Here is a 57671-nt window from a genome sequence, read left to right on the forward strand (position 1 = left end):
TCCATCACATCATAATTTTGACCACCTTCTCTTAAAAATATTTCTGCTTGATAAAAATCATCGGTTTCTTGATGTTCTTCATTCATCATAAAGCTTGGCGCAACCATTTTGCGTGCAATGACTTTATAGATAAAATTGAACTCATCATGATGATCCACACTCAGTTGAACACCGTCTTCAGTTTCTTTAATCACCACATTTAAATCACGGCGTTTAAACTCAAAACGAATACTTTCAAAAGCCTTAATCACATCAACCTGAATATAATGTTGTACTTCGGCCAACGTATGCGGATAGTGCATGATTAAGCCTAAACGTTGCTGCCAACTACGTGGATTTTGCACAGCTCTCGGCGTGATTCTTGCCACTTGTAAAGCCTGCATTTTGGTAACATCTAAGCGCAATGCTTTGACTAAGCCCCAACACAACAGCAGCATAATAAAGGTGAATGGTAGTGCACTCATCATGGTGGCCGATTGTAGTGCGCCTAGCCCACCAACCATTAAAAGAATGATCGACAAGACCGCCATTAAAACAGTCCAGAACAAGCGTTGCCATATCGGCGAATTTTCTGTTTTCGCAGTGAGATAATCGGTCACCAATGCACCAGAATCCGCGGAGGTAACAAAGAACAACACCACCAGCAGTGTCGCAATAAGACTAAACACACCTGAAAAAGGCAGATGGGTTAAAAATTCAAACAATGCAACTGATGAATCTTTTTGTACCGCAGAAATTAGCCCAACCTGCCCTTGTTCCATGATACTGAACAAGGCAGCATTGCCAATAAAACCCATCCAGATCAAGGTAAAGCCTGTCGGAATAAGCAGTACCCCAACAATAAACTCTCGAATGGTTCGACCTTTTGAAACACGCGCAATAAACATACCAACAAATGGTGACCAAGAAATCCACCATGCCCAATACATGATGGTCCAACCACCAATCCAGCCATTTGATTGATAAGCATATAAATTAAAGGTCATGCTAAACAAATTCGAAATATATTGTCCAGCGTTTTGAATGGTTGCTTGTAGGATATAAATACTGGAACTGGCGAGGAATACAAAGCCTAGCAATACCAAAGCTAAAATCAGATTCAGTTCAGAGAGTCGTTTAATTCCTTTGTCTAATCCGAGGAAAACCGACAATGAAGCCAGCGTACTCACCACAATAATCAAAAAGATTTGGGTGCTAATATTACTTTCCCAGCCAAATAAATAATTTAAGCCAGAATTAATTTGCGTTACCCCAAATCCTAACGTGGTAGCCACACCAAATACTGTACCAATGGTGGCAAAAGTATCGACCGCATCTCCGATTGGACCATGAATTCGTTGACCAATAATCGGAAATAAACCCGAACGAACTTTGAGTGGCAAGTTATAGCGAAAAGCAAAATAAGCCAGCGTTAAGCCAACAACTGCATAGATAGCCCAAGCATGTAAGCCCCAATGGAAAAAGGTAATTCTCATTGCTTCTTGGGCAGATTCAATAGTTTGTGGATCACCAGCAGGTGGATTGACATAATGCATGACAGGTTCTGCAACACTGAAGAACATTAACCCGATGCCCATACCCGCAGTAAATAGCATGGCAAACCATGACCCATTACTATACTCAGGCTGGCTATGATCAGGTCCAAGCTTGATTTTACCCATGTCAGAAAAGGCAATAAAAATCAGCACAATTAAAAATATTGCGACAGATAAAACATAGAACCAACTAAATGAATCGGTGATCCAGCGGTTCATCCTTTGAGTAATCAGTTCAAAGGCATTTGGTGCAAAGACAACAACGGCTAAAAAAAGTGCAATAATTCCAACAGTGCTCAAGAAAACATTTGGATTGACATTGTCAAACCAAGTGATTTTTTTGGAAGGCATATTTCCCCCAGGTTTTTATACTCAATGGACAGACTTTTTAAAGTCAAAAAAAGGCATTCACAGGTGTGAAAAAAGACGAATCCTGTAGAACAGCGATTGGATTCAGGCCACATTATAATTTAAATTAACATTTTCAACAATTTACTAAATGTAACAAGATCATTAGCTCATGATTTTGGTTTATTTTCAATATATTGCAGGGCAATCATCCGTGAGACGATCAGGGCAAAATACATCACACCACAGAACATTTGCAACATTGAAATCACCCGCGCAGCAGGTGCAACAGGAATCAAATCGGACAATCCCGTTGCCGATTGCAAACTAAAACTAATGAACAATAAATCCAGCCAAGATTGGTAGTCCGCAACATGATTTGGGTTTTGAAAACTCTGCGGAACCAGCAATTGACAAATACTGTATAAGAAGGCAAATCCCCATGCGATCAGGGTAAATACTGCACCTGCAGCAAACAGCTCATCTTTGGTTAAATAACGATCTGCAAACATATAACGGATTAAACCATATGCTGCACAAAAATAAGCGGCTGCTTCAAATGAATGTGCAAAGATTTGCAAAGTAACAGAATGAAAACCGATCAACATTAGAAAGGACAGTACAAATGCCCCTGTGACAAAGGTTAAGCCCAACAGTGTAAATGTCGGTGTTTGTCGAATCACTTTGGCAATAATCAGTAACGCGGATACACCGAGTAACCAAGTTAAAATTTGATAACTTCTGCTGGCATTGGTATAGACAGATAAAACTAAAATAAGCAGTTGGACCAACAATAACCATGCTGATGGTAATTGTTTAAAACCTTTCCAAAATTCGATCATTGAACGCATATTTTCTGATTCTGATTGTTCTTTTAAACATTCAAATTAACATATTCATTGGGTTTCTTAAATCCTTTCAATTTTTCGTGATCATTCAACTGATCAATCTGTATAAAATAAGCTTTATATCGCTCAAACACTCAAGCTGAGATGATTGAGTTTTGGCTTTGCATAAGCCATAAAAAAACACCTTCGAAAAGGTGTTTTTTAGGCTGATCTCAAATCACTTAGTGATCTGAAGCACCAGAGATACCAATACCTGTTTGTGAACGTACAAACTGTGCATCAAATGCTTTGCGCTCTGCTTCTGCACGTGCAGATTTATCTGTCACAGAGAATAACCAACAGCAGATGAATGCTAATGGCATTGCAAAGATTGCAGGACCATTGAATGAGTTGATTGGAGTATCAGAGATTTTTAATGTGTCTACCCAAACTGCTTTAGACAAGATAATTAAAGTCACTGCTGTCACTAGACCGACAACACCACCTACAACAGCACCACGTGTAGTTAAGCCTTTCCAGAACATTGAAAGAACCAATACTGGGAAGTTTGCACACGCCGCGACAGAGAATGCTAAACCAACCATGAAGGCAACGTTTTGTTTCTCGAACAAAATACCTAAGATCATCGCAAAGATCGCAAGACCAAGTGTTGCAATCTTCGACATACGTAATTCAGATTCAGGGGTTGTTTGACCTTTTTTCAATACGTTTGCGTACAAGTCATGTGAAATTGCTGAAGCACCTGACAGTGTCAAACCCGCAACTACCGCAAGAATCGTTGCGAATGCAACTGCTGAAATAAAGCCCATGAACAGATCGCCACCCACTGCATCTGCAAGGTGTACCGCTGCCATGTTATTACCGCCAACTAATTCTAGTTTGCCAGTCACAGCCATTTTTGCAACATCAATAAATTGTGGGTTGTTTGATACGAAAAGGATCGCACCGAAACCAATAATGAAGGTTAATAAATAGAAGTAACCAATGAAACCTGTTGCAACAACCACAGATTTACGTGCTTCTTTAGCATCTTTAACTGTAAAGAAACGCATAAGAATATGTGGTAAACCTGCTGTACCAAACATGAGTGCTAAACCAAGTGACAAAGCATCGAGTGGGTTTTTCGCCAAACTGCCTGGTCCCATAATTTTGGTTGCATCATCAAGACTAACGTCATGTACTTTTGCAAATACATCAATAGATTGCTTGAACATTTCAGAGAAGCTATAACCGACAGAATGCATCACCATGAACGCCATGAATGTTGCACCTGAAAGTAACATCACTGCTTTAATGATCTGTACCCAAGTTGTCGCCAACATCCCACCAAAGATCACGTAAGCCATCATCAGAAGGCCAACAATCACAACTGCGATGTTATAGTTCAAACCAAATAACAGTTTGATCAACTGACCTGCACCCACCATTTGAGCAATCAAATAGAAAGCCACAACAACAAGTGAACTGATTGCTGCAAGTGTACGTACTGGTTTTTCTTCTAAACGGAAAGAAACTACGTCAGACAGGTTATATTTACCTAAGTTACGTAAACGCTCAGCAACCAAGAACAATACGATTGGCCAGCCAACCATGAAACCCAGTGAATAAAGCAAGCCATCAAAGCCTGAGCTAAACACCAATGCAGAAATACCCAAGAACGATGCAGCAGACATATAGTCACCTGCAATCGCTAAACCATTTTGGAAACCAGAGATACCACCACCAGCGGTGTAGAAATCCGCGGTATTGGTGGTTTGTTTTGCAGCCCATTTGGTAATAAATAAGGTTAAACCAACAAAAATTGCAAACATAATGATTGCATGCCAGTTAGTCGCTTGCTGCTGAGCTTCACCTAAATCTGGGCCTGCTTGTGCAACAGTAGAAAGCAGTGCAGTAGATGCAAGAGCTGCTTTAGTCTTTAAAGAGTTCCATTTCATCTTAGTGCAGTCCTTTTTCGTGGGCGATTGCTTCGACTTCTTTCATTGCATCTGCATTCAATTGATCCAATTTATTGTTGGCAATATATGAGTACACACCACACAATACGAAAGATAAAACAATAATTCCTAAACCTAAAGGAATCCCCCAAGTGGTGATGCCACCACTAAATGAACTCATTAAAAATTCTTTGTTATAGCCAACTAAAAGCATAAATCCAACATAAACGAACAACATAATTGCAGTTAATGTCCAGCTTAATTTACTTTTTTTAGCAACCATTTCCTTGAATTTTGGATTTTGTAGAATCGCCTCTACCTGTCTCTCATCCATAACCATGCTCCTTGATAAGCGACCAGAACGCTGGTTGCTTTTTTTAATATTTTTTTACATGGTCAAAATTAACAATATTGTGGGGTTCTCGTAACTTAGACTTTGGTCGTTAAATTTTGAGCAAAATAAACGAGACAGTTCATGTATGCGTTATTATAGGCGCAGCTTTTTATACTGTAGTCCTTATGAACAGTTGGTTAATTATAGGGGTTCTGGCCCTTTACATCCTCATTCTATTCGTTTGTGCTTTCTTTGGTGAGAAGCATGCGAGTCGATTAAGTACGCGCGGCAGGATGCTTCTCTTTAGTCTAACATTGGGGGTATATTGCTCATCTTGGACATTTTATGGAGCAACAGGTGCTGCAGTACGTGAGGGAATTATTTTCCTTCCGATTTATTTAGGACCTTTATTATTTGTCTGGTTGGGTTATGACATTTGGCGTCGTTTAGGTCGCGTTCGACAACATCATGCGATTTCTTCAATTGCCGACTTTGTGGCAGCACGTTATGGTAAAAGTGGAACATTAGCGTCCTTAGTGACCATCTTGGCTGTTATCGCCATCATTCCTTACTTAGCACTACAATTACGCGCCATTGCGCTTAGCGCTTCCGTCATGCTCGATCACAATACCCAAGTGGTCTCCACCACCACCAATGGTGTGCTTGGTCTTACCGCTGTATTGGCGATCTTGGCCATGATGTTTGGAACAAGACAAATTGCCAATACCGAACAACATGGCGGTTTAATGCTTGCCGTTGCTTTTGAATCATTTGTAAAACTATTTGCCCTGCTCTGCGTGGCATTTTTCTTTATTTTTGATCATCCACAAAATATTGTACAAATCTCACAGGATGTGCAAAAAACTTTTCATGAAGTACAACTGTTTGGTGTGCCAGATACCTTCTGGGTTCAAACATTACTCGCTTCATTGGCGATTATCTGTTTACCGCGTCAGTTCCATGTGGCCGTGGTTGAATTACGCGATGAAAAACATATTCGTGGCGCAAGACGGTGGTTTGCGGCATATTTGATTCTGACCATTATTGCCATTATTCCAATCGCCAGTTGGGCTCTTCATGCAGCACCTAAATATCTGACCATTCCTGATGTTGCAGTACTCTCATTACCGATTAGTTATAACCAAGACTGGTTATCTTTACTGGCATTTTTAGGCGGTTTTTCAGCATCAACAGGGATGCTACTAGTCTCTTCTGTGGCACTGTCCATTATGCTGAGTAATGACTTGATTATGCCTTCTCTATGGAAGTTTGGCATTCTTTCTCGTCATGACAAACGCTTACCACAGGTACTTAAATTTACCCGTCGTGTGTGTATTTTAGCGGTAATGTTACTCGGATTTTTATTCTTCCACTTCTTTAATGATATTGACCAATTATCTACCTTTGGGTTATTGGCTTTTAGTGCGGTTGCACAATTTTCGCCGGCTTTAATTGGTGGTTTATACTGGCGTGGCGGAAGTCGCCAAGGGGTTTATGCAGGCTTGGTTGTAGGCTTTATCCTTTGGTCATATACCTTATTATTGCCAACGATTTTACGTAGCTTACCTGTTGAATATAGCCAGTTTGCACATCAATTTTTGATGTTTGGACCTTTGAATATTGAATGGTTAAGACCAGAAGCCTTATTTGGTTTTGAATCTTTTGCCCCGCTTACTCATGGTGTAATCTGGGCACTTGGTTTAAATATTACCTTATATATTTGGGTCTCTCGTATTTATCGTCCTAGTATTGCTGAACAAATACAGGCAGAAAGCTTTTTCTATTATGAAACCAAGCCCTTACCTGCACAAAATACCTCTACCGATATTAATTATTTACACCATGATGTCGCTAAACTTAAAGTTGGTGATCTGATTGCACTAGCCAAACGGATTACTGGTGAAGGGCCAGCAACCCATGCCTTTCAGCAATTTTGTACCATGAACAATGTGGTGCTCAATGAAAATAGCAGTGCCAATGGGATGTGGTGGCGGTTCACTGAACAATACCTCGCAGGCACAATCGGGGCAGCCTCTGCACGGACATTACTCACCACGGCTATGGTCAATAATGGCTTGGCATTGGGCCAAGTGGCAAACATTCTCGACCAAGCGTCACAATGGCAACGCTTTAACCAAAATCTTATCATGACCATGATTGACCACATGACCCAAGGCGTGAGTGTGGTTGATGAAAACATGTGTTTGGTCGCGTGGAACAATCAATATTTAAAGCTGTTTGATTATCCAAAAGATTTAGTCTATGTCGGCTGCCCAATTGCCGATTTGATTCGTTATAACGCAGAGCGTGGCGAATGTGGTCCAGGCTCGGTAGAAGAACATGTACGTAAGCGAATTCATTGGATGAAAGTCGGTAGCGCACATGAGTTTGAACGGATTCGTAAAGATGGCCGTGTGATTCAAATGCGTGGTAATCCCATTGAAGGTGGTGGTTTTGTTACAACCTTTGCGGATATTACTGCATTCCGTGAAAATGAAGCGGTACTTGAAGCACGTGTGTCGGACCGTACTCAACAGCTTGCAAATGCCTTATCTGAACAACAACTGGCACGTGAGCAAGCCGACAAAGCCAATATGTCAAAAAGCCGCTTTATTGCAGCAGCCAGTCACGATTTGCTTCAACCGATGCACGCAGCACGCTTATTCAGTACTGCTTTAGAACAAAGCGTACAATCGGATGAAGATCGTAAAACCTTACAACAGCTTGATCGTGCCTTACATGGTGCTGAGAGTATGTTGTCTGCCCTTTTGGATATTGCACGACTGGAAGGTGGTTCAATCCAACCGAAACGCCAAGCTTATCCGCTGCATGATTTATTGAGTGATTTAGAACTGCAATTTAAATCAATCGCTGCACAACGCAATATCCAATTGCATGTCCATGATGCCCAATTCTGGATTGATACCGACCCACAATGGATTCGCCGTATCATCCAAAACTTTGTTAGTAATGCCTTACGTTATACTGCTCGTGGACGTGTGATTGTTGGTGTGTTACGCGCGTCCAATCGCCCAAATCATATCCGTATCGGTGTCTGGGATACCGGTCCGGGGATTGCAGAAGAACAACGCATTAAGCTGTTTCAAGAGTTTGAGCGTTGTGGACATACCTCGCCATGGGGTGAGCAAGGCCTAGGGCTTGGTCTAGCAATCGTACAACGTATGACCAGTTTGCTTGATTATCCTGTGCATGTTTACTCTGAATTGGGTAAAGGTTCATGCTTTATGATTGATGTGCCAATGGTAGCAGCACCTAAAGTGGTTTCATCACCTGTACAAGCGGTACCATTAAAAGCCAAAGCTTATAAAATCTTATGTTTGGACAATGATGATACGATTTTAGAGGGTATGGCAACGCTACTGACCAAATGGGGTTATCAAGTCTTTAAAGCCACTGAACCTGAACAAGCTTTGGAAATTATTCAAAAAGAAAATATTCAAGTCTGGCTGGTTGATCAGCATTTAAATCACGGCAAAATTGGCTTAGATTTTATTGTCGAAAACCGTCAGGAAAATGTTCCTTCAGCACTGATTACTGCAGATTCTGATCCTGAATTACCAGAACGTGTTAAAGACCTCAACGTGGTGTTGTTGAAGAAACCATTGAAACCTGCTTCTCTTCGAGCATGGTTATCTGGCTTGAAGATTTCTAAATAATCTTCCACTACGTTCAACCCTTTTCAGTTTATTGATCACGTTCTTCTTTAATGTTTTGAAACATTTACAACCTCTAGATCGTTGCATTCTAGAGGTTTTGTAACGCAATTTTTTAAGTGGAATAGCAATTTTTTTTAAGCTTTGTGCAAAAGCATTCAAAAAATAGCAAAACTTGAACCCATTTATTGACTAAAAACTTCAAAGCCCTCTTTTCTATGGCAAATAACATCAAAATAGTAAATATACACTTGTATAGTTAGTTACAATTTTCTATTTATATGATTTTAAAAAATAAAAAAACACTTTTTACCCTATCTACAACTTTAGTCTTATTCCTATTGCATCTCAGATAAATCAAAAATTACTTCAAGACAAAATCACGCTCATGTTTAGGAAAACAAAAACAGCGCTTGAATTCAATTTTAAATAGGATTTTTAACCATGAATATTTCAGAAACTGTTCCACATGGGCTACACCAAGCTCAACAATTTCATCGTCAATATGGTGCAAATGCAATCTTGCCTGAAATTGATTGGCAAGATCTTTTTAAACACAGCAAACTCCACGACACACAAATCCAAGCACTCAACACGATTTATCAAGCAGCTGTGCCTTTAGCACTTCAAGTGTTTGAGGAATTAAAATTTGATGTATTTACCCCTGTTGCTTACCATCCTCAAGGCTTAGGTCTGTTTGATAAATTAGCGCAACAAGAAGAAAAACTGGTTCAACGTCTCGAAGATGAATGCGAATGCTTAAATGATGAAGTTCGCCATCAAGTGTGGAGCATGTTACTACGTGGCGGTGCGGTACTGGTCTTTAAAGCATGGTTAGGTAAAGTAAAAACCGGCGAAAATATCTTAGATATGACCCAATTTGATGAATTATCAGATTTGCTTTTTATCAAAACCTCACCGACAACATTGGCAGCTCGTTTAAAAATCGATGCACATGCAGATTACGACCATGTTTTCCTGATGTATGGCAATGATGTGTTTCTAGACCGTTTTAATAGCTTAGAAGCGGCTGCTTTATTTGTAGATTTAGGTGTTTATGATGCAGCATTCTTAAGTCTACGTGATGACCGAGTTGCAGATTACCTAAAATCTAAAGGCTATGTCACCCATGAACAAATTGAAGATCTAAAATGTGCTTTAAATCCATTGGGCTGCCCTGATCAAGTTTCGAAACAAGACTGTTTAGCTTAATCCTCATGCTTGAATGATGTATAAAGAAAGCCAGTCAATTGACTGGCTTTCTGCGATTTAGCTTAAAGATTACTTCGCACTTTAAAATAATAATATCTGCTCAGCTAGTTTCAAGCATGTACTGATGCTTTACCCTCAATAAAAGCTAGGCATTTCACTTAATATTGATCAGTTTAAGTTTTAATCCTCCCCAGCCCTTCTTTTCAAAGGAGGGAGTTTTCCATTGCTAAGATTAATCTAGTTCCAGGTCATGGGGACTAAGCATTTTATCGTTTATTAATACAATGCTTTAGGCAATTTAATCTGAATAATTTCATTATCATCCGCACGCTTTGCATTTCGTCCTGATGAACCTGGAAAGTTATTGTCATTTAAAACAGTTAAAGTATTTTTATTTTCAATAATCACATCTTCAATGGTTTCAAATGGAAAAGCAAAAGTTGTTGCTGTACCAATATCTCCATCACGCGCTGTACCATAGAGATTATTCGGGTTGGCGATATTCATAAGATCAACTAAGTCAGAACGTTTTACCGCTTTCCCAGAATCCCCTAATTCAATTTGAATCAGCTTCTTATAACCATCTAACTTGTTTTGACTCGCATCACGCTCAATGATAATGCCAGACTTATCATCAAACATTTGGAAGTCACCAATATTGGTCGCCTTGGTATTCAAGGTAAAATAATAATATCGGCCAGTATACGCTTTCTTCTTCACATCAAATTGTGAGATAAGTAACTGTTGTGTGGTCTCGCCTTTTAACGGTTTTTCTAACAAAGGATATAAATATTGACCATCCTTAGACAATGCCATTCCTTCAAAGCCACCGCTTTGCTGAACCAAAGGCTCTACATAATTTATGTTGGCTTTATTGAATTGATTTTGCGGAGAACGCAATTCCACACCAGCTTTCAATGGATGAGGTAATGCAATCGGCGCATCAAGCAGTATTCCATCTCTATCAAAATGCAGTAAATATGGTCCAAATTCATCACCAATCCAATAGGTACCATCCGCAGTACGTTGTATCGATTCAGGATCAAAATCCGCCCCAGTGAGTAAACGATCAGTGCTGTTTTGATTGATGATTGAAAATGGTATTAATTTATTGGGATCACGAAGCTGAATAAAGCTCATCACTTGAACTTTTGCAGATCCTGCTGATTTCGTCCGAAAAACAGGTTTTACTTGATAAACACGGAGTAAAAAGTCAGATGAATTGTCTTGTGTACCAAAGCCATTGTCTGCCATGACCATATAAGTGCCATCACCGTTCTTTACAGCACCCGAAAAGCCTTGAACTGGCTGACCTTTAAAAGGTGGAAATATGCCATTGGCGCCCTTTACAAAGGCACCTGAGTTTGGACCAGTTGCATAAGTTTCGACATCAAGTTTGGCAAATGAAACCAAGGTCGGTACGGTGACAGATGGTTCAAATGAGAAATCCTTGTCATCATCATTGCATGCGGTTAAAGCCAATACGCCTAACGCTAAAACAGAATAAGCAATTTTTTTCATAAAGGTCTTTTTATTGATTTAAATGAGCTTTATTAGAAACCAATAGCATGACATTTTGAGGTCATTTCAATGACAATACTGCGTCAGTTTGATGATATACGTAGATATGCTTCACTCAGCATATACTCCACCGTATAAGCGCGCGTCAGCTGAATTAACATATTGAATTTAAATAATATTAACAACGGAGTAATCTATTCCATCTACTTTGATTCATATTAGGTTGAGCTAGACTTGAATATCGAAACCCAAATCCACATCACAGGCAGCTTGACCACCACGGATTCCCCAATTTTCAGCGGGAATTTCTCTTAATAAAATTTTGATATGATCTTTGGGAATCCCTAATACAGATAGATTCTCTACAATACTGCGATACAAATTTCGCTTGGTATCCAGTGTACGCCCAGCAAAACAATCAATACGAATCAGGGTAAATTTTTCAGGATAAAGCTTATTCGGTGGACATTGAAAGCGATGTGGTTCATGTACCAATAAACGAATATCACGATCATATTCAGGAATTTTAAAAGTGCTCACCAATGCATGATGAACAGCATCGATTAAGCCCACTTCTTGTGCTACAGAATATTGATAACGAACTTCAATTGTAGTTGCTGGCATTATTGTTCTCGATTTATATTATTTTAAATCGAAAGAATAGCATAATTTATAGACAACCCTAACAATTCAACTGATATCAATTCAGCTGCTTCCACATCTTTTCAATAATATAATAATCCATTGAATTAAATTAATTTTTTACTTAGGTAACAATCTTAATAGCCCCGCATTTTTCCCATCTTCCAAAACCCAAATCGAACCATTATGGGCGGGATGGATATCTCGAATGCGTTGCTGCATGTTTAAACGCTGTACCTCACGGACAGGCTTCGATTCAGTATCAACCACAATAATCGCTTCTGAAGATAACCCACCAATCAAGGCTTTATGATTCCATTTCGGGAATAATTCATCTTGATAAAAGACCAAACTGGAGGGTGATATTACTGGTGTCCAACTGATTTCTGGCGCCTTAAATTCAGGACGCGTCGCATGATCGGGAATGGGTTTTCCTGAATAATGATCACCATTGGAAACAATCGGATAACCATAATTTTCGCCCTTCTTAATCAGATTTAACTCATCTCCTCCTTTAGGCCCCATTTCAACCACCCACAATTGATCCTTCGTATCAAAAGCCATACCTAATGGGTTACGATGACCCAACGACCATACTTGTTTTGCAATCTCACCTTGTTGAGTAAATGGATTATCTGCAACAACAGTACCATCATCATTCAGTCTTAAAACTTTTCCTAAGTTTGAATTCATATCTTGAGCAGGATCAAATTTCTGGCGTTCACCAGAACTAATCCAGAGCTTACCATCCTTTGCAAAAATCATTCGATGTGCATAATGCCCTTGTCCTGAAACCTTAGGAACTTGCTCCCAGATTCTTTTAATATTGATTATTCGAGGATTTTTCTCTTGTAGATTTAATTCACCACGAATCACAACCGCACCATATCCCCCTTTTCCTGTTTCGGCATAACTTAAATAAATTTGATGATTGTTTGCAAAATCAGGATGTAAAACAATATCACCTAAGCCACCTTGTCCACCATAAGCCACTTGGGGAACCTCTAAAATTTCTATACTTTTCAATGTGGAAGGATCAAACAGTTTTAGCTTTCCTCTCCTTTCGGTAATCAGTAAACGACCATCAGCCAACTCAGCCATTGCCCAAGGTTCATCAAATGTCGCTACTTTTTGGATCTGATAGGTCTGGTTGATCAGCGAATTTGCTGTAGTGGTTTGATTATTTTGAGCATTACATGCACTCAACAAGCTACTGCTGAGCAATAGAGGTAAATAGATTAAGCACTGTCGAAAAGCCTTCATTTTAGATTCCCTCAATATTGTTATGACTTATCGATTTATTTTAAACAAAAGTATCCATCTCACCATTTCATATTGGTAACTGAGCGAATTGGGCCTTAATTTTTAATTGGATCATCTTGTAAGCTTTAACCTACAACAATCGCAGTGATTAGCGAATATACGGACCTAGACATTGCACTTATCATAGCAAACATAAAGAGACAGGAAGTCTCATTGAGAATAAGAAAACACACAGGACGTGAGATTCGACAGGAGTCAAATCTAACACACCAATACGAAGAAAACCCCATCAGGATGATGGGGTTTTCTTTTTGCATCTACAAAAATATATTTATTTTCAGTTGCTTATGCACTTCAATTCTTCTACAGGTTTCTTTTCATTTCGCTAATAAACACCGCGCATAAAAAAACACCCCAATCTCGTTAAAGATCGGGGTGTTTTAGATTTAAAAGCTGGCGATGACTTACTCTCACATGGGTAACCCCACACTACCATCAGCGCTAAGAGGTTTCACTTCTGAGTTCGGGAAGGGATCAGGTGGTTCACTCTTGCTATTGTCGCCAGCAAACTGTTATGGACTTGTTCGGGTCTTATTTAAATGCCTTACTTCGTACCAAATGAGTTTAACAGAACATTTGAGTTGGGTATTGTAACTAGCTTTACAACTAAATCAAGTATGTTTGATCTTTTATGAATCAAATGATGCTTCGTATACAACTGCTTGGGTGTTGTATAGTCAAGCCTCACGAGCAATTAGTATTGGTCAGCTTCATGCGTCACCGCACTTCCACATCCAACCTATCAACGTCGTAGTCTTCAACGGCTCTTTAGAGGACATAAAGTCCTAGGGAAATCTTATCTTGAGGTAGGCTTCCCGCTTAGATGCTTTCAGCGGTTATCCCTTCCGAACATAGCTACCCGGCGATGCGACTGGCGTCACAACCGGTACACCAGAGGTTCGTCCACTCTGGTCCTCTCGTACTAGGAGCAGATCCTCTCAAATTTCCAACGCCCACGGTAGATAGGGACCGAACTGTCTCACGACGTTCTAAACCCAGCTCGCGTACCTCTTTAAATGGCGAACAGCCATACCCTTGGGACCTGCTTCAGCCCCAGGATGAGATGAGCCGACATCGAGGTGCCAAACACCGCCGTCGATATGAACTCTTGGGCGGTATCAGCCTGTTATCCCCAGAGTACCTTTTATCCGTTGAGCGATGGCCCTTCCATACAGAACCACCGGATCACTAAGACCTACTTTCGTACCTGCTCGACTTGTGGGTCTCGCAGTTAAGCGCGCTTTTGCCTTTATACTCTACGCGTGATTTCCGACCACGCTGAGCGCACCTTCGTACTCCTCCGTTACTCTTTAGGAGGAGACCGCCCCAGTCAAACTACCCACCAGACATGGTCCTCGTCCCGGATAACGGGACAGAGTTAGAACCTCAATATTACCAGGGTGGTATTTCAAGGATGGCTCCATAGCAACTGGCGTCACTACTTCAAAGCCTCCCACCTATCCTACACAAGTAAGATCAAAGTTCAATGTCAAGCTGCAGTAAAGGTTCACGGGGTCTTTCCGTCTAGCCGCGGGTACACCGCATCTTCACGGCGATTTCGATTTCACTGAGCCTCTGCTGGAGACAGCGCCCCCATCATTATGCCATTCGTGCAGGTCGGAACTTACCCGACAAGGAATTTCGCTACCTTAGGACCGTTATAGTTACGGCCGCCGTTTACTGGGGCTTCGATCAAGAGCTTCGCTTACGCTAACCCCATCAATTAACCTTCCAGCACCGGGCAGGCATCACACCCTATACGTCCACTTTCGTGTTTGCAGAGTGCTATGTTTTTAATAAACAGTTGCAGGGGCCTGGTTTCTGTGGCTGCCAATAGCTCAAGGAGCAAGTCCTATCACCGTCAGCAGCGTACCTTCTCCCGAAGTTACGGTACCATTTTGCCTAGTTCCTTCAGCAGAGTTCTCTCAAGCGCTTTGGTCTACTCGACCTGACCACCTGTGTCGGTTTAGGGTACGATTCCTGTGTAACTGAAGCTTAGAGACTTTTCCTGGAAGCATAGTATCAGCCACTTCGCTAGTAAACTAGCTTGCTATCAGCTCTCAGCATAGAGCACCCCGGATTTGCCTAAGATGCATGCCTACTGCCTTTCACCTGGACAACCAACGCCAGGCTGACTTAACTTTCTCCGTCCTCTCATCGCATTACACAGAAGTATTGGAATATTAACCAATTTCCCATCGACTACGCCTCTCGGCCTCGCCTTAGGGGTCGACTCACCCAGCCCCGATTAACGTTGGACTGGAACCCTTGGTCTTTCAGCGAACGGGTTTTTCACCCGTTTTGTCGTTACTCACGTCAGCATTCGCACTTCTGATACCTCCAGCATACTTCTCAATACACCTTCATCGGCTTACAGAACGCTCCCCTACCACGTATACATAGTATACATCCGCAGCTTCGGCATATAGTTTTAGCCCCGTTACATCTTCCGCGCAGGCCGACTCGACTAGTGAGCTATTACGCTTTCTTTAAAGGGTGGCTGCTTCTAAGCCAACCTCCTAGCTGTCTATGCCTTCCCACATCGTTTCCCACTTAACTATAATTTGGGGGCCTTAGCTGGCGGTCTGGATTGTTTTCCTCTTGACTACGGACGTTAGCACCCGCAGTCTGTCTCCCGGATAGTACTCATAGGTATTCGGAGTTTGCATCGGTTTGGTAAGTCGGGATGACCCCCTAGCCGAAACAGTGCTCTACCCCCTATGGTATTCGTCCGAGGCGCTACCTAAATAGCTTTCGGGGAGAACCAGCTATCACCGAGTTTGATTAGCCTTTCACCCCTATCCACAAGTCATCCCCTGGCTTTTCAACGACAGTGGGTTCGGTCCTCCAGTTAGTGTTACCCAACCTTCAACCTGCTCATGGATAGATCACCCGGTTTCGGGTCTATACCCAGCAACTAAACGCCCTATTAAGACTCGATTTCTCTACGGCTCCCCTATACGGTTAACCTTGCTACTGAATATAAGTCGCTGACCCATTATACAAAAGGTACGCAGTCACCAAACAAGTTGGCTCCCACTGCTTGTATGCATGCGGTTTCAGGATCTATTTCACTCCCCTCACAGGGGTTCTTTTCGCCTTTCCCTCACGGTACTGGTTCACTATCGGTCAGTCAGGAGTATTTAGCCTTGGAGGATGGTCCCCCCATATTCAGACAAGGTTTCACGTGCCTCGCCCTACTCGTCATCATTATATGTGCCCTTTCGTGTACGGGACTATCACCCTCTACGGTAGCACTTCCCAGAGCTTTCCGCTAAAACACATATAACTTAATGGGCTGATCCCCGTTCGCTCGCCGCTACTGAGGGAATCTCAATTGATTTCTTTTCCTAAGGGTACTGAGATGTTTCACTTCCCCTCGTTCGCCTCGCATGACTATGTATTCATCATGCGATACCTACCTTATGGTAAGTGGGTTTCCCCATTCAGAAATCTCCGGATCACAGGATATTTGCCGCCTCCCCGAAGCTTATCGCAGGCTATTACGTCTTTCATCGCCTCTGACTGCCAAGGCATCCACCACATGCACTTAATTACTTGACTATACAACCCCAAACAGTCGTTAATCCCTACAAGGAGGATCAACAATGTGAACTTAATCACTTCTATTTGTTGCCTGTGAATTTAATCACTATACAGCTTCAATTTAATTCATATACCAAAACGCTTGATTCAGTTTTATCGCTAGTGCTCATTTCATTCAACATTAACAATTGCTTGCTAACATCAACTAAAACGAGTTTAAACAATTATTTCAACTCAAATATATTCTGTTAATGATTCACTACCGCCTCGTCAGCGAGTAGTTAACTGTGATAAATCACAGAACTTAATAAGCTATCTGCTTACTAAGTTCTGTAATCACTTAGTCTTTAATTAGTGGTGGAGACTAACGGAGTCGAACCGTTGACCTCCTGCGTGCAAAGCAGGCGCTCTACCAACTAAGCTAAGTCCCCAGCTTAAGATCTTAATATATCTGCTCTTCTGTGTTCAGTAGACTTGGTGGGTCTGACAAGACTTGAACTTGTGACCCCACGCTTATCAAGCGTGTGCTCTAACCAACTGAGCTACAGACCCTCAGATACATCAATGAAGAACAACTTGTTGTGGATTCTTACCAATCGTCAATCTTTCGTTAAGGAGGTGATCCAGCCGCAGGTTCCCCTACGGCTACCTTGTTACGACTTCACCCCAGTCATCGGCCACACCGTGGTAAGCGTCCTCCTTACGGTTAGACTACCTACTTCTGGTGCAACAAACTCCCATGGTGTGACGGGCGGTGTGTACAAGGCCCGGGAACGTATTCACCGCGGCATTCTGATCCGCGATTACTAGCGATTCCGACTTCATGGAGTCGAGTTGCAGACTCCAATCCGGACTACGATCGGCTTTTTGAGATTAGCATCCTATCGCTAGGTAGCAACCCTTTGTACCGACCATTGTAGCACGTGTGTAGCCCTGGTCGTAAGGGCCATGATGACTTGACGTCGTCCCCGCCTTCCTCCAGTTTGTCACTGGCAGTATCCTTAAAGTTCCCACCCGAAGTGCTGGCAAATAAGGAAAAGGGTTGCGCTCGTTGCGGGACTTAACCCAACATCTCACGACACGAGCTGACGACAGCCATGCAGCACCTGTATGTAAGTTCCCGAAGGCACCAATCCATCTCTGGAAAGTTCTTACTATGTCAAGACCAGGTAAGGTTCTTCGCGTTGCATCGAATTAAACCACATGCTCCACCGCTTGTGCGGGCCCCCGTCAATTCATTTGAGTTTTAGTCTTGCGACCGTACTCCCCAGGCGGTCTACTTATCGCGTTAGCTGCGCCACTAAAGCCTCAAAGGCCCCAACGGCTAGTAGACATCGTTTACGGCATGGACTACCAGGGTATCTAATCCTGTTTGCTCCCCATGCTTTCGTACCTCAGCGTCAGTATTAGGCCAGATGGCTGCCTTCGCCATCGGTATTCCTCCAGATCTCTACGCATTTCACCGCTACACCTGGAATTCTACCATCCTCTCCCATACTCTAGCTTCCCAGTATCGAATGCAATTCCCAAGTTAAGCTCGGGGATTTCACATCCGACTTAAAAAGCCGCCTACGCACGCTTTACGCCCAGTAAATCCGATTAACGCTCGCACCCTCTGTATTACCGCGGCTGCTGGCACAGAGTTAGCCGGTGCTTATTCTGCGAGTAACGTCCACTCATCTTGGGTATTAACCAAGAGAGCCTCCTCCTCGCTTAAAGTGCTTTACAACCATAAGGCCTTCTTCACACACGCGGCATGGCTGGATCAGGGTTCCCCCCATTGTCCAATATTCCCCACTGCTGCCTCCCGTAGGAGTCTGGGCCGTGTCTCAGTCCCAGTGTGGCGGATCATCCTCTCAGACCCGCTACAGATCGTCGCCTTGGTAGGCCTTTACCCCACCAACTAGCTAATCCGACTTAGGCTCATCTATTAACGCAAGGTCACAAGTGATCCCCTGCTTTCCCCCGTAGGGCGTATGCGGTATTAGCATCCCTTTCGAGATGTTGTCCCCCATTAATAGGCAGATTCCTAAGTATTACTCACCCGTCCGCCGCTAGGTCAGTTACCGAAGCAACCTCCCCCGCTCGACTTGCATGTGTTAAGCCTGCCGCCAGCGTTCAATCTGAGCCATGATCAAACTCTTCAGTTAAAAATCATTAGTGACTTAAGGTCACAATTCTGGCTCATCAATGTACTGACAAATTCTCTCAAATAAACTTCGAGTAATTTAAACCAATCAATCAATGATAATATTTCGATCAATCAATCAGTAAAAATCCACACAAGTTGTTCTTCATATTCTCTTAATGATCTTCTCAATGCTTCGTCAGCATCAAGCTAGGTCGGCTATACTACTCTCTATCTCTAAAAAGTCAATCAATAATGTTAATTATTTTTTCTAACAAACCCAACTCCAATCTCATCTTAAAATCTCAATTCGAAATCTTAACAACTTAATCAAGTGCCTGATTTATCAGAAGTTTTATTTAACATCACCGCCGATGGATGTGCATTCTACAGCATTCCCAATCCAACACAACCCCTTTTTTTAATTATTTTTCATTTTATCTATCACTTGTTTATTTATTCTTCTAAAACAGCACTTTTTCTTTAAAAATCTGCTTTTTTGCATAAAAACACAGCAATAAAAAACCAATACCCCATCATATATTCACTAAAACAACTAAAACGGCCTCTTGTATACCCTTAGCATTGTTATAAATGCAATTTAATAGAGATACGGCTATTAAAATCTATATAAGGAGATAGATCACTTTTATCATTGAATAGAAGCATCAAACTATTCCTGAGAAAGAGATCAATATCTTGTCCCAACTCAAACAATACTTACACCCGCTAAAACCAACGCTATAAAACTCACTCTATAAAACCAACTCTATAAAATCGGGTTCTATAAAACCAAGCCTTAGTTATATTTGGATGTATGTCTATATAAGTCGAGTACAATCTATGAATCCCCCTCTCCCCATTAAATAATTTTCCTAAAGTGAATTAGGGTTGGCACCTTGCTCTAGATAAGCCAAAATCATCAAAGTTAATTCTTTTTTTAGCTGCTGTTCTGAAATTAGAAAATTATTATGACTGACATAACGCATCATAGTAAAAAGCGTACTATTGATAATCACAAAGGATTTATTTTTAAGTACTTCAAAACTCCAATGATTAAAAAAACGGCTAAATACATACAATCCCACTTCATAGAAATGCTTTTCTAACACTTTTGCTGCTTCTGAATTGTTATAGCCATGCCAATGTTTAAGCACTTCAATAAAAAAGCCACCATCGGCTTTCATCATGTCAAAACCGAATTGAAGACTAAGTGGAATGATTTCTTCTAAGCTCAATTCTTCTTGGCTAATCGCAATCTGTTTCAACGCAAGCCCCAGCTGCTCACTTTTACGACTTAAAAGCTCCTGAATAATTTCTTCTTTATTTCCAAAATACTGATAGATAGAACCAACACTGACACCTGATTTTTCTGAAATTTTGGGTGTGGTGACGTTGATTAAGCCATATTCAGCAACACATAATTGAGTTGCTTCCAAGATACTATCTACGACATTCCGAGCACGTTGTTGTTGTGGTTGTTTTCTCATCTTGCGGTTCACTCCAAAATGCGAATTGAATGCGAATAATTATTCATATTAGAGTTTGACTAAACAATAATCAGGTCGCGCTCAAAATGCAAACATTAATTAAGCCAAAACGCCTTGCCTCATTTGAGACCATGGCACGAACAAATATGAAGTCTAAGCTTTTTTATTATTTTACAGACCAGCAGTTACAACCGAGTTATGACGAATATCTTTCACTCAATCGAGCCTTACAGACTGGTGATATCGCGATGGATAAAGTTATGGATTGGGTGATGACCAATCCTAGACAAAATAGAAAGCTTTTTGAAACAGCCTTGTATCAAGGTTTGGATAAACTTCCCAATGAAATCCCTGAATTAACTGATTTTTTTAAAATGGTTGAACAAGCGCCTACTTGGCTTGATCCAGCTAAAATTGAAACTGCGATCAAATTTACCCATCGTTTAGGGACAAATGGTACTTTTATTTTACGCGATGTGGCTTTAATGACGGGTTATCAATACCCTGGTTTTAATCAACCGTTAATTATGACAGGTGCTTTACATAAATACGCTGGAAAACGCTTAGCTGAAACCCACAAATGGTGGCTTGATGTCAATCAACAAGATAGTTTCTCTCGTTTTAACAATGGTTTTACTTCAACCATTTATGTGCGTTTTATTCATTCGTTGGTACGACATCAACTCAATAAATCCAAAGACTGGGATAACGATATCTGGGGAGCGCCGATCAATCAATATGATCAAGCCATGACCAATATCGCATTTAGTGCGGTGTTACTTCTCGGTGTCAGAGCCATTGGTATTTTTCCAAGCAAAACCGAATCAGAAGCCATCATGCATTTTTGGAAATATACGGGCTGGTTAATGGGAGTAGATGAAAAATGGCTAGTCAATAAAGAGTCTGACGCATGGAAACTACTGCAATGGATGAATTATGCCCACCCCAAGGCCGATGAAAGTAGCAAAGCTTTAGCCATCAGCTTATCCAAAGAGCCTTTTGAACGACACTACAAACACTTCAATTCCTTTTTGCAAAAAAAGGCCTATCAAAATCATTTGGATATTACTCAGTTTTTTATTGGGCAACGTAAAATGAAAAACCTAGGACTCAAACCACGTACTTTGGCTTGGTATCCGCTTTATTTAATTGCAAAAAATACCCTGCTCTACCGTAGTGCTAAGCATATCGACAAATTGGATCAATATTTACAACAGAATGGTCGTGCAGAACAAGAATATGCACTCGAACTTTATCAAAATGCCGGGAAACAATTAGCGAGTATGCATCAGTAAGATCTACTCTCCATACGCACCTCATCGTTAAATAAAAACACTCGAAAAGACAAGGGGAAGCCAATTGCCCTCCCCTTGTTTCACATTACATGACTTCACGTCACATTACTCATTGATCAATGAGAATGCGTTGCCTCAGAAGCTGGCTGATCCATGTTTGGCATACTTTCATGACTCATCTTAGACATATCATGTTGCTGAGCTGCATTCTGTTTTTGGCTTGGCATATAGTCAGGCTCGTTGGTAATCGCCAAATAGAAGATTCCCATAAAAATACAGCTTAAAATAATTGCGATAATCAGCAACTTCCATCCCCAAAACGATTTTTCAGGTGACAACTTATTACTGTCATTACTCATAGAACATCCTCATATTTCTGTAAAAAATCAGTTTTAAATCAATTAAAATTTCATGCTAATACGAGCCCAATAATTACGCCCTGTATTATTAAATTGTTGAGTACCGACTTGACCATCCGCACCTACACCCAATTTGTTTAAATGCTCGGTATAGGTTTTATCTAAGACATTGTCGACACCAACAGCAAGATTTAGATCTTTTTGAATGTTATATGACGCATTCAATGCCAAGGTGGTAAAGCTTTTACTTTCACCAGTGTCATAACCGACAATATTACCTTGATTTAAGCTAATACGATCTTGTTTCGCCACAGCACGCCATAATAAACCTAAAGAATATTTATCTTGAACATAACGTAAATTCAAACGACCTTCTAAAGGTGCAATTTGCGGTAATGGTTTATGCGTATCAGTATTTTCGCCCCATGCATACATTGCACTTAAATCCGCTTGGATCGCATCAGTAAATTGATAACCAATCCCTGCTTCAGCACCCGCGATAGTTGCATCGACATTTTTTGCACCCGCACTAAATGAAGAACCGTGATCATGCCCACCCATTCCAGCTTTTGGATGATTATGATAACTCAATAAAATAAAGTCATTAATCAACCCTGCATATGCTGATGTCCATACACTCAATGCATCATGTTGGTATTGATAACCGAGATCCAACTGTAAAGTTTTTTCAGTGTTTAGATCATTAAACGTCGGTTTAGACATACCAGTATTACCATGTGCAGTACTGAATAGCTCCCAATAATCTGGAACACGTTCCACATAACCTAAACCAATATAAGATTTGGCATTATGTTCAGGAGATTGATTTTCTAAACGAATAAATGCACTTGGCAAAGTTTCTTTACGTTGATCATTCAGTTTTAAGGCATCAATTTTAACTTGATCAATTCGTGCACCTGTCACCAATTTATAAGCATCACTGAATTGATAGGTCATTTCTCCGAAAGCACCATAAGATTGGAAGCGCATATCCTCTCTAAATGCAACATTCATGGATGGCATGGTAGGTGATGACATACTGCCGCCATGTTTGTTCAGCTGAGAATCCACCCCAGTAATTAAACTCAACTTATCCCATTCACTGGTCATGGCTAAACGACTATTTAAAGTACGGCGTGTCACCTGCATTGCCATTGGGTTTGGCATCAACATCTTCATGCTACCATGTGTCATTTCTGCCAATGGTGGAGTACGTAAACTATAATTATCCATAATATGGTCGTTATAACTATAGTTCACTTGCCCTTCGAGCTTTTTAATCACAGGGCTTAAATTCTTCTTTTCAACACGTAAGCCTAGGCTTTCACGTGCAAATTGAGAACCATCCATGGTTCGGCCTGCGTATTCAGCCTCACCATCGGCTTTACCACCCGTCAGTTCAACCCATGTATCTTCATCGGGTGTCCAGCCTAAGGCTAAATCGGTATTCCAGCGCTCCCAAGAAGAAGGCACTTTATTACCATCACCATCCTCATAGCTATTTGACTCAGAACGATTGGCATTGATACGCATATATTTTTTACTGTCACCTACAGCAGCTTCAATGTTGTGATCCAAACGTCCAAAAGAACCGACTAAAACACTGGCTTGACCTTGATAATTTTTATCATCTGTTAAGGTTGGTTTTTGACGTTCAAAAATCACCGTGGCTGCTGAACCTGTATTGGCATATTGAACCGTCTGAGGTCCTTTCACCACGGAAATACGGTCAAAACTTTCAGGTTGAATATATGACGTAGGTGCATCCATGCGTGCAGGGCATGCACCTAAATTTTCCGTACCATCTGTTAAAATTTTAATCCGTGAACCAAACATGCCGCGGAATGTGACATCTCCATTGGTTCCACCGCTTTTAATCGAATTAAAGCCTGCAATACTTTGCAAATAATCAGCACCATCTGTGGCAGGTACAGGTTGAATCGGCTGTTTTGGATCAGCATGAATAATCAAACCATTGGCATCATTATTTAACTGTGCTGTAACCACGATTGGAGCAAGTTGAGATGCATGTTCCTGATCGTGTGCAAATGCCGCTGTAGAATAACAAGCAACACAAACCGCAGCCGCTAAAGGCTGTAAAAAGAATTGAGGTTGAGCCATTTTCTTTCTCTTAAATCATAAATTAAACAAGGCTGGAGTCAATGAAGACCCTAAAAATTAAGTTTTTGATTTATGCGAAAAGTGGCGGGGCTCGCCCTTGGGGAAGTAGAAACAAACGTTGCAATACAAAATAGACATGTCGAAATGCTTTTTGAAATGCAACCAGTCGCACTTGGATACGATCTAATATTTCTTTGATTTCAAGTTCAGGAGGTAAAACCAAATTGCCATAGACTGTACAGTATTGGCACTGGTGACCCGCATCATGGTGATGTGAACTTGGTTGCTCTGGCGCTGCATGTTCAGCATGGGCCAATAGATGGTCATGACTGGCAGCTTCATGTGCAGAAGATGCAGATTGATGTTGATGATGGGTGCTATGCTGATGCTTTTCGTAGAAATGACTTTGTACTAAAGCTTGAGTAATAGTTTCACAGACCGGCGCAATTTGATATTGCTTCGGTAGCAAAGGCTGTAAAAATACAGCAATCTGTAAAAAAACTGCGGTAAAACCGAGCAGTAAACCTATTCTCAACAAAACGTTCGTCTCAACATTTTTCGAGCCAGAGTATAACAAAGCCCAAACAAAATTGGGCTTTGTATTACAGGAAAATTTTAAAAGTTTTTAAAATTCAACTGACTCAGATCAACGTTTTGCTGGAACTTTTTGCTTTTCACGCTGACGAACCACTTTTTCCACTTTTTCACGCGCGCGTTGACGCTTTAAAGGGGATAAGTAATCCACAAATAATTTACCGTTTAAGTGATCCATTTCATGTTGAATACATACCGCCAATAGATCATCCGCTTCGACTTCAAAAGCTTGACCTTCAAGGTTAATTGCTTCAATTTTAACTCGTGACGGACGCTCAACTTTATCGTATATTTGAGGAACAGAAAGACAGCCTTCCTCATAAGATAAGGTTTCTTCTGTAAGCGGTGTTATTTTGGGGTTAATGAACACCATAGGTTGGTCTTTGTCTTCAGACAGATCCATTACGATAAGCTGAATATGCTGATCGACCTGTGTAGCAGCCAGACCAATACCTGGCGCTTCATACATGGTTTCAAACATGTCTGCTGCTAACTGGCGAATTTCATCAGTTACCACATCGACAGGTTTTGCAATGGTGCGTAAACGGGGATCAGGAAAACTTAAAATAGGTAATAAGGCCATACTGTACCCTCTGTTGCTATGCCATTGATCTTAAAACTAAATGAAGAATATGCTTCATTAAAAAAATGTGTGTAATATGCGTATTATAACGCATATAGAGACATAATTTTAGGAATTATGATAATGAAAAAGGTTTTAACTGGCATAACGAACTTTCATGCCAAGGGGTTCAAGAAACAATTACTTGCTGTGACACTATGTTTAAGTGCAGGATTCACTTACATGGAAATCACACACGCAAGTCCAAATACCAATCCACCTGCACTTAAATCCAGTGCACCCAATGTCTATGTGGTGAAACGTGGTGATACTTTATGGGATATTGCGGGGAAATTTTTAAGCAAGCCTTGGCGCTGGCCTGAAATCTGGGCAAGCAATAAGCATGTTAAAAATCCACATTGGATTTATCCAGGCGATAAATTATTGTTGTGTACTTTAGATGGTCGCCCATTGATTGGTGTAGATGAAGGTGATGGTTGTGATGGAATTATCCGTCGTCATCAAGGTGGAACATCTTTACGCCCTCAAATACGCGTTGAATCCTTAAATAATGCGATTTCAGTAATTCCATTATCAGATATTCAACCATGGTTAGAACACAGTATTGTGGTCAATCCTGAATCTTTACAGAACATCCCTTATACCATCGGCGCTGCTGATAATCGTGTGATTACGGGTGCAGGACAAACCGTTTATGCGCGTGGAAATGGCTTAGTCGTGGGTCAACGTTATGGGATCTACCGTGAAGGCAAACCCTATACATTCCTCAATGCTGAAGGCAAAAAGTTTAATGCGGGCATGGAGTTAACTGAGGTTGCTTCTGCAACAGCGGCGGCTGGTGAAAATGATGTCACCACTCTAGAGCTAACCAAAAGTTATAATGCTGAAGTGCGTAAGGGCGACTATGTCCTGCCAAGCTATGATGCCGAATTGCCAAGTTTGTTCTATCCAACCACCACCAATGAAGTCAGCAATGGCGGTAAAGTGGTTCGTGTACAAGGTTCAATTGGTACAGCAGCGCAATATAGTGTAGTCACCATTGACCGTGGGAGCTTACAAGGTGCTAAACCTGGACAGGTCTTTAGTATTTACCAACAAGGTGAAAAAGTCCGTGACCCAAAAACCAAAGAGTCTGTGAAATTACCAAGTCAAAAAATTGGTACGCTGATGATCTTTAAGAGTTTTGATCACCTCAGCTATGCCTATATTTTGGAAAGTAATTTACCAATTAAAATGGGTGCTGAAATTAAACCGCCTGCAATTGCAGATAACTAAGTTTTTCATGATGTGATTTAAATATGTTGAAGCAAATATCCAATGACCAATATGATGCCATCAGACTTTGGTATTTGGTTCAACATTCGCTCAGCGCTTTTCGTAAATTAGAAACACATTTTGGTTCTATCGCAAAAGCGCTGCAAGCTGAAAATTTAAACCGCTGGTCTGAAGCCAAAATTCATAAAAACCATCTTGAAAGAGCCAGTGAATTTTTCACTGCGCTTGGGCAATCCAAATTTCAAGTTTGCTTCGATAAAATTCAACAACATACAGATTTTATTCTTTTAGATACCGACCCTCATTATCCTCAACAACTGCTACCTTATCCTGATCATCCACCAATTCTATTTGGTAAAGGTGCATTTCAGAATCTAAGTCAACCGCAAATCGCCATCGTGGGTAGCCGAAAGCCAAGTCCGCATGGCAAACAAGTGGCTTATGATTTTGCTTACTATTTGAGTGAAAAGGGCTTCTTTATTACCAGTGGCCTAGCACTGGGAATTGATGCCGCTGCACATATGGGTGGACTAAAACACCATCGAACCATTGCGGTGATCGGTACAGGCTTAGATCTGGTTTATCCTAGTCAAAATAGACAGTTACAAGAACAAATTTTGCAGCATTCAGGAACGATTTTGACTGAATACCTGCCAGAAACTCAGCCTATTCAGCGCAATTTTCCCTATCGAAATCGGATCGTGAGTGGTTTGAGCTTAGGTGTTGTTGTCGCAGAAGCACAACTGGGTAGTGGTTCACTGATTACGGCGCAAGCTGCCGCAGAACAAGGTAAAGTGATTTTTGCAATTCCAGGACATATTTATGGAGAGCATCATCAAGGATGTCATCAGCTCATTCGTGAAGGGGCCATTCTGGTTGATCATCCAGAACAGATTGTTGAAGATTTAGCACTTCCCACCCAATGGCATTGTGCACAACAGTCTGAATCACTCTCCCCAATGCCAGAAATTCCCGAGCATTTATTTAAGCTGTATCAATTGCTGGATTGGATTGGGCAAGACTTAGATACGCTTGCTCAAAACGCAAATTTAGACATTGCACAACTCACAAGCGATCTTATGGAATTAGAACTTTTGGGTCACTGTATTCAACAATCTGGGCTGTACTTACGTTGCCGAGTCAGTTATTAAGGTTCACAATAGTGGCTTATTCCACGAAATGGCAAGGTAAACATAGATGATTACAACCTCAGTTGCTGAAGCTGCACAAATTCTTCAACAAGGTAAAGTCTTGGCTTATCCAACAGAGGCAGTATGGGGTTTAGGCTGTGATCCGTTCAATGAACAGGCTTTTTTAGAAATTTTAAGGCTTAAACAACGCCCTATAGAGAAAGGCGTAATTTTATTGGCAGGACAGCTCTCACAAGTTGAGCATCTATTAACAGAAATTGACCCTATTATTCGTGAACAAATCATTCAATCATGGACGCAACGCTCTAGAACAGAACGTGCAACAACTTGGCTACTTCCAGCTGATGATAAAATTCCACAATGGATTAAAGGCCAGCATGCTCAGGTTGCGGTTCGTGTAACCAATCACCCTTTGTGCATTGCCTTATGTAATGCCTTTAATGGCTTTATTGTGTCGACCAGTGCAAATTCGGCAGGTTTAGAACCAGCAAGATCTTTACAACAAGCCAGTCAATATTTTGGTTCGGAATTGGATTATTTAAACGGCGATCTTGGTTTAAGTCGCGAACCAAGCAAAATCATTGACGCATCTACAGCACAAGTGATTCGCGCTTAAACACGTTAAAATATTCATTCAAACATGGGTTCAGGGCCTGTTGGAATTTCATAAATGGCTTGCGTTGTAGGTTAAAATTGATCAGGCAAGGCATGAAATGAAGAGAATAGCGAGACTATTTTCGAGTTTCATAACGTAGGCTGAGATAATTTTAGCCACAACCCCGAGCAAGAACAAAGCACTGCTTTGTTTGCAGCGCAAGGCGTAGGCGAATTGTCAACAGACCCTCATATTACCAATAAAAAGGCAAAAAAAAACTCAGCCACATATAGGGTTGGCTGAGTATAAAAAAGGATGCGTTAAACACATCCAGAGGGTATGAAAAATTCAGTGTAGAAAAATTTAATTAAGAAATTCTTAATTCGCTACGATGAAAATATTATCCTATAAATTTTTTTTGAATACAAATATATTCTTCTGAGCAATATCTGTTCATTTGAGTGAATTGCAAATAACTTGGATTTCAATAATAAAACTAAGTGTTTAAATTTGTTTTACTATTTGAATTTTCAACAGTTAAATCACTAATTAAAAAACAAATTTTGCTCAGATTTAACACTTAAAAAGCGTTAAAAATAAAGATTTAAATGAACAATTTTCACTCAAAACACTTTAAATTTTAACTCAATAATGTACTTTTTTTGACACTAAGTGACTTTTTTTGTGCCAATGCAATTCCTACTAAAATGACAATACCACCAATTGTATGCGACATCGTCCAAGCCTCATGCAACCAGAAGTAGGCAATGATTGCAGTAAATACTGGCATTAAATTCATAAAAATGCTGGTTCGATTTGGACCTAGATATTGCACAGCCATCATCCACAATAAAGGTGCAACAAGAGAAGGTAATATACCCGCATATAAAACGCTAGCGACATTACCTTGGTTAATCGCATCAATGCCATAATAAAGCACAAAGGGTAAATGGTAGACCAAGGTCAACGCAATTTGCACATAGAGACTCAACAGTAATGGAACTTTCAATTGCCATTTTTTCAGAAAAACCCCATAAAAAGCATAAAAGAACACAGCCAAGACCATGATCAAATCACCAGAGTGCCCTGCCAATTGAGTCAAGTTGCTAAAATCCCCTCGGCCAATCACATACAGTAAACCAAGAAAAGACAAGATACTGCCGACAACAGCGAAGCGATTGGGAATTTCACGTAAAATAAGAATCGAAACAAAAATGGTAAATACTGGAATAAAGGCGTTGATAATGCCCATATTGGTTGCTGTGGTGTAATGCGCTGCGCTATATGCCAAGCCTTGATACAAGAACATACCAAAAGCACTCAGCACCACAAATTGCATAAAATGTTGTTTAACCAAATGACGTTGCTTCCACACTTGGGGCAACATAAATGGGGTCAAAATAATAAATGCCACTAACCAGCGATAAAAGCTAATACTGACAGGTGAAATATAATCCGAAACATAACGTGTAACTGCAATATTCATTGACCAAATCAATACTGCAATGATCGGTAAACTGATTGCCCACCACATGGGTTTTGAATTGCTATACATAATTTTGACTGTCGAATAGGATCTGGAAATGATTATCGATGAAGTCGGAATAAATTTAAATATGGCATTTCAGACATCTATAGGGCTTTTCAGACAAATGCTATTTTATGCGTTTTTAAACCTAGAATAATTCCCAAGTTTTAATTGCCAAAGTCACCACACTTTGTAATTGTTCAGCACTAACCCCATCACGGGCTTGCATGGTTAAACCTTGAATCACCGTTGAATAATAATCTGTCATCGCTTGAATATTGGCGTGTGGGTTTAAGTCACCTTCTTTGACACCCTGTTGCAAACGTTGGTAGATATTTTCTTTGACTTGTTGTCTTTTCAACAAGAGATCATGCTGAATCGGTGCATGTTCTTGTGAACAATTCATGGTTGCGGTAACCAACATACAGCCCGTCGGTTTATTCTGTTGAACCAGTTTTTTAAGGTTTTCATACAAATAAATTTCAATAGCGATTTTTGCTGTTTTGGCTTGTTGAAAAATAACTTCCAAAGGACATGCCTCATGCTTTAAGTAGTACTCCAAACAGGCATGAAACAGCTGTGATTTGTCCCCAAAACTACTATATATACTGGGTGCAGTAAGATTTAAGGCTTTGGTTAAATCGCTCATCGATGTGGATTCATAGCCATATTCCCAGAACAACAACATGGCTTTTTGTAGCGCTTGTTGTTCATCAAAACATTTAGGACGACCACGCCCACGCTTAGGTGCTTGTTTTTCAGCGACTAAAGCATGTTTTTCAGAATCAGCCATAACTTTCACATATATTTTTATAACGAACATTATTAAATTAATTGACAACACAAAATTAATCAAATATTTTATTTTTATAACGATCGTTAATGAATTAAAAAATACCTCCATATGCTTTCGCTTTACAGCAGGAATATATCTTCATGAATATGATGCAATCAGAAGTTTCAGAACCACAGTCCTCTGAGATTCCCCCCAGTAGCCAAGGGAGCTGGTTGGCGCTATTAACCGTTGCAATTACTGCTTTTGCTTTGGTCACCAGTGAGTTTCTCCCAATTGGTGTCCTCAACGACATTTCCAGTGATTTGCATATATCTGTTGGTACAGCGGGTTTGATGATCACTCTCCCAGGGATCATGGCCGCCATAGCAGCACCACTCCTTCCCGTTCTAGTCAAAAATTTAGATCGACGTTACTTACTCCTAGCCCTGTCTGCAACGATGGTGTTTGCCAATGCCATCACTGCAATTGCATCAACTTTTGAAATTTTATTGCTGAGCCGTTTCATTCTTGGATTTGCGATTGGTGGATTCTGGGCAACTGCAATTGCCTTAAGTGGTCGTTTAGCACCAAGCCATTTACCTATTGCGAAAGCAACAGCAACTGTCATGGCTGGTGTGACTTTAGCCACTGTTCTTGGTGTACCGATTGGGACATGGTTAAGTGATGCATACGGCTGGCGAACCTCATTTGGAATTACCTCCGCCATCGGCTTCGTTGTTTTACTGTTGGGAATTAAATTTATCCCGAGCTTAAAACCTGAATCCGCCATTCATTTTAAAGACTTACCTGCATTGCTAAGAATCAGTAAAGCCAGACAAGGTTTGATTATTATTTTGTTGATTGGTTTAGCTCATTTTTCATCATATAGCTATCTGACCCCGTTCTTTAAAAATTCAGCAGGCTTTGACAGTGCTACCATCAGTTCGCTACTGCTACTATTTGGTATCGCCGGTATCTTTGGTAATGCTTTTGCTGGTTATAGCGGTAATTTGAATGTGCGTTATACCTTTGCATTCGTTGCCATCTGTTTTGCGGTTGTATTCTTTGGCTTTCCTCTATTTGCCATTCATCCATCAGGCGCCTTTATTCTTACAGCGCTTTGGGGCTTTGCATTTGGTGCATTTCCAACCACTGCCAATATTTGGATGTTTTTACATGCCCCTCAAGCTGTAGAAAAAGGCATGCCGTTATTTGTTGGTTTCTTCCAAGTCATGATTGCAACAGGTGCATTAATCGGTGGCTATGTTGTTGACCATTTTAATGCCAACATTTTATTGTATAGTGTACTGAGTTTTATTCTTTTGGCCTTTATTTCAATCTTCACGCTGAGTCGTGGATTAAATAACCCCAAAGCTGAAAACACTGCCATTCAATGTGAGAGTTAAGTCTTTTCAACTATGTATTCAGCGCTGATTTCTGTAGAAGAATTTTTCTACCAAAAGCATGATGTAGTGACACCCCATTCAAATTTATGGGGTGATTTTAATTTGAGTTTAAATGGGACTTTAGAACTCAATGTCGCAGAACAAACCTATCTGTCTCCACCAAGTTATGGTTTGTGGATTCCACCGCAAACCGAACATTGTTGTACAGCTGTGGATGATCAACTGACGCATTACATCTGTATCCGTATTCATCCTCAGCTTTGTCAAAGCTTATCCCAAAGCATAAAGACTTTAAGTATTCGCCCCTTTTTACGTCATACCATTGAAGAAGTTTTAGAGCAGCAGAAACAAGGGATTCCATCATCTCCCTATTATCAACACTTATTAGAACTGTTGGTCGATCAAATCCAAAATAGTGTGTGTTATGAGCATTATTTACCGCAAACCAACCATCCCACACTCAAGCCTATTCTTGAGCATTTGTCGGATACAACACGCTTCCCCCAAAGCCTTCAAGAAATTCTCGATACTTTTCAGATTACTGAACGGCATGCACTTAGACTTAGCCAAGAGCACCTTAAACTTTCGCTGTCTGAATGGCGTAATCGCGCCAAGATTATTTATGCAATCTCATTGATCCAACAAGGCGTCTCAATTAAAAAAATTAGCTTAGACCTCGGCTATCAACACACATCCAGCTTCATTGAGTTTTTTAAGCGTTACACTCATCAAACCCCAGCACAAATGCGAAATCTTTAAGATTGGGGTATTTTTCAAGCAGCCTAATTCCGCTTTATTGATAAGTTTATATACAAAAATACTATAGAAAATTGCCTTAAAATTGTGCATTTTGCATCTTATGCTCTAGATTAAGCATATAACTTTTTGAATTTGTATATATTACCGTCAAATTCATAAGAATTTTAAATAATGAAGGGTTCGAATAAATGAAAAAATTACTACTAGCTACACTATGTGCTTCAGCGTTTGCTTTAACTGCATGTGATAAAAAACCAGCTGATTCAGCTTCAGGAACTGAGAACAAACCTGCTGCAGCTGCGGTTTCTTTAAGTACCAACAATACTGCTGATATCAAAAGCGATTTAACTGCACTTCAAACAATGTCTACAGCGAAAGCTAAAGAAGCATTGAACTTCCAAACAGAAGTGATGCAAGCTGCACAAAAGGGTGATAAAGATGCACTGAAAGGTGTTGTCGATAAAATGAAAACTTATGTGGATGGTTTCAACAAAGATCTTGATGGTTTAGCACTTAAAAGTACTGAAGTTGCGTCTGTACGTGACAAAATGAAAGAGTCAAATAACCTAGGCGTTGAAATGTCTGAAGCTGGTTTAGCGACTTCACCAGATCCACAAAAAATCATGGAACTACAAAAGAAAGGTACTGAGTTACAACAAAGCCTGTTAACTGAAATGCAAGCACTTCAAGCCAAAGCAAACGCTGCACCATAATCGATTAAATTTGATGCAGTTTTTAAAAGCAGATCCTATGATCTGCTTTTTTTATTACACTTATATACAAATGTAACTTGCTGAAATCTTGGAATATCGCTAAAACATTAGACATATTTCTAATCACTGTCTTTTGATTTTTAAGGATACCCCTATGAGCAATTCCGTTTATGACATCCCAGTCAATACCATCAAAGGTGAAGCGACGACCTTGAATCAATATCAAGGTAAAGTTCTTTTAATCGTTAACGTTGCATCTAAATGTGGCCTTACTCCACAATATGAAGGTTTAGAAAAACTATATACTGAAAAGAAAGATCAAGGTTTAGAAATCCTCGGCTTTCCTGCAAATAACTTTCTTGCGCAAGAGCCTGGAACAAATGATGAAATCGAGCAATTTTGCTCTTTAACTTACAATGTCGACTTCCCGCTTTTTGCTAAAATTTCAGTTGCTGGTGATGATAAACATCCACTTTATGACAGCTTAATTCATGCAATCCCTGAACGTATTGGTGAAGGTCCTTGGTGGAAAGACTTAGTCGATTATGGCCTAACACCAAACCCAAAACCTGAAGTCCTTTGGAACTTTGAAAAATTCTTAATCGGTAAAAATGGCGAAATCGTGGCACGTTTTGCACCAGATATCACTGCTGATGATCCACGAATTACATCTGCGATTGAAGCTGAATTAGCAAAATAAATCGAGCATTAAAAGCTCTATGCTTTAAATAAATTTTTATATTTTGCAGTTTTGATCGAAAATTTTATATTTTCGATCAAAACTCCCTCTAGCTTTATTCACAATTTAAAATTTCAACCCCCTTCAATAGCGTGCTAAAAATGCATTCTTTTTTGCTTTTGTTTGAGTAGAAATGAATCTCTAAAGTTACAGACTGTATGCCCTTTGCAACAATCCTCAATCTCTACACTTTTGCAAATTATAGTGAATTCATAACCGATTAAATTACTTTTGGACAACGATGAAAAAGCTTTTACAAGGTGCGGTTTTGCCTTTTGTTATTTTTATTTCTGGCATGTTACTACTAGGCTGTAATCAAGCAGCTGAACAATCACGTCAACAAGATGACGCTCAAGCGATTGAAACTGCGCAAATGAGTGAGAATACATCCGACTCAAATAATAATAATCAATCAACAGCAAAAAGTACTGAAGATTTAAAACAAGGCAATATGTTTTATATCGCACGTGATGTTGCCAACGTACAGCTGAAAACTGGTGACTATGTTGAAAAATTACAACAAAGCCAATCTAATTTACAACAAGCGATACAATCACAAAATCAAGCTGAGCTGCAACAATCTGTCAAAACATTGACTCGTGAACTACAAGGCTTTAATACAGCATTGATTTCATTAGATTTAAAAAGCCAAGAGATTGATGGTATCCGCCAACAAGTGCTACAAGCCAATAAGCAAGTGCTTAACTCAGCACTGTTAAACGGTGATTTAGACATTTCAAAAGTTGATTTTAAGAAAATCGAACAACAAATGAATACCATCCAACTAGATATGCTTAAACTGGCAGGCATGATGATTCCTGGATCAAATACAGAGCAAGCCACTGAACAGAGTTAATTAGATTTGAACAGATCAGCCTTGGCTTGGCTTTGCGACATTACATGATCGATCTTGTCCTAGCGCGCGTTTAGCATCTAACTTAAAACGAGCTTGAGCAGACTTATAACTTGCGGGTAAAAATAGCGTTAAACGGGTTTTATTCTTTCCAATGGATTCCACCAAGGTTTTTGATAAATACGCCCCACCCTCTGTACGGGTAAACAAGGTTCCCATTTCTAAATCTCGTTCTAGTCGATTGTCGGTAAAGACAAAATCTTTTTCGCCAGTAAACGCAACACATTGCCCATAGGCCATTTTCAAATTTTTAAATGCGACAACATAATCGATATCTAACTCTGTTTCTAAACCATTTCCCACTGAATTTGCCACCAAACTTGCTTCAGTGGGTGAATTGGGTGTAGTGACAAATTGACTTTGACATGCTGAAACAGCACTCAGTAGAAGTATTGAAAATAAATACCGACATTGAACTAATTTTTTCATTTTAAGTTTATTGGTTTTCTACAACAATGAATGGATTGTAGCAAAGTTCATGAACATGATTTAATAGCAGATTAACTGTATTTTTGTAGTGTTTCATGCAACTGATTTTATTCACAGGCGTACAAGCTTCGGGTAAATCTACTTTTTATCAACAGTATTTTTACCATACACATCTACGTATCAATCTCGATATGCTAAAAACACGCCATCGTGAAAAGATACTGTTTGAAGCAGCTATAGCCTCTAAAACCAAAATCGTGATAGATAACACCAACATGAGCAAAGCCGATCGAGCCCGTTATATTCAACTTGCCAAAACTGCTGGCTTCGAGGTCATTTCATATTATTTTGAAACGGATCTAGACAGCACTTTACAGCGTAATGCACAACGTGAGGGTAAAGCCAATATTGCTGAAAAAGGCGTTAAAGCCACCTTTTATAAATTAGAAGTCCCGAATCGTTCAGAAGGTTTTGATGCGCTGTTTAAAGTAAACATGATAGAAAATAATGGCTTTTCAATTACTCATAACTGAATAAAAATTTAATGTTGGGCCAACCGCCATGTTTTAAATGCGGTTTGCATCTGTTGTTGTATTTCTCTAGGTACTTTCCGAGCTGCTAAATTGGAAAAATCTCCACGATAGGTTTCAGCCACAATTAAATTGGTGAGTTCCTCAATCGCAATTCGCCCTTTGTTGTGATACGCCTGAATTTCTACTCCGGTTAAATAAATATCCCAACATGAAACAACAGAACTCATATCTACGGCAATGCTGAGATAGTAGTCATCTTGCGTTTGATAAAGTTCCCAAAAGTGCGCTTGCTGTTCGATGAGGTGCATTGTCTTATATATCTCCTTTTTTATTGTTTAGATTATGCTAAAACTAGTCAGTGATGAAATATAACTTTAGCATGAGAATAACGAAGAAGTTTAACCATGAGATTTGATGATCTAGATACACGATTACGTGTTTATGAAACAGCTTATGATTTCTGTGTACCACCAGAACAATATATCGTTGTACGTTTGGATGGACGTGGCTTTACCAAACTCACCAAAGATATTTGGAAATTTGAAGCGCCCTTTGATCTTCGTTTTAGGGACTTGATGGTCGAAACAACAGCTCACTTAATGCAATGTGGCTTTAATATTATTTATGGCTATACACAAAGCGATGAAATCTCCTTACTGTTTCATTTAAAAGATGACAGCTTTAATCGTAAAACACGAAAAATTATTTCTATTTTAGCCGCAGAAGCCAGTGCAAAATTCAGTGTGTTACATGGTGAGATGGCAACTTTTGATGCTCGAATTTGTATACTGCCCAATGCAAAAACTGTTGAAGATTATTTTCGTTGGCGTCATGAAGATGCTCATCGCAACGCACTCAATGCACATTGCTATTGGATGTTGCGCAAGGAAGGAGAAAATGTAAAAAATGCAACCGACCAAGTAAAAGGATTATCTCGCCAAGAGAAGCATGATTTACTCTTTAGCCGTGACATTAACTTTAATGAATTACCTGCATGGCAGAAGCGTGGTACAGGTTTATATTGGAAAGATATTGAAAAAATTGGTTTTAATCCAAAAACTAAACAGTCGACAGTATCAACTCGTCGACACATTTTTAAAGACTATGAATTACCTTTGGGGGATGATTATAGTCATTTTATACAAACACAATTTTTATTGGACACTCCTCAAGGATAAGTTTGTAGCATGATGAGTTGTTATAAATTTGAACCATCTATAAATTAATCGCATAAAAAAACCACCCTCGCGGGTGGTTTTTCAATCTCAAACTGCGTGTTATAGCGCGCGGTTTTTGATTTTGCGGATGGTTTCCAACTGAGCAGCAGTTTCTGCAAGAGCAGCCAAAGCAGCAGCAGAGTCCAAATCGCTTTTTTGATTTGCAAGCAATTGTTCAGCATTTTTACGTGCTTCAAGAATTGCAGCTTCATCTAAGTTGTCAGCACGAACTGCAGTATCTGCAAGCACAGTAACAACATGCGGTTGAACTTCTAGAACACCACCAGATACATAGATTAACTCTTCTGTACCGTTTTCAAGCAGAACGCGAATTGCGCCCGGCTTGAGTAAGGTGACTAACGGAGCGTGACCAGGCATGATACCCAATTCACCGCCAGCACCTTTTGCGATAAGCATTGTCACAGTGCCTGAGTACAAAGACTCATTAACACTTACAACATCACATTGCATAGTCGACATGTGAATCTCCTAAATTAGAGTTGCTAATTAAAGCTTCTCGGCTTTAGCGATCACTTCGTCAATACCACCAACCATATAGAACGCTTGTTCTGGGATGTGATCGTATTCACCAGCTAGAAGACCTTTAAAGCCACGAATTGTTTCTTTAAGTGGTACAAGTTTACCAGGAGCACCAGTAAACACTTCAGCTACGTGGAACGGTTGAGAGAAGAAACGTTGGATTTTACGCGCACGGTAAACAATCAACTTATCTTCTTCTGCTAACTCGTCCATACCCAAGATTGCGATGATGTCTTTAAGCTCTTTATAACGTTGCAATACGTTCTGTACAGAACGTGCAATTTCATAATGCTCAGCACCAACTACAAGTGGATCTAACTGACGTGAAGTAGAGTCAAGTGGATCGATCGCTGGGTAAATACCAGAAGATGCGATGTCACGGCTCAATACTACAGTTGCATCTAAGTGAGCAAATGTAGTTGCAGGCGATGGATCTGTTAAGTCATCGGCAGGTACATATACCGCTTGGATAGATGTAATCGAACCAGACTTAGTCGATGTAATACGTTCTTGAAGAACACCCATCTCTTCTGCAAGCGTCGGTTGGTAACCTACTGCAGATGGCATACGACCTAAAAGAGCAGATACTTCAGTACCAGCCAATGTGTAACGGTAAATGTTGTCAACGAACAACAATACGTCACGGCCTTTACCGTTTTCATCTTTCTCATCACGGAAGTATTCAGCCATGGTCAAACCAGTTAACGCTACGCGTAAACGGTTACCCGGTGGCTCATTCATCTGACCGTAGACCATTGCTACTTTGTCAAGAACGTTAGAATCTTTCATCTCGTGGTAGAAGTCATTACCTTCACGAGTACGCTCACCAACACCAGCAAACACAGATAAACCTGAGTGAGCTTTCGCGATGTTGTTGATCAATTCCATCATGTTTACAGTTTTACCAACACCGGCACCACCGAATAAACCAACTTTACCACCTTTAGCAAACGGGCAAAGTAAGTCAATGACTTTAATACCAGTTTCTAAAAGGTCAGTAGAAGCAGCTTGTTCAGCATAAGAAGGTGCTTGACGGTGAATCGGCAAACGCGCTTCAGTCGCAACTGGACCAGCTTCGTCGATTGGGCGACCAAGAACGTCCATGATACGACCTAAACATGCAGTACCTACAGGTACAGAAATAGGTGCACCAGTATTAGATACGTTTAGACCACGTTTAAGACCTTCTGTAGATCCCATTGCGATGGTACGAACTACACCATCACCAAGTTGTTGCTGAACTTCTAAAGTAGTTTCAGTACCGTCAACTTGGAGAGCGTCATAGATCTTAGGAACGCTATTGCGTTCAAACTCGACGTCGATAACCGCGCCGATGATCTGAATGATACGACCGCTACTCATTGCTGTCTCCTCAATTCAAAATAATGTTAAACGGCAGCGGCACCACCAACGATCTCAGAAATTTCCTGAGTAATCGCGGCTTGACGCAGCTTGTTATAAATGAGTTGTAGGCTCTTGATAAGATCACCTGCGTTGTCAGTTGCAGCTTTCATTGCAACCATACGAGCAGACTGCTCACATGCGATGTTTTCAATCACACCTTGATAAACCATAGACTCAATGTAACGAACCAATAAACCATTTAAAAGCTCTTCAGCTTCTGGTTCATATAGATAATCCCAACCATATTGGCGGTTAAGATCCTCGTCCGTATCAGCCGCAGCTAATGGAACAAGTTGTTCGATTTTTTGGTTTTGAGTCATGGCATTGACAAAGCCGTTTGACACAAGATAAATACGATCTAACTCGCCTTTATCAAATGCATCTAACATCACCTGTACAGAACCAGTTAACTGTTCAAGACTTGGAGCATCACCTACTTGCGTAGTTGCGCCAAGTACTTTACCGCCGTAGTTTTTAAAAAACGAAACCGCTTTTTGACCAATTAAAGCAAATTGAACTTCAATTGACTGCTCTTGTTGCTGTTGTACGTGTTTTACCACTTTTTTGAACAAGTTAATGTTCAAACCACCAGCAAGACCACGATCTGAAGAAACAATGATATAGCCAACGCGTTTTACAGGGCGTTCAACCATATAGCGATGTTTGTATTCAGGATTCGCTTGGACCAAATGAGCAATTACACGGTGCATATTTTCGGCATACGGACGGCCCTGAGCCATGCGCTCTTGCGCACGACGCATCTTAGAAGCTGCTACCATTTGCATCGCGCGAGTAATCTTTTGCGTGCTCTTGATACTAGCTACTTTGGCGCGAATTTCTTTTAAATTTGCCATACGCTTAACCTAGTATTCGAAAGCCCTTTCGAGCTTCCGAAGGTTGATCCGTGAACCAAACCATAACTAACAACAACATACATTGAAATTAGTAAGTTTGAGTCGCTTTAAAGCTTTCAATACCTGCTTTGATTGCAGCTTCGATGTCTTTGTCGTAGTTACCAGTCTCATCGATGTTTTGCATTAACGCAGCATGTTCTGAACGGAAGTAAGAAATTAACGCAGTATCAAAGTCTACGATTTTCTTCACTTCAACGTCAGCCATATAGCCTTCGTTAGATGCATAAATTGAAACAGCTTGGTCAGCAATTGAATATGGAGCATATTGTTTTTGCTTCATTAATTCAGTTACACGTTGACCATGTTCAAGTTGCTTACGAGTTGCTTCATCAAGGTCAGAAGCGAACTGAGCAAATGCTGCCAATTCACGGTATTGCGCCAAAGCAGTACGGATACCACCAGACAATTTTTTGATGATCTTCGTTTGAGCAGAACCACCAACACGCGATACAGAGATACCCGCGTTCACAGCAGGACGAATACCTGCGTTGAATAATGATGTTTCTAAGAAGATCTGACCATCAGTAATCGAAATTACGTTTGTCGGTACGAATGCAGATACGTCACCCGCTTGAGTTTCAATAATTGGCAATGCAGTTAATGAACCAGTTTGGCCTTTAACTTCACCATTAGTGAATTTCTCAACATAGTCAGCAGATACACGAGAAGCACGTTCAAGTAGACGTGAATGAAGATAGAACACGTCACCTGGGTAAGCTTCACGACCTGGTGGACGACGAAGAAGCAATGAAATTTGACGGTAAGCAACAGCTTGTTTAGACAAGTCATCATAAATGATAAGTGCGTCTTCACCGCGGTCACGGAAGTACTCGCCCATTGTACAACCAGCATATGGAGCAAGATACTGCATTGCTGCAGGATCAGCTGCAGCAGCTGCTACAACAGTTGTGTACGCCATAGCGCCAGTTTCTTCAAGCTTACGTACTACGTTTGCAATTGTTGATTGTTTTTGACCAATCGCAACGTATACACACTTAATGCCTGATTGTTTTTGAGCAATGATCGCATCGATCGCCATCGCTGTTTTACCAGTTTGACGGTCACCGATGATCAACTCACGCTGACCACGACCAACAGGGATCATTGTATCTACTGATTTATAACCAGTTTGTACAGGTTGATCCACTGATTGACGCCAAATTACACCTGGTGCTACTTTTTCAACAGCATCAGTAAGTTTTGCATCAATAGGGCCTTTACCATCAATCGGGTTACCCAAAGCATCTACTACACGGCCTAAAAGTTCTGGACCAACCGGAACTTCTAATACACGACCTGTGCAACGAGCTTTTTGACCTTCTTGAAGGCTTAAGTAGTTACCTAAGACAACGGCACCCACTGAATCCTGTTCTAGGTTCAGTGCCATACCAAATAAGCCGCCGTCGAATTCGATCATTTCACCGTACATTGCATCAGCAAGGCCGTGAATACGCACAATACCGTCGGAAACCATAACAATGGTCCCTTCGTTCTTAGCGGTCGCGCTGGTGTCCAGATCGCCGATACGCTGTTTAATGAGCGCACTGATCTCGGATGGATTCAGTTGTTGCATTGCGCTATACCTCAATCTTTTTAAAGTTCAGTCTTCTTTAGACGTAGTTATTTTTAACAATTACGCTAGAAGACGAGTCCGCATTTTTTCAAGCTTGCTAAGCGCAGAATCATCTATCACTTGGTCGCCTGCACGAATAACAACACCAGCAATCAATGCTGGATTTACTTCAACTGTAACTTTCACAGCGCTGTTCAAGCGTTTTTCTAACGCATGAGCCAACTTCTGTTCTTGTACTGAATCCAATGGAAAAGCGGATTCAATCACAACGTCTACAGTGTTGTTATTTTGCGATTTGAGTTGCTCAAATTCTGTGTCAATTTCAGGTAACAATGCTAAACGGCCATTGTCTGCAAGAAGTGTCAAAAAGTTTGACACAGCCGCAGTTTGTTCATTACCTAAAACTTTCGCAAAAAGATCAACCTGCTCTGCAGGTGTCAACTCAGGGCGATTTAAATAAGCGGAGAATGCTTCATCTTGCACCGCAGCACTGAGCAGTTGTAATGCATTTGACCAAGCGTCAGTTGCATTTTGCTCAGATGCATAAGCAAATGCTGCTTTAGCGTATGGGCGTGCCAACGTCAAGAATTCAGCCATATTCGCCTCTCTTAAAGTTTAGCAGCCAGCTGATTCAGCATGGCATTATGAGCTTCTGCGTCAACTTGTTGGTTCAGAATTTTCTCTGCACCAGCAACTGCAAGAGCAGCAACTTGTTGACGTAATTCTTCACGAGCAGAATTGATGTCTTGGTCAACAGCATCTTTCGCTTGTTGACGAATACGCTCACCTTCAGCAGATGCTTGAGTACGCGCTTCTTCGACCAATTGTGCCGCACGACGGTTCGCTTGTTCGATCAATTGAGCCGCTTGTGCTTTCGCCGCATCAATTTCTTGCTTAACTTGTGCTTGTGCATCAGCAAGATCAGCTTTCGCTTTCTCTGCAGCATTTAAGCCATCAGCGATTTTACGCTGACGCTCACTAATCGCATTGATTAGTGGTGGCCATACAAACTTCATGCAGAATGCGACAAATATCGCAAATGCAATCGCTTGGCCAAACAATGTGAGGTTGATATTCATTGCAAATTCCTCAAATAGTGAATTTCGGAATTAAGCTGATTAACCTACAAATGGATTAGCGAAGATGAAGAACAAGCCAATACCAACACCGATCATAGGCACAGCATCAAGAAGACCTGCGATTAAGAACATACGAGTTTGAAGTTGTGGAGCCAATTCTGGTTGACGAGCAACAGCTTCAAGGAAACGGCCGCCTAAAAGACCAAAACCAATCGCAGTACCTAAAGCACCAAAAGCGATCAAGATAGCAGATGCAATTGCAACTAGACCTAAAGTGAGTTCCATGATAATTCCTCAGAGGTTAGGTTTATACCAAATTAAAGTAAAAAAATTATACCTAACCACCGGATGACAGTTAGGCAATACCATTAATGTTTTTCGCTTGCCATGCTCAAGTATACGATTGTTAGCATCATGAAAATGAAGGCTTGCAATGTAATAACAAGAATGTGGAAGATAGCCCAAGGCACAGACAACGCCCACTGGATCCAGAAAGGTAACAACGCGATAAGAATGAAGATTAACTCACCCGCATACATGTTACCGAATAATCGGAGTGCCAATGAAATTGGACGTGCAAGGAATGTTACTAATTCTAGAATTAAGTTCACTGGAATCAATAACGCTTTTGCAACTGGGTTACTTGGATTAAATGGGTTAAGTGCCAATTCACCAACGAAACCGCCGATGCCTTTTTCACGAATACTATAGAACAAGATCAACGCAAATACAGACAAAGACATACCAAGGGTAATGTTAGGGTCTGTAGATGGAACAACCTTGAAGTAAACGTGGTGAGGGTCCATACCAAATACGTTTGCACCAATCAATTGAGCTGTATACGGAATCCAGTCAACAGGAATTAAGTCCATCGCATTCATGAGGAAAATCCACACGAAAATGGTCAAGGCTAAAGGCGCAATTAAACGTGATTTACCATGAAACGTATCACGAACACTTGAGTCAACAAACTCGATAATCATTTCGATTGCAGACTGGAACTTGGTAGGAACACCAGAGTTTGCAGCTTTCGCTACGCACCAGAATATCAAACAGAAAATCACACCAAGGCCAATTGACCAACCCATTGAATCCAAGTGGATAGCAGTGAACCCCATCTGTTGAGCTTCTGCACCACTTTCAGCCAATTTCCAAGTACCATCTGGCATTTTGCCATAGGTCATATTGGTCAAGTGATGCTTGATATACTCGGTCGAAGTCAGGGCATGTTCTTCAGCAGCCATAAATCACACCTGGTCAATGTCAAATAATAAATAGAGTTAACGAATATCGCGTGCTGCATGATATCTCGTTAATCCCCAAAAAAATTTTCAATTTCTGCTGCGCTTATACTCGTTTTTGTTGTCGTGCTACCCAAAAAGGTGCAATCCACGACATCGCTTGAACGAGAATAAAACCACAAAACAATGCCACCGGAGATAACGGTTTGACATTGCATAAAATTAAAATGAAACCAACGATCACAATTGCAAATTTGCCCATTAAGCCTCTATACATGTTCGAAAGAACCTGTTTTGAAGCACGCGCCCCTGCTGCTCGAAACGACTGCCAAGAAAAATAACAACTGGCAAGCCAACATATCAGTGCACCTAACGCTGCACTCAGAGCCGCAGTCGAGTCTTTCAAGACCCACGCTACCAAGGCTGAAACAGGAATCATAAACGCTTGCAAATAGACCAAAGCTTTTGCTAATCGTCGGTCAATCAAGCGACTAGTTTGGCTCATTTTTTATCCACTCACAGCATAAATGCTTGACAAGTTTAGCTGATGATCGTTTTTAATCGCAGGCATTATAGAGTTACACCCCTGAACATGCAATCTTTTCCCGACCTTAGTCGTGTTTTTTTCGATATACAGGTTGCTTTGCATATGAACAATTGTTGATTAATTTTTGCATCATTTCCGTGCATTAAGTACGCAAGCTTGTGTTTGTTGAGCCAAAGTCTGCCATGCAACCACAAAATCTTGTTGTTTAGCCAAAGTTTCGTCTACCGCTTGAAATGAAATTTCACCCAATTTTCGGTACTGACTTGGACTTGCGCTACCTTCTGCCAGCAAGCACATTTTTTTGTAAGGTCTCGTGTCATTTAAAAACTTGATTTGAGTCACAGTCGGCGCAACATGCGGATCATCTGTCATCGCACCTGCAAATTTTAAGTTTAATGAACGCTCTAAATATTGGTAAGCATCATGATAAGCCCAGTATGGACGTGCGCTACCTGCACTGATACTTTTCTGTGAAACGCGCAGCATTTCACTGGCAAACTTCTTCGCATTATTCCAATATGCTGCTTTATTTTCTGGATGTTGTTGTGAACGTAAGGCTGCAATAAAGAAACCGATACGTACAGCATTATTTGGATCTAACCACACATGTGTATCAATCGTATCTTTCAGTGCAACACCTTTTGGACTTCTTAAAGGAAGTGCTTGGATAATGCCTGAATTGAGTATTGAAATCGCCTTTGGATTGTCACCTAAAACCTTTTCCAAAGGCGCTTCATGTTCTTTTCCCAGCCAAATCACCAATGAAGCGTCCATAATCGTTTTGCGATTATCTGGTGTAAGTTGCACATCATGCCCCGTTTGATTTCCCAAAAGCAAAACAGGCTCTTCTATGCCTTCAGTTATTTCTTTTGCAATCAAATAAATAGGATGAGTTGATACCACTAAAGGCGCTTGAGCCCAAGTGACACTAATAAATAATGCACATAAGCAAAAGGCGATAATGCGATTCATGGGAGTGTATTACCAAAAAAAATTTATGTTATAGTATAACAGAAGTTAAAAAATACCTACGCCATTCGTAAGTTGATAGAGCTTCATGTTAATATTTGCGATTCTCTTCCATTCAAATAACAAGTTTTGAGGTCTGATATGAGCTTATGTTCACACGAGCAGCATGATACTTTGCATGGTGTACACGATCATCTCAATGTAGAAGCTCGTTTATCAGAAGCAGAAAGCCTTTGTGCAACCTCAGGTGCCCGCCTTACCCCTTTGCGTAAAGAAGTACTTGAATTAATTTTGAATGCCTCAGGTCCTGTAGGTGCTTATGATCTTTTAGCCAAGATGAAAGGTGCTGCAGAACGTCCAGCTGCACCGCCTACCGTGTATAGAACCTTAGATTTTCTCTTAGAAAAAGGTTTTATTCATCGTTTAACCTCTATTAATGCTTATATCCCTTGTTGTCACCCACGTGAAGGACATCAAGCCGCATTTTTAATTTGCACTGAATGTCATACAGTGAAAGAAGCTTCAGCAAAAGGTTTGATTCAAGAATTAAACCACTTAGCCGCGTCAGATCACTTCAATGCACATCACAGTATTATTGAGATTTCAGGAATATGTCAGCAGTGCTCGAACAAAGCGTAAACTCCCCTCTCGTTCAACTGCAACAAATTAATGTCCGAATTGATGATCGTGACATTCTAAAAAATATAGATTTTTCATTACAAGAAAAAGAAATTGTCACGCTTATTGGTCCCAATGGCGCAGGCAAATCAACCCTGATCAAAGTATTATTGGGTATTTTAAAACCCAATGCGGGCAAAATTATCAGCTCAAAAAAAATTAAACTGGCATATGTACCACAAAAATTTAATCCCTCTCATAGTCTGCCTTTAAGAGTTAAAGATCTACTGAATCTTGAGAAATGTGATAAGGCCATTAAAGCTGAAATCATTCGAGATACAGGTATTGCCAAATTAGAGTACGCCAAAGTACAACAACTTTCAGGTGGTGAACGTCAGCGGGTTTTATTGGCGCGTGCTTTATTACGCCAACCCGATATTTTGGTTTTAGATGAACCTATGCAAGGTTTAGATATCCAATCTGAAGCTGAACTGTATGAATATGTGCGTAGCCTGCCACAACGTTATGGTTGCGCCATTTTAATTGTGTCTCATGATTTACAATGGGTAATGCAAGGCACTCAGCGAGTTGTCTGTTTAAATAAGCACATTTGCTGTAGTGGTTTACCTGACAGTATTCAGCAGCATCCAGAGTATCAGGCTTTGTTTGGCGACACATTTGGAAAATACCACGCTTTTTATCAACACCATCATGACCATTGTGCACATGGTGACTCCGCCAAAACTTGTGAACATGGCCCACATCCACACATTCACCCAGAACCGGAAGCTTAAACCATGATGGAATGGTTAGAATTACTGTTACCTGCATGGATTATGGGAACACTTTTAGTGTTTCTAACAGCGCCACTAGGTTGTTTGATGCTATGGCGCAGAATGTCTTTTTTTGCTGACACGATGGCGCATGGTACCTTGCTGGGTGTTGCGTTAGCTGCTGTTTTAACTTTACCGCTTTGGGTCGGTGTTACCTTTACTGCGATACTCTTGGTGGCTGTACTTTGGGTTTTACATGACCCTCGTTTACCCAATGACGCCTTACTTGCATTATGTGCTGCGACCTTACTCTGTTCAGGTCTATTGTTAATTCAACATTTACCCGCATTACGTCCTGAGTTATTAAGTTATTTATTTGGCGATTTATTAACAATTGAGTGGTCAGACCTACCGATTTTTGCAACTGTGATTATTGTTGCTTTAGCTGTCCTCTACCGTTACTGGCAAGCACAAATTCAAATTGCGATTGATCCAGATATTGCGGTAAGTGAAGGCGTAAACGCCAAATGGCAGCGCTTAATTTTTATGTTGTTATTGGCTTTATTCACCGTACTCGCTTTACGTGCCGTTGGTTCGTTATTGATGGGTGCGTTATTGGTTATTCCAGCACTGGCTTCACGTCTTATTTCGCACTCACCGAAACAAATGGTGATTGGGGCATTTGTGATTGCTCAAATTGGTGTGACTGTGGGGTTATGGTCAAGTGCAGCTCTGAACATCTCTACAGGTCTGAGCATCGTATTAACCATGTCTTTGCTGTTTGCTGTGATTTTCTGTGTAATGAAAGTAAGAAAGATGGCTTGATGAATCAATCATTTCCATCTTTAGCCGCACTCAATATTTAAACTATGCTTTTTAACAAAACATATAAACCATATACAGCAATGACAATCAGAATTAATCCGCAAAGCCCTAATATTTTTGGATAAATTTGACTTTTAGAAAGCTTATTAAACGACAGATAAACCAAAGATAACGTGAGAAAATCTAAAATAATCCATGTCACGACTAAGATGACTAGACTGGTATTTATATCAGCATGAATATGAATAAACTGCGGAAAAAATGATGAAAAGAAAATGATATCTTTAGGATTTGAGATACCCACTAAAAAGCCTTTGCTTAGCCCACCATCCACAGGCGACAACATCGTATTGAGTTGATGCTCCTGCTGGGATAATACTTCTTTTAGAATTCCATAACCTAGATAGGCAATATAAAGACATCCTAAAACTTTAATGATCAAGAAGAGAGTTTCATTGACACTAAACATGCCTTTTAAAATTAAAATAGAGGCTGTGATAAGTACCAAAGAAGCCAAATTTGTCCCAATAATGGTCAGTAAAGACTGTCGGTAGCCACCTTTTAAACCTGCACTTGCAACCAAGATCATGACTGGACCAGGCGTTGCAATCATGATAATCACACTAATGGCATACAGATAAAATTCTAAATAATTCAAAGTAACCTCGAAACAATGGCTTATTTATAGGGTCAAATCTCTAATATATGACTCAGTTAATCGCCTATGTTGTTATTGGTGAACCAGGCTTAATAAGCCAGCAGCACAACTAAACAAGACAGCAAAGGTACGGTTCATATATTTTTGTTGTTTTGGTGATTTTAATAGTCTTAACACTTTGGCTGCCAATCCCGTATAACCAGCCATGACTATCAAATCAATCGTGATCATGGTCGCTGCCATAATCACATACTGAATCCATTGTGGTTTAGACAAGTCTAGAAACTGTGGCAAAACAGCAAGTAAAAAGACGATGGCTTTTGGATTACTGATATTGACAATAAAGCCATATAAGATCAGCTTGGGAATAGATTTTGTCGGTTGCTCAGTTGGGATATCTATCGACTGTGTTTTCGTTGTCCATTGTATGTAGGCTAAATATAATAAATATAAAACCCCAAACCATTTCACTACGAAAAACGCCAGCGGTGTGGTTGCAAACAATACCCCAACCCCTGCTGCGACAATCGCAATTTGAACCAACAACGCCAGTTGTAAACCGATTGCATTCCAATAACCACGGCGAAAACCATAATTTAGACCGCTCGACATAGATGCGATCGCACCCGCACCAGGTGAAATACTGATCACCCAGCACGCCAACATATAAGCAAACCAGACTTGATACGACATAACAAAAGGATAGAAAACTTTTAACACGCTATTATAGCGGTTTTAAAACGATACATTTCGATTAATTTAATTGGTAAAAAGTATAAGACTTTACTATTCAGCTGTTGCTTGATCATGCACAATAAGAGGATTGATAAATAAAAATTGAGGAGCCATCACCATATGACAGCCCAATCTGTAATTCTACCTTTACCTTCTAATCATGCTCGTTTCATTGTTTTAAATTTAAAAAATCTGTCTATTGATGGTTTAAAAGAACAACTCAATGCGTTGTTAAATACACGTGATCGTTTAATTACCCAACACCCTGATGCTGAAATTAAAACATCTATTGCTTTTGGTCCTGAACTTTGGGCAAAACTTTATCACACAACTCCTGAAGGGTTTAAGCAGTTAGAACCGATTCAAGGCGCATTTGAGATGCCAGTGGTTCCTGCTGATGTTCTGATTCATATTGCGTCTGCACGTACAGATATTTGCTTTGCGCTTAGCCAATCCTTTTTTGATGGCATCCAAAATCAAGTTGAGGTTCTGGATGAACGGGTATGCTTCCGTTATCTTGATGGTCGTGACCTGACTGGTTTTATTGATGGTACTGAAAATCCTCAATTCCCTGATGATCGTGCGGAGACTGCGTTATTAGGTGAAGATTCAGGTATTTTTGAAGATGGTTCTTTTATTTTTGCACAACGTTATGTACATGAACTTGAAAAGTGGAAACGTTTAAAAGTTGATGCACAGGAAAATGTGATTGGTCGTTCTAAATTAGAAAGTATAGAGATGGACGATGAACACAAACCTGAAAATGCCCATATTGCTCGTGTTGTCATTGAAGATAATGAAGGTGAAGAATTAGAAATCCTACGCCACTCTCTTCCTTATGGCGATGGTCAAGGTGAGCAAGGTCTATTTTTTATTGCCTATACCAAAGACTTAACCCGTATTGATCGTATGTTAGTCAATATGTTTGGTACTCAAGGCGATGGGATTCATGACCGTTTGCTGCACTTTGTAACACCTATCGATGGTGCTTATTTCTTTGCACCGAATGAAGAAGTGTTGGAAGAGATTTTGGAAGATTGATAAATACTCATGAACAAGCAGCTTTATGAAGCTACTTGTTCATGAAAATAAAATTTTTTACGTTTATCGTATTTTTAATTAGATAGAAAGTACTTTAAAGATTCTCGCTTTTAAATGAGCTTTAATAAAAAATTAAAAGTAATTAACTTATCTTCTTAAAATATACCTTTTTACCTTCAGAACATACTCCATAGAAAATCCCATAGAAACCTTCTTTTACTGAAGGATTAGCCATATAGCTGTCACATTCCAAAAATAAATTCCCTGCTGTCTTCTTAAAAACTATTTTTTGCTTTTGATAATATGGAGCACCTTCATAATTATCATTTAAATAATACAATCCTAGTTTAGAATTTCTGGATTCAGCTTGCTTGCTCGCATAGCCATTCTTTATAAAATCAATCCCACCCAGAGTCAGGTTAATTTTATCAAAATTTAAACTTAGCTCACTGTTATCATTTCTATCAACTTTAGCTTTAGCCCATCCAACTTGAACATCTTCACTATAAATATTCTTATAGTATAAATAAAAGTCCCCATTACTCTCTTTTATATAAAACTCATCATGAGCTGGTTCAAGTTTTTTAAATAGATAATTATTTATCTTTTTTGTCGGTGTTAAATTCTGACATTTTCCAGATTTTTCACAGATTCGATATGAATAGTATAGTTCAGTATTACTTGGCTTAGGCGGATTAGCTTCAGTTGTACATGCAAACATCAAAATTATTACAAATAAAAAAAACAATCTATTCATCATTGAGTAATCTCTATATGCATAGCACCTTCTCCTGGCACATCTGCTGAAATAAAACCGGAAATAATTCCATCACTTAAAGCTTTCTCACAAGCAGCTTTAAACCTTTTCCCTACACTATTCAAAGTATTTCCTGTTCCAAAACCATTACTGTTCATGCCTAAATCAATAATATTATTTTTTCTATATTGCTCTTCCGAAACACAATGTTTCGAAACTCTCTGCCCTTTATTTTGGAACTCAACAATTTTTTCAACCATTTTTTGGATAGTCGCCTCTTTTCCAAGCCCCTTAGCAATACAGTCTGCTTTAACTTGTTTTACAGCCTCTCCAGGTCCAGCATATCTCGTTGCTTTAATATACATTGCTTCTGCTTGAGCTCTTGGGCTCCTTATTGTACTTGTAATAAAAAGTCTATTCATATTTGCTTCTTTAGCTAGATAAGCTAACACATTTTTCGTTTTCTGGCTTACGATAACTTGTCTTGCTTGCTCCTTAACACCGTTAAAACTTATTGTTACATCGGATACACTCGGGATAGCAGGTCTATCTAATTTCAGCTCAAAAGCTTTCATTCCTCTGCTAATTTCCCCATCAAAAACAACAAACTCCTTTCCAGCACTAGTAGCTGTAATTTTTATCTTTTGACCAATTTCCCCTTTATGTATTTTTTTCCCTAGACCATTCATGCCACTTGAATGCCCCTTTTTCTTACCTTTATATTCAATCGAATAATTACCACCACTAAATAATTGATTAGTTTTTTGATCATATGTATACACTGTAAATTCAGCTTCACCATTATCATTAACTAAAGTTTTTGGATGACCATCACCACTCGTTGATTGTTTTTGATCTCTTTTAGGTGTTTGATCTATACCTGACTGTTGTTTAGGGACTGGTATAGATTGAGTTGTATTACTTTTTTGTGGAGTATTTTCACTCACATCTGTTTTTAACTTTTTAGATGCTGATTCAATAACACCTTGTTCAATATAAATTTCCCTTTGTGTTTTATTCTTATCTACTTTTACAGCACCAATATTAGTACCATCTCTTAATTTATAATTTAATTCAAACCCAGGCATCGCCTTAACTGTAATTTTACCATTACTATTGGTAACTTTAGTTTTAGTTTGCCCTCTATAAGTCTGTACCAAATTTAAACTACTTATAGGCTTCTTTGAACTGTTATTATGATAAAAAATAATATCAAACGAATGTAAATCTATTTTTACTACTTGCTCTTTCACTCCTTGTGAAACAGTAAAAGATTTAAGAACTTGACGAGTGTCCTTCCCACTTATTTCAACAGAAATTTTTTCCCCTGAAGTAGCAATTATATTTTTTTCAATGCCATCTGTTCCAACTGAATGCTTTTTATCACTTCCTTTATATTTTAAAAAATATGAAAAATTGGGTAGTGCTTTATTTTCACTATCTACTATTTTAATATCAAACTTAACATCTGATGTATTACCATTCATTTGCTCTTGATCTACTTTTTTTTCATTATTTTGAGTATTTGTCGTACTTGATGGTTGTTGAACTATTGGAGATGGTGTTTGATTATGTATATCTGTTTTTGATTTAACTCCTCCTTTTCCGTTATTTACCACAATAACTGAAGCATAATTTCTACCATCTCCCAACAAAGATATTTCTTTATTATTCTTATCTTTTACCAAAACACCATTAACCTTAAATCTAGCACCCATATAGTTACAAACCTTAAGCTTTTTTATCCTGCCCTTTTGGTCTGTAATCAAATCCTTGAATAATGGCACTGGTTTTTTATCATTATATACTACATCAACTGTTGCGCCAGCTAATGGATTTCCAGCATTATCAACAAATGAAACATCAAATATTGAGGTTATTACCTTATACCAACGCATATCATCTTTTTCGGTCCCTGGTATTTGAACTTGTTGAGTAGGATTAGATTTACTCACCACAAAAGGAGGGACTAAAGAAGGATAATTAGATGGATCAGATTTATGCAATTCTGCTTGAGCCTTAGGGCTATAATAATATACAACTCCACCTGTAAAATCAGGCTCTGTTCCATTAAATATTGGTTCTACTGCTCTAATTAAACTCATTAATTTAGGTGAAATATCACCAGAATCCAAAGCTTTTTTTGCTCTTTTATAGGGTGGATTTTTTTGAGTGTACGCATCGTATCCTGTTTTCGTAACGATTTGTATGATATTACTCCATGATTTCCAGTTTGCAAAACCAATTCTATTTCTGATTGTATGTGCAATAACTTTCCATGAAGTTTCACCGCAATTTTCAGCTTCACCATTAATAGTTGCAACAAATATTTTAAAGTCTTCGCTATAATTCATTTTATTACTCACAAGTTTTCTTAATTATTTTGTTAAAATATAAACTATCACCATTTTTATCTACATCCGCCAACATTGCTACCAAATGTAATTGTCCTTTATCATCAAAATACGATTTTTCTTGAAAAGAGTTATATACAGCAACATCTACTGGAACATTATTAAATTCTTTATTTTTCAAATTAACTATTGTTTTTTTATTTTTACTAAATAGTTTTCTAGCATATATAACATTATTTTTAGAATCACTTTCAATTAAACAGTTATTTTTTTTATCTAAAGCAATAAACTCTTTAGTTTGGTCTTCTTGCATTTTACTTATGAAAAAGTGATATTGACATGGTGAACCACAACTACCATAAGCATGAAAAATATTTTCATTTACTTTATCAACCTGAGGGTATCTCATATTTTTTAAGATAAAATTGGTTTTATTATCAGAGTTTTTTACAATATCACAATACTCTTGATCATGACCTTTACATTTCAATTCAACATTAAATATATCTTTTGCATAGATATTTGAACCAATAATAGCTCCACAAAATGTAAGAACTAGAATGATTAAATTTTTAATATGAAATAGAAAAAAATGTATTATCTTCATTTGCAAAATTTCAATCATGTTCATGCTCTTCTCCACAACCACATCCAGTAATTTCTTCTTCATCCAAAGACTCTATTTCTTGTTCAGAAATTAATTCTTTAATTTCTGTCAAATAAGCTCCTGGTACTAAAGCAAGCTCTACATTATCAGCAGAATCACTGTAAACACGTGCACTACTTTCTTGCTCAAACTCATATTCTGCTTCAATTTTCTTTGAATGGTTGATTAATTTATATTTCATATTCTTCAATATATTAGTATCAAATATTTGACTCAAATCAAATCTCATACTATACATCCCACTCTCAGGCAGTTTCGGCAATTCAGCATTCACTGTTGCCCCACTGGTAAACAACTGTTGCCCCGACTTCACTTCAAACTTTCCACCAGTTTTAATAAAGACACCACTACCATTGATAACCAACTGAGTACCACCTGCTTTTAAGTCAATTTCTTTAGAACTGGTCAGCTCAATCTTATCTTCAGTCGCGATCAGTTTAATCACTTTCTTGGCAATGATTTCAATCAAATCATCTTGCGCCTGAACTTTGATCGGACCCTTTGCAGCAAAAGCACTTAAACCTTTCTGAGCTGCAAACAAGCTGATCTTATCTTGTGCATGACCGACAATATTCTTCTGTGCACTCAAATTAATTGAGCCTTGCGCACTTTCAGCAATATCTTGTGAAGCTTGTAAGACAATATCTTCTGGGGTTGTCAGTGCAATCCCATTGGGTGAAGCCAGTAACATCAATGCCTGACGAAAGATCTTACCTTGCTCTTGTTTGGCACTATCACCACTATTTTCTAAGTCTTTTGTATAACTCTCCATAAAGCCCTGTAAGGAGCCTAAAGCCTGCATCGGATTCACATCCAATTTACTGCCTTTATTAAAAGTTCCACAAACACTGGTTAAATCAAAATCCTTAATTTCAACATTGGCAATTACCTTACCCACGTCTTTTAAAGCACTTAACGGTTCTGTATCAAATTTGTCTTTTAAACTGGTTAATTTTCCTTTTAAAACATCCGAACCATGTTCTTCAATATTTTCAATAAAACTCTTTAAGTTCTCAATCGACTCTTTGGAATCATTAAAAAAGTCTTTAAATTCGTCTACAATATTCTTGGTATCTTTACCAAATTTCTGGATGTCCTCAATAAAATCACCACTGTTTTTCAGTGCTGAAATTGGATCACTCCCCACAGCATTTTTAAATAAACCCACAGTTGCCTGTAAAGCCTGATTTGCACCTTTTAGTTCTAAAGAATTAATCAGTTTCGGCAAACGATTGACAACATTCAATGCATCCGTTTGTTGTTTGACTGCTATTTCACTCAGCACTTTCATACTTTCTGCACCTTGATTTAACAAGGACTGCGCTTGTGCTGCTTCTAAGTGGTCTGCAATCGCATTTTCTTGGGCATACGTCGTGATAAGCATGCCTTTGCCTGCACGCATGGCACCATAAGCATCGGTTCTTAACTCAAAACCTTCACCACGCCCATTGCTGGTTTCCTTATCTTTCGGGTGACTTAAGTTCCCGAGATTAAGTTGTGTTGCTGCATGACTACTTTGTAGCTGCGTACTGATTTGACCTGTGGTGTCATCAAAGCGGAGTTGGTTAAAACCTGATCCACCCACTTCCGATGAGCGAATACCACTTAATTTTTTGGTATCAGGCAACTGGCCTTTGATATCAAACATGGTTTGATGACGTTCTGCTTCATGTAAACGTCCCATCACAAATGGACGGTCGACATTGCCATCAAAGAAATCAATAACTACGATTTCACCAATTCGTGGGTGGAATCTTGTGCCATAACCTTCTCCGGCCCAAGAGGTCAATACATCAACCCAAGCTGAGTCTGTATCATTGTCATTGGAGCCTGCACCACCATCATGACTATTGTCATCGGTACGGGTGAAGAGGAAACGAACTTTAATCCGCCCCCATTGATCGACATAAATCGTTTCGCCTTGCGGGCCAACCACTTTGGCACGTTGTGGAAATGCAGAAGGTCTATGTGCTAAAGGGTTATACTCAGGAACGATCGGAATTCTACGGCGCACCAAGGACAACTCATTGGCTTGACGCTGGTCTTTAATTAAATGATTCCAGTAATTTAAATTAAGCAGCTTGGATAACTGATCTTGTAACTCTTTGGGTAAGTTATTTTGATTGTAAAAAGTCTTACCTAAGATTAAGAACTCACGATCCGAACCATCATGTTGATCAATTTCAGGGTGTTCTCTTAATTCAAACCAATAGCCAACTTGCGCATCACGCACTGAACTGGTTGCGGTAAAATATTTGGACTGTAATTCTTGGTATTGTGTTAGTTGGGTATTTAATTTATCAACTTGGGCTGAACTGGAAACTGTGGTTTGGTCTTCGCCATTGAGATCACTGGTCCAAGCTGGGCTAATTGTCCAAGCCTGCTCTAAACTTAAAGTTTCATTGTCTTGTTGATCACTATGTTGGTGATTACTTAACTGGCTATCGCCCTGATCTTGTAAAAGGTTATCCGCTTGCCAACGTTGTACTTGTATTGCTGTTGATTGAATTGAGCGCTGGGCAATGAGGCTGGTGATCGTGTCAAAGCGTTCTGTTGCATGACTGCGATGGAAACGAATACTTCGTCTAGGCATTGCCTCATATTGCGTATTGTCATCAATGAGACGTAATTTCTGTGCCTGAATCTGCGTTGCCGAAATAGGCACAATTCGTACAGATTCATCAACTAACCAGTTAATACCTTCACTGCGCCACAAGCGAGTTAAAAACTCATAATCCGTTTCATTGGCTTGCATTACAAAAGGACGGATATCGTATTGTTTTTTTAAACCACTACTGTCCAGACTTAAACTGGCAGAAAATAAGGCACTTTTCGCTTGCCACTCTTTAAATAAGATTTCCGATATTTCCAGAACACTTTTGTTCATAAAAACACGGCTATTACGACGCTTATGCCAAAGACTAGTTGCATCTTCAAGCGTTAATTTATAAACGCTTAACGCCCCATCACTCTGCCCTTGGCTTGCCCCTGTCACAATTCCAGTGGTTCGGTACAATTCACCAAAATCGGTGACTTGATCAACTGCAACCTGACACCCGATAAATTGTTTTAAAGCAATATGCGCATTGGTTGAAAGGCAGAGTAATTCTGCCTTTAAGCCCTGATTAATCTGTTGTTGCCCCTGAATGCATTGCAAGAATACACTGCTGTTTAAGGCTTGATTTGAGAATTGAACGTGGATCGCTCGTGTTTGTAGTCCCAAGCCAAAGCTTTCAAGTAAGGTCGTAATATTTTTCAGCATTTTAGTTATTGATATTTAATTACAAGTATCGTCATTTTAATTAAAAACTTAGAAAAAGACACCGATAAATTGTTAAATTTTATTCCACAAGTACAATAAAAAATATTACTTAATTATGTAGAATATAAGGTTAAAATTAAATTTTAAAAGCTACCAGTGATTTTTTCATTTATTTTAGGTATTGCATTTGC

50 protein-coding genes, 2 tRNA genes and 3 rRNA genes (1 of these 55 running past the window's edge) are annotated in these 57671 nt (G+C 39.7%); 17 read left to right on the forward strand and 38 right to left on the reverse strand.

Annotated elements, in window-relative coordinates:
* The 4 genes from FHR28_RS12755 to FHR28_RS12770 form a co-directional block, all read right to left on the reverse strand.
* Positions 1–1886: BCCT family transporter (locus FHR28_RS12755; RefSeq protein WP_166782811.1), on the reverse strand; the 1886-nt coding region annotated here is incomplete at its 3' end.
* Between the two features lie 167 nt (positions 1887–2053).
* Complete coding sequence (locus FHR28_RS12760; protein WP_034612723.1) at positions 2054–2734, reverse strand: ion channel; 681 nt, start codon at positions 2732–2734, stop codon at positions 2054–2056.
* Positions 2735–2952: 218 nt separating this feature from the next.
* Positions 2953–4668 carry a cation acetate symporter gene (locus FHR28_RS12765; RefSeq protein WP_004725228.1) on the reverse strand — a complete coding sequence of 572 codons (1716 nt, stop codon included), beginning with the start codon at positions 4666–4668 and terminating at the stop codon, positions 2953–2955.
* Between the two features lies 1 nt (position 4669).
* The gene (locus tag FHR28_RS12770) at positions 4670–5002 is read right to left on the reverse strand and encodes a DUF485 domain-containing protein (RefSeq protein ID WP_004725226.1); all 333 of its coding nucleotides are present in this window, start codon (positions 5000–5002) and stop codon (positions 4670–4672) included.
* A 185-nt stretch (positions 5003–5187) separates the two neighbouring features.
* Here FHR28_RS12770 and FHR28_RS12775 point away from each other — a divergent pair, with 185 nt between their 5' ends.
* Entirely contained in the window at positions 5188–8679 is a 3492-nt protein-coding gene (locus tag FHR28_RS12775; RefSeq protein WP_035371643.1) for a PAS domain-containing hybrid sensor histidine kinase/response regulator, read from the forward strand.
* Between the two features lie 441 nt (positions 8680–9120).
* Positions 9121–9888 (forward strand): hypothetical protein, encoded by a 768-nt coding sequence (locus FHR28_RS12780; RefSeq protein ID WP_034612732.1) that lies wholly within the window; start codon positions 9121–9123, stop codon positions 9886–9888.
* A gap of 276 nt (positions 9889–10164) precedes the next feature.
* Here the strand turns inward: FHR28_RS12780 and FHR28_RS12785 are convergent, their stop codons facing one another.
* From FHR28_RS12785 to FHR28_RS12825, 9 genes are all read right to left on the reverse strand, one after another.
* Positions 10165–11409 (reverse strand): esterase-like activity of phytase family protein, encoded by a 1245-nt coding sequence (locus tag FHR28_RS12785; RefSeq protein ID WP_166782812.1) that lies wholly within the window; start codon positions 11407–11409, stop codon positions 10165–10167.
* A gap of 228 nt (positions 11410–11637) precedes the next feature.
* Complete coding sequence (locus tag FHR28_RS12790; protein ID WP_166782813.1) at positions 11638–12033, reverse strand: tautomerase family protein; 396 nt, start codon at positions 12031–12033, stop codon at positions 11638–11640.
* Positions 12034–12171: 138 nt separating this feature from the next.
* A complete protein-coding gene (locus tag FHR28_RS12795) occupies positions 12172–13314 on the reverse strand; it encodes a PQQ-dependent sugar dehydrogenase (RefSeq protein ID WP_154130732.1) in 1143 nt (380 codons plus the stop codon).
* A gap of 451 nt (positions 13315–13765) precedes the next feature.
* Positions 13766–13880 (reverse strand): 5S ribosomal RNA (gene rrf / locus FHR28_RS12800).
* 167 nt (positions 13881–14047) lie between these two features.
* Positions 14048–16938: ribosomal RNA gene (locus tag FHR28_RS12805) — 23S ribosomal RNA — on the reverse strand.
* A gap of 337 nt (positions 16939–17275) precedes the next feature.
* A tRNA-Ala gene (locus tag FHR28_RS12810) sits at positions 17276–17351 on the reverse strand.
* A gap of 44 nt (positions 17352–17395) precedes the next feature.
* Positions 17396–17472: transfer RNA gene (locus FHR28_RS12815), tRNA-Ile, on the reverse strand.
* A 59-nt stretch (positions 17473–17531) separates the two neighbouring features.
* Positions 17532–19070, reverse strand: a 16S ribosomal RNA gene (locus FHR28_RS12820).
* The 16S, 23S and 5S rRNA genes sit together here with 2 tRNA genes alongside, the layout of an rRNA operon.
* An 853-nt stretch (positions 19071–19923) precedes the next feature.
* A complete protein-coding gene (locus FHR28_RS12825; protein WP_004723394.1) occupies positions 19924–20538 on the reverse strand; it encodes a TetR/AcrR family transcriptional regulator in 615 nt (204 codons plus the stop codon).
* An 86-nt stretch (positions 20539–20624) separates the two neighbouring features.
* Here FHR28_RS12825 and FHR28_RS12830 point away from each other — a divergent pair, with 86 nt between their 5' ends.
* On the forward strand, positions 20625–21833 hold the full coding sequence (locus FHR28_RS12830; protein WP_166782814.1) for an oxygenase MpaB family protein: 1209 nt from the start codon (positions 20625–20627) through the stop codon (positions 21831–21833).
* 116 nt (positions 21834–21949) lie between these two features.
* On the opposite strand, the gene FHR28_RS12835 is transcribed toward FHR28_RS12830, so the two are convergent.
* From FHR28_RS12835 to def, 4 genes are all read right to left on the reverse strand, one after another.
* Positions 21950–22192 carry a hypothetical protein gene (locus FHR28_RS12835; protein WP_004823727.1) on the reverse strand — a complete coding sequence of 81 codons (243 nt, stop codon included), beginning with the start codon at positions 22190–22192 and terminating at the stop codon, positions 21950–21952.
* A 42-nt stretch (positions 22193–22234) separates the two neighbouring features.
* On the reverse strand, positions 22235–24313 hold the full coding sequence (locus FHR28_RS12840; RefSeq protein ID WP_166782815.1) for a TonB-dependent copper receptor: 2079 nt from the start codon (positions 24311–24313) through the stop codon (positions 22235–22237).
* Between the two features lie 70 nt (positions 24314–24383).
* Positions 24384–24851 (reverse strand): DUF2946 family protein, encoded by a 468-nt coding sequence (locus FHR28_RS12845; RefSeq protein WP_004823725.1) that lies wholly within the window; start codon positions 24849–24851, stop codon positions 24384–24386.
* Between the two features lie 108 nt (positions 24852–24959).
* Complete coding sequence (gene def, locus FHR28_RS12850; protein ID WP_004723400.1) at positions 24960–25490, reverse strand: peptide deformylase; 531 nt, start codon at positions 25488–25490, stop codon at positions 24960–24962.
* Positions 25491–25613: 123 nt separating this feature from the next.
* On the opposite strand from def, the gene FHR28_RS12855 reads away from it, so the two are divergent.
* The 3 genes from FHR28_RS12855 to FHR28_RS12865 are packed head-to-tail and all read left to right on the forward strand — an operon-like array spanning position 25614 to position 28532.
* Positions 25614–26765 carry a LysM peptidoglycan-binding domain-containing protein gene (locus tag FHR28_RS12855; RefSeq protein ID WP_166782816.1) on the forward strand — a complete coding sequence of 384 codons (1152 nt, stop codon included), beginning with the start codon at positions 25614–25616 and terminating at the stop codon, positions 26763–26765.
* Positions 26766–26788: 23 nt separating this feature from the next.
* On the forward strand, positions 26789–27916 hold the full coding sequence (gene dprA / locus FHR28_RS12860; protein ID WP_166782817.1) for a DNA-processing protein DprA: 1128 nt from the start codon (positions 26789–26791) through the stop codon (positions 27914–27916).
* A gap of 46 nt (positions 27917–27962) precedes the next feature.
* The gene (locus tag FHR28_RS12865) at positions 27963–28532 is read left to right on the forward strand and encodes an L-threonylcarbamoyladenylate synthase (protein WP_151956316.1); all 570 of its coding nucleotides are present in this window, start codon (positions 27963–27965) and stop codon (positions 28530–28532) included.
* Positions 28533–29151: 619 nt separating this feature from the next.
* Here the strand turns inward: FHR28_RS12865 and FHR28_RS12870 are convergent.
* Both FHR28_RS12870 and FHR28_RS12875 read right to left on the reverse strand, forming a co-directional pair.
* Complete coding sequence (locus FHR28_RS12870) at positions 29152–30045, reverse strand: DMT family transporter (protein ID WP_004823721.1); 894 nt, start codon at positions 30043–30045, stop codon at positions 29152–29154.
* Positions 30046–30187: 142 nt separating this feature from the next.
* The gene (locus FHR28_RS12875; RefSeq protein WP_004823720.1) at positions 30188–30832 is read right to left on the reverse strand and encodes a TetR/AcrR family transcriptional regulator; all 645 of its coding nucleotides are present in this window, start codon (positions 30830–30832) and stop codon (positions 30188–30190) included.
* 149 nt (positions 30833–30981) lie between these two features.
* Between FHR28_RS12875 and FHR28_RS12880 the strand changes: the two genes are divergently transcribed.
* From FHR28_RS12880 to FHR28_RS12900, 5 genes are all read left to right on the forward strand, one after another.
* On the forward strand, positions 30982–32220 hold the full coding sequence (locus tag FHR28_RS12880; protein WP_166783559.1) for an MFS transporter: 1239 nt from the start codon (positions 30982–30984) through the stop codon (positions 32218–32220).
* Positions 32221–32232: 12 nt separating this feature from the next.
* Positions 32233–32979 (forward strand): helix-turn-helix domain-containing protein, encoded by a 747-nt coding sequence (locus FHR28_RS12885; RefSeq protein WP_166782818.1) that lies wholly within the window; start codon positions 32233–32235, stop codon positions 32977–32979.
* 188 nt (positions 32980–33167) lie between these two features.
* The gene (locus tag FHR28_RS12890; protein WP_004723410.1) at positions 33168–33692 is read left to right on the forward strand and encodes a hypothetical protein; all 525 of its coding nucleotides are present in this window, start codon (positions 33168–33170) and stop codon (positions 33690–33692) included.
* 154 nt (positions 33693–33846) lie between these two features.
* The gene (locus tag FHR28_RS12895; protein ID WP_004723411.1) at positions 33847–34392 is read left to right on the forward strand and encodes a glutathione peroxidase; all 546 of its coding nucleotides are present in this window, start codon (positions 33847–33849) and stop codon (positions 34390–34392) included.
* Positions 34393–34672: 280 nt separating this feature from the next.
* On the forward strand, positions 34673–35287 hold the full coding sequence (locus tag FHR28_RS12900) for a hypothetical protein (RefSeq protein WP_151956318.1): 615 nt from the start codon (positions 34673–34675) through the stop codon (positions 35285–35287).
* 15 nt (positions 35288–35302) lie between these two features.
* On the opposite strand, the gene FHR28_RS12905 is transcribed toward FHR28_RS12900, so the two are convergent.
* Positions 35303–35773, reverse strand: a complete 471-nt coding sequence (locus FHR28_RS12905; RefSeq protein WP_105714231.1) for a hypothetical protein — start codon at positions 35771–35773, stop codon at positions 35303–35305.
* Positions 35774–35868: 95 nt separating this feature from the next.
* Here FHR28_RS12905 and FHR28_RS12910 point away from each other — a divergent pair, with 95 nt between their 5' ends.
* On the forward strand, positions 35869–36306 hold the full coding sequence (locus FHR28_RS12910; protein WP_151956319.1) for an ATP-binding protein: 438 nt from the start codon (positions 35869–35871) through the stop codon (positions 36304–36306).
* Between the two features lie 8 nt (positions 36307–36314).
* On the opposite strand, the gene FHR28_RS12915 is transcribed toward FHR28_RS12910, so the two are convergent.
* Positions 36315–36614, reverse strand: a complete 300-nt coding sequence (locus FHR28_RS12915; RefSeq protein WP_151956320.1) for a hypothetical protein — start codon at positions 36612–36614, stop codon at positions 36315–36317.
* Positions 36615–36710: 96 nt separating this feature from the next.
* On the opposite strand from FHR28_RS12915, the gene FHR28_RS12920 reads away from it, so the two are divergent.
* Entirely contained in the window at positions 36711–37484 is a 774-nt protein-coding gene (locus tag FHR28_RS12920; protein ID WP_151956321.1) for a tRNA(His) guanylyltransferase Thg1 family protein, read from the forward strand.
* Positions 37485–37583: 99 nt separating this feature from the next.
* Here FHR28_RS12920 and FHR28_RS12925 read toward each other — a convergent pair whose 3' ends face one another.
* The 10 genes from FHR28_RS12925 to FHR28_RS12970 form a co-directional block, all read right to left on the reverse strand.
* On the reverse strand, positions 37584–38003 hold the full coding sequence (locus FHR28_RS12925; protein WP_056518359.1) for a F0F1 ATP synthase subunit epsilon: 420 nt from the start codon (positions 38001–38003) through the stop codon (positions 37584–37586).
* Positions 38004–38030: 27 nt separating this feature from the next.
* Positions 38031–39425: a F0F1 ATP synthase subunit beta gene (gene atpD, locus FHR28_RS12930; RefSeq protein WP_004723420.1), complete on the reverse strand. Its 1395-nt coding sequence runs from the start codon at positions 39423–39425 to the stop codon at positions 38031–38033.
* 26 nt (positions 39426–39451) lie between these two features.
* Positions 39452–40321: a F0F1 ATP synthase subunit gamma gene (gene atpG, locus FHR28_RS12935; protein ID WP_004723421.1), complete on the reverse strand. Its 870-nt coding sequence runs from the start codon at positions 40319–40321 to the stop codon at positions 39452–39454.
* Positions 40322–40409: 88 nt separating this feature from the next.
* Positions 40410–41954, reverse strand: a complete 1545-nt coding sequence (atpA, locus tag FHR28_RS12940; protein ID WP_004723422.1) for a F0F1 ATP synthase subunit alpha — start codon at positions 41952–41954, stop codon at positions 40410–40412.
* Positions 41955–42014: 60 nt separating this feature from the next.
* Positions 42015–42551 carry a F0F1 ATP synthase subunit delta gene (locus FHR28_RS12945; protein WP_004823704.1) on the reverse strand — a complete coding sequence of 179 codons (537 nt, stop codon included), beginning with the start codon at positions 42549–42551 and terminating at the stop codon, positions 42015–42017.
* An 11-nt stretch (positions 42552–42562) separates the two neighbouring features.
* Positions 42563–43033 carry a F0F1 ATP synthase subunit B gene (locus FHR28_RS12950; RefSeq protein WP_004723424.1) on the reverse strand — a complete coding sequence of 157 codons (471 nt, stop codon included), beginning with the start codon at positions 43031–43033 and terminating at the stop codon, positions 42563–42565.
* Between the two features lie 39 nt (positions 43034–43072).
* Positions 43073–43318 carry a F0F1 ATP synthase subunit C gene (atpE, locus tag FHR28_RS12955; protein WP_000424060.1) on the reverse strand — a complete coding sequence of 82 codons (246 nt, stop codon included), beginning with the start codon at positions 43316–43318 and terminating at the stop codon, positions 43073–43075.
* An 83-nt stretch (positions 43319–43401) separates the two neighbouring features.
* On the reverse strand, positions 43402–44277 hold the full coding sequence (atpB, locus tag FHR28_RS12960) for a F0F1 ATP synthase subunit A (protein ID WP_004723427.1): 876 nt from the start codon (positions 44275–44277) through the stop codon (positions 43402–43404).
* A gap of 103 nt (positions 44278–44380) precedes the next feature.
* A complete protein-coding gene (locus tag FHR28_RS12965; protein WP_004723429.1) occupies positions 44381–44779 on the reverse strand; it encodes an ATP synthase subunit I in 399 nt (132 codons plus the stop codon).
* Between the two features lie 171 nt (positions 44780–44950).
* The gene (locus FHR28_RS12970; protein ID WP_151802219.1) at positions 44951–45793 is read right to left on the reverse strand and encodes a metal ABC transporter substrate-binding protein; all 843 of its coding nucleotides are present in this window, start codon (positions 45791–45793) and stop codon (positions 44951–44953) included.
* 138 nt (positions 45794–45931) lie between these two features.
* On the opposite strand from FHR28_RS12970, the gene FHR28_RS12975 reads away from it, so the two are divergent.
* From FHR28_RS12975 to znuB, 3 genes are read left to right on the forward strand one after another with little or no spacing between them, the layout of a single operon-like run.
* Positions 45932–46429: a transcriptional repressor gene (locus tag FHR28_RS12975; protein WP_004723431.1), complete on the forward strand. Its 498-nt coding sequence runs from the start codon at positions 45932–45934 to the stop codon at positions 46427–46429.
* The gene (gene znuC / locus FHR28_RS12980) at positions 46402–47202 is read left to right on the forward strand and encodes a zinc ABC transporter ATP-binding protein ZnuC (RefSeq protein WP_096735359.1); all 801 of its coding nucleotides are present in this window, start codon (positions 46402–46404) and stop codon (positions 47200–47202) included. Before FHR28_RS12975 ends, znuC begins: the two co-directional genes overlap by 28 nt.
* 3 nt (positions 47203–47205) lie before the next feature.
* A complete protein-coding gene (gene znuB, locus FHR28_RS12985) occupies positions 47206–48006 on the forward strand; it encodes a zinc ABC transporter permease subunit ZnuB (RefSeq protein ID WP_056518353.1) in 801 nt (266 codons plus the stop codon).
* Positions 48007–48043: 37 nt separating this feature from the next.
* On the opposite strand, the gene FHR28_RS12990 is transcribed toward znuB, so the two are convergent.
* The gene (locus FHR28_RS12990) at positions 48044–48664 is read right to left on the reverse strand and encodes a LysE family translocator (RefSeq protein ID WP_166782819.1); all 621 of its coding nucleotides are present in this window, start codon (positions 48662–48664) and stop codon (positions 48044–48046) included.
* Positions 48665–48736: 72 nt separating this feature from the next.
* Positions 48737–49357, reverse strand: coding sequence for a LysE family transporter (locus FHR28_RS12995; protein WP_056518349.1), 621 nt, complete (start codon positions 49355–49357; stop codon positions 48737–48739).
* A gap of 162 nt (positions 49358–49519) precedes the next feature.
* On the opposite strand from FHR28_RS12995, the gene FHR28_RS13000 reads away from it, so the two are divergent.
* A complete protein-coding gene (locus FHR28_RS13000) occupies positions 49520–50440 on the forward strand; it encodes a Dyp-type peroxidase (protein WP_151956322.1) in 921 nt (306 codons plus the stop codon).
* A gap of 142 nt (positions 50441–50582) precedes the next feature.
* Here the strand turns inward: FHR28_RS13000 and FHR28_RS13005 are convergent, their stop codons facing one another.
* The 5 genes from FHR28_RS13005 to FHR28_RS13025 all read right to left on the reverse strand — a co-directional run.
* Entirely contained in the window at positions 50583–51200 is a 618-nt protein-coding gene (locus tag FHR28_RS13005; protein ID WP_171501842.1) for a hypothetical protein, read from the reverse strand.
* Positions 51197–53551, reverse strand: coding sequence for a hypothetical protein (locus tag FHR28_RS13010; RefSeq protein WP_166782820.1), 2355 nt, complete (start codon positions 53549–53551; stop codon positions 51197–51199). The genes FHR28_RS13005 and FHR28_RS13010 overlap by 4 nt, the downstream gene beginning before the upstream one ends.
* A gap of 4 nt (positions 53552–53555) precedes the next feature.
* The gene (locus tag FHR28_RS13015; RefSeq protein ID WP_166782821.1) at positions 53556–54182 is read right to left on the reverse strand and encodes a hypothetical protein; all 627 of its coding nucleotides are present in this window, start codon (positions 54180–54182) and stop codon (positions 53556–53558) included.
* On the reverse strand, positions 54169–57480 hold the full coding sequence (locus FHR28_RS13020) for a type VI secretion system Vgr family protein (RefSeq protein ID WP_166782822.1): 3312 nt from the start codon (positions 57478–57480) through the stop codon (positions 54169–54171). The genes FHR28_RS13015 and FHR28_RS13020 overlap by 14 nt, the downstream gene beginning before the upstream one ends.
* 169 nt (positions 57481–57649) lie before the next feature.
* On the reverse strand, positions 57650–57671 hold the end of the coding sequence (locus FHR28_RS13025; protein WP_166782823.1) for an RND transporter. It continues 707 nt past the right edge of the window; the window shows 22 of its 729 coding nt (coding positions 708–729); its start codon lies off the right edge, out of view — the gene reads right to left on this strand; it ends in the stop codon at positions 57650–57652.

The sequence above is a fragment of the Acinetobacter sp. BIGb0196 genome (assembly GCF_011759595.1).
Lineage (GTDB): Bacteria > Pseudomonadota > Gammaproteobacteria > Pseudomonadales > Moraxellaceae > Acinetobacter > Acinetobacter guillouiae.

What these genes read in the sequence shown, in the direction of transcription:
- FHR28_RS12760 (WP_034612723.1), bottom strand. Translation starts at nt 2,734, where the DNA reads ATGCGTTCAATGATCGAATTTTGGAAAGGTTTTAAACAATTACCATCA.
- FHR28_RS12765 (WP_004725228.1), bottom strand. Translation starts at nt 4,668, where the DNA reads ATGAAATGGAACTCTTTAAAGACTAAAGCAGCTCTTGCATCTACTGCA.
- FHR28_RS12770 (WP_004725226.1), bottom strand. Translation starts at nt 5,002, where the DNA reads ATGGATGAGAGACAGGTAGAGGCGATTCTACAAAATCCAAAATTCAAG.
- FHR28_RS12775 (WP_035371643.1), top strand. Translation starts at nt 5,188, where the DNA reads ATGAACAGTTGGTTAATTATAGGGGTTCTGGCCCTTTACATCCTCATT.
- FHR28_RS12780 (WP_034612732.1), top strand. Translation starts at nt 9,121, where the DNA reads ATGAATATTTCAGAAACTGTTCCACATGGGCTACACCAAGCTCAACAA.
- FHR28_RS12785 (WP_166782812.1), bottom strand. Translation starts at nt 11,409, where the DNA reads ATGAAAAAAATTGCTTATTCTGTTTTAGCGTTAGGCGTATTGGCTTTA.
- FHR28_RS12790 (WP_166782813.1), bottom strand. Translation starts at nt 12,033, where the DNA reads ATGCCAGCAACTACAATTGAAGTTCGTTATCAATATTCTGTAGCACAA.
- FHR28_RS12795 (WP_154130732.1), bottom strand. Translation starts at nt 13,314, where the DNA reads ATGAAGGCTTTTCGACAGTGCTTAATCTATTTACCTCTATTGCTCAGC.
- FHR28_RS12825 (WP_004723394.1), bottom strand. Translation starts at nt 20,538, where the DNA reads ATGAGAAAACAACCACAACAACAACGTGCTCGGAATGTCGTAGATAGT.
- FHR28_RS12830 (WP_166782814.1), top strand. Translation starts at nt 20,625, where the DNA reads ATGCAAACATTAATTAAGCCAAAACGCCTTGCCTCATTTGAGACCATG.
- FHR28_RS12835 (WP_004823727.1), bottom strand. Translation starts at nt 22,192, where the DNA reads ATGAGTAATGACAGTAATAAGTTGTCACCTGAAAAATCGTTTTGGGGA.
- FHR28_RS12840 (WP_166782815.1), bottom strand. Translation starts at nt 24,313, where the DNA reads ATGGCTCAACCTCAATTCTTTTTACAGCCTTTAGCGGCTGCGGTTTGT.
- def (WP_004723400.1), bottom strand. Translation starts at nt 25,490, where the DNA reads ATGGCCTTATTACCTATTTTAAGTTTTCCTGATCCCCGTTTACGCACC.
- FHR28_RS12855 (WP_166782816.1), top strand. Translation starts at nt 25,614, where the DNA reads ATGAAAAAGGTTTTAACTGGCATAACGAACTTTCATGCCAAGGGGTTC.
- dprA (WP_166782817.1), top strand. Translation starts at nt 26,789, where the DNA reads ATGTTGAAGCAAATATCCAATGACCAATATGATGCCATCAGACTTTGG.
- FHR28_RS12865 (WP_151956316.1), top strand. Translation starts at nt 27,963, where the DNA reads ATGATTACAACCTCAGTTGCTGAAGCTGCACAAATTCTTCAACAAGGT.
- FHR28_RS12870 (WP_004823721.1), bottom strand. Translation starts at nt 30,045, where the DNA reads ATGTGGTGGGCAATCAGTTTACCGATCATTGCAGTATTGATTTGGTCA.
- FHR28_RS12875 (WP_004823720.1), bottom strand. Translation starts at nt 30,832, where the DNA reads ATGGCTGATTCTGAAAAACATGCTTTAGTCGCTGAAAAACAAGCACCT.
- FHR28_RS12880 (WP_166783559.1), top strand. Translation starts at nt 30,982, where the DNA reads ATGATGCAATCAGAAGTTTCAGAACCACAGTCCTCTGAGATTCCCCCC.
- FHR28_RS12885 (WP_166782818.1), top strand. Translation starts at nt 32,233, where the DNA reads ATGTATTCAGCGCTGATTTCTGTAGAAGAATTTTTCTACCAAAAGCAT.
- FHR28_RS12890 (WP_004723410.1), top strand. Translation starts at nt 33,168, where the DNA reads ATGAAAAAATTACTACTAGCTACACTATGTGCTTCAGCGTTTGCTTTA.
- FHR28_RS12895 (WP_004723411.1), top strand. Translation starts at nt 33,847, where the DNA reads ATGAGCAATTCCGTTTATGACATCCCAGTCAATACCATCAAAGGTGAA.
- FHR28_RS12900 (WP_151956318.1), top strand. Translation starts at nt 34,673, where the DNA reads ATGAAAAAGCTTTTACAAGGTGCGGTTTTGCCTTTTGTTATTTTTATT.
- FHR28_RS12905 (WP_105714231.1), bottom strand. Translation starts at nt 35,773, where the DNA reads ATGAAAAAATTAGTTCAATGTCGGTATTTATTTTCAATACTTCTACTG.
- FHR28_RS12910 (WP_151956319.1), top strand. Translation starts at nt 35,869, where the DNA reads ATGCAACTGATTTTATTCACAGGCGTACAAGCTTCGGGTAAATCTACT.
- FHR28_RS12915 (WP_151956320.1), bottom strand. Translation starts at nt 36,614, where the DNA reads ATGCACCTCATCGAACAGCAAGCGCACTTTTGGGAACTTTATCAAACG.
- FHR28_RS12920 (WP_151956321.1), top strand. Translation starts at nt 36,711, where the DNA reads ATGAGATTTGATGATCTAGATACACGATTACGTGTTTATGAAACAGCT.
- FHR28_RS12925 (WP_056518359.1), bottom strand. Translation starts at nt 38,003, where the DNA reads ATGTCGACTATGCAATGTGATGTTGTAAGTGTTAATGAGTCTTTGTAC.
- atpD (WP_004723420.1), bottom strand. Translation starts at nt 39,425, where the DNA reads ATGAGTAGCGGTCGTATCATTCAGATCATCGGCGCGGTTATCGACGTC.
- atpG (WP_004723421.1), bottom strand. Translation starts at nt 40,321, where the DNA reads ATGGCAAATTTAAAAGAAATTCGCGCCAAAGTAGCTAGTATCAAGAGC.
- atpA (WP_004723422.1), bottom strand. Translation starts at nt 41,954, where the DNA reads ATGCAACAACTGAATCCATCCGAGATCAGTGCGCTCATTAAACAGCGT.
- FHR28_RS12945 (WP_004823704.1), bottom strand. Translation starts at nt 42,551, where the DNA reads ATGGCTGAATTCTTGACGTTGGCACGCCCATACGCTAAAGCAGCATTT.
- FHR28_RS12950 (WP_004723424.1), bottom strand. Translation starts at nt 43,033, where the DNA reads ATGAATATCAACCTCACATTGTTTGGCCAAGCGATTGCATTTGCGATA.
- atpE (WP_000424060.1), bottom strand. Translation starts at nt 43,318, where the DNA reads ATGGAACTCACTTTAGGTCTAGTTGCAATTGCATCTGCTATCTTGATC.
- atpB (WP_004723427.1), bottom strand. Translation starts at nt 44,277, where the DNA reads ATGGCTGCTGAAGAACATGCCCTGACTTCGACCGAGTATATCAAGCAT.
- FHR28_RS12965 (WP_004723429.1), bottom strand. Translation starts at nt 44,779, where the DNA reads ATGAGCCAAACTAGTCGCTTGATTGACCGACGATTAGCAAAAGCTTTG.
- FHR28_RS12970 (WP_151802219.1), bottom strand. Translation starts at nt 45,793, where the DNA reads ATGAATCGCATTATCGCCTTTTGCTTATGTGCATTATTTATTAGTGTC.
- FHR28_RS12975 (WP_004723431.1), top strand. Translation starts at nt 45,932, where the DNA reads ATGAGCTTATGTTCACACGAGCAGCATGATACTTTGCATGGTGTACAC.
- znuC (WP_096735359.1), top strand. Translation starts at nt 46,402, where the DNA reads ATGTCAGCAGTGCTCGAACAAAGCGTAAACTCCCCTCTCGTTCAACTG.
- znuB (WP_056518353.1), top strand. Translation starts at nt 47,206, where the DNA reads ATGATGGAATGGTTAGAATTACTGTTACCTGCATGGATTATGGGAACA.
- FHR28_RS12995 (WP_056518349.1), bottom strand. Translation starts at nt 49,357, where the DNA reads ATGTCGTATCAAGTCTGGTTTGCTTATATGTTGGCGTGCTGGGTGATC.
- FHR28_RS13000 (WP_151956322.1), top strand. Translation starts at nt 49,520, where the DNA reads ATGACAGCCCAATCTGTAATTCTACCTTTACCTTCTAATCATGCTCGT.
- FHR28_RS13005 (WP_171501842.1), bottom strand. Translation starts at nt 51,200, where the DNA reads ATGATGAATAGATTGTTTTTTTTATTTGTAATAATTTTGATGTTTGCA.
- FHR28_RS13010 (WP_166782820.1), bottom strand. Translation starts at nt 53,551, where the DNA reads ATGAATTATAGCGAAGACTTTAAAATATTTGTTGCAACTATTAATGGT.
- FHR28_RS13015 (WP_166782821.1), bottom strand. Translation starts at nt 54,182, where the DNA reads ATGAACATGATTGAAATTTTGCAAATGAAGATAATACATTTTTTTCTA.
- FHR28_RS13020 (WP_166782822.1), bottom strand. Translation starts at nt 57,480, where the DNA reads ATGCTGAAAAATATTACGACCTTACTTGAAAGCTTTGGCTTGGGACTA.